We start from the raw sequence: 57,671 nt of genomic DNA, 5'->3' as shown, positions 1-57,671 counted from the left end.
TTCTCCGCTTCGTTGATCTGCCGATGGCCGGTCGCGTCGACCTCGTAGCGCTGGGCGGCGGCAAGGGCGTGGATCTTTTCCGCTTCCGCGGCGGCGACGGCCGCGATCTTCCGTGCCTCCGCCAGGCTCTTTGCGGCCTTCATCTCGGCGTCGGCGGCGGCCGTCACGCGAAGGGCCTCGCGCTCCGCCTCGCGTTGGGCGGCGATCAGGTCGGTCAGCTTGCGGCGCTCGGCGATCTCGCGCTCGCGGGCGGTCAGGGCTTGTTCCTCGGCCTGGATGGCTTTGGCGCGAACGGCTTCCGACGCGGCGATCGCCGAGGAGCGTTCCTGCGTCTTCTTGGCGATGTCGATAGCCTTCTGGATCTCAGCGATCTCGATCTTCTGGTCGCGGTCGACGCTGAGCTGACGAAGATCGCGCTCCTTGATGAGACGCGCCTCCTCGATGCCGCGCTCGGTGGTGATGCGGGCTCGCTCGACCTCTTCTCCAGCCGAGATCTCGGCTTCCTCGAAGGCCTGGCGCTTGGCGATCTGCAAGGCTTCGAGATGGCGTTCCCTGGCGATCCGCACCTCGTCGACGGCACGTTCCTGCTCGATCCGCGCGGTCTCGGTTGCCTGGTTCTCGACGATCTCGGCGCGGCGCTTCTCCGCCTCCGCCTTGGTTACTTCGAGCGCCTTTTCCGCCAGCGCAATCTGGCGTTCGAGCTCGGCTATTTCGAGCGACTTCTTGCGTTCGATCTCAAGCCCGCTCTGCGCGCCTTCGCGCTCGATGCGCGCCTTCTCCAGCGAAAGCCCGAGAGCGATCTGCTCGCGCTCGGTCAATTCGCGCATCTTCATCTCGGCCTCGTCGAGCGCGCGGCGGCGCGCGATCTCACGGCGCTGCGTGTCTTCCTCGCTGCGGATGCGTTCCTCGGTGATGCTGCGCTCCTGGGCAAGACGCGATTTCTCCACCGCCTCGCGTGCGGAAAGCTGCGCCTGTTCGGCTTCCTGGTCGCGTACGGCCCGTTCCCTGGCGAGCTCGGAGCGCTGCGCAGCGCGGCGGATCTCGACTTCGCGCTCCTGTTCGAGGCGCGCATATTCGGTGTCGCGCTCGATCTCCAGCACCTTGCGCTGGGTGTCGAGGTTCTGGTTGCGGATGTCGACCAAAGTGCGCTGCTCGATCTCGTTGCGCATGCGGCGCCTGGTCTCGATGGACTCCGTCAGCTGCGTCAGGCCTTCGGCATCGAAGGCGTTGGACGGATCGAAATATTCGAGGCTGGTCTGGTCGAGGTCGACGATGGCGACGCTTTCCAGTTCCAGCCCGTTGGCGGTCAGCGAATCCGAAGCAAGCGCGCGGACCTTGTCGGCGTAGTCGCCGCGCAGCTCATGCATCTCTTCCAGCGTCATCTGCGCGGCGACGGTGCGCATGGCGCCGGCGAACTTGCCCTCCAGCAGTTCGCGCAGGCTCTCGGGCTGCAGCGTGCGGCGGCCGAGCGTCTGCGCGGCCGCGGCAACAAATTCCCGGCTCGCGCCGACACGGACGAAGAACTCTGCGATGAGGTCGACGCGCATGCGGTTCCTGGTGATCAGCGCCAGCGCGTCCTCGCGGCGAACCTCGATGCGCAGCACACCCATGTTGACCGGGGTGATCTCGTGCAGCACCGGAATGACGAAGGCGCCGCCATTGACCACCACCTTCTCGCCCAGGAAGCCGGTGCGCACGAACGCCGTCTCCTTGGTCGAGCGGCGATAGAGCCATCGCAAGATGTAGACGGCGATCACCACGACGACCGCGGCAACGATCAGCCACAACAGGAAAGCGCCAAAGCTCTGCGCGTCCATGATTTATTCTCCCCTACACAATCCGGTCAGTGCCAGGCGCCCGGCACCAATTTCGAAGATCCGTCCGCCGTCCGGTAAAGTCCAACTGTTCATGCCCGCCTCTGCAGTTTTGGGCCGATCGCGTGGAAAGCGCTGATCACCGCATCGACAAAGGGCATGTCGTTGATGTTGGCGCGCACCCGCTCGACATGGCGCTGGGGCGTCCGGCGAACGGTCTTTTCGATCGCTTCGAACAGAGCGTTGTCGGCTTCCGGATCGTGAAAGGGCTGGCCAGGCGCATCGAGCAGCGACACGCCGCCCTCGGGCAGCAGGAAGCGCACCGGTCCGTCCATGGCGTTGAGCCGCGTGCCGATCCATTCGCCGAAGGCCCGGTTCTCGTCGCGGGTCGTGCGCATCAGCGTGACATTTGGATTGTGAATGACGAATTTGCGGCCGCGGAACTTTTCCGGCACGGTCTCGCGCGGCCCGAAATTGACCATGTCGAGCGCGCCGGCCGAGCCGACATAGGGCAGCCTTGTGCGGATCGCCGCTCCGAAACGATCCTCGGTCGCCGGGAAGACGCCGCCGACGATCATGTCGGCCACTTCGGTCGTGGTGAGATCGAGGAAGGCCGATAGCAGCCGGGAGTCGGCGAGATTCTCCATGGCGCGCCCGCCGATGCCGGTGGCGTGGAAGACGAGGCAGTCATAGTCGGCTTCGAGCCGTTTCGTCACCGCCTGCACCGCCGGCGTGGTGACACCGAACATGGTGATGCCGAGGGCAGGGCGCGCCAGCTTGCGCCTGGCGTCCCACGCCTCGGCATTGGGCAGTTGCGCGACCATGCCGGCCATGGCGTGGGCGGCGTTGGACAGCACCTGCTCGGTGATCGAGTTCAGCCCCTGAACATCGGCGACCGAATGGAACATCATGATGTCGGCGCCGCCGACATATTTGGCGACGTCGCCCGCAGCCACCGTCGAGACCATCAGCTTGGGGATGCCGACCGGCAAGACCCGCATGCCGGACGTCGCCAGCGTCGTGCCGCCGGAGCCGCCCGCCGAGATGATGCCGCCGATGCGCGGTTCCCGCTCGATCCAGCGCGCGAAAGCCTCCGCCATGGCGCTGACCGAGCCGCCGCGATCGTCGGTGAAGACGGCCGAGGATCCGCGCGGGTGCATGCCGGCCACCTGCATGGCGGGAACGTCCGCGCTCGACGGCTTTCCCGACGTCGACAGGTCGACGGTGCGCACAGGCAGTCCGAGCGACTTCAGCCGGTCGGCGACGAAGCGCAATTCCTTGCCCTTGGTGTCGAACGTGCCGACGACCAGCACGGTTTTGCCGATGCGCTCGGCAAAGGGGATGGCGAAGACCTTCCTCGGGTCGTCCTGGGGCGCCGTCTTGTCGACGGCCGCCTGCCTCAGTTCGGTGACCGGCACGTTCCAGCGGTTGGGCAATTGGGTGACGGGCCGATAGACGCCGTCGCCCCCCGCCGGCTCGAGCGATCCGGCGGTCGCGCGGTCGATGCGATAGACGGCCGCCAGTTGCTCCTTTGCCTGTGCCGCTTCCGTCGGCGTGACAGGCGCTTCCTCGGCATGGCGTCCGACGCCGAGCAGCCGCTGCTGCAGGTCGCGGTCGACGGCGAGCGCGGCCGCGTCCATCAGCCGGTTGATCCGGCCATTGACCATGATCGCGACCTGGCTGGAGACAGCGGTGGCGACGCCGATGTTCTGCTCGATCACGAGCACCGCCATCTCGCCTTCGGCGGCAAGGTCGACCAGCATCTTTTCGACCTGGTCGACGATGATCGGCGCCAGCCCCTCGGTCGGCTCATCCATCACCAGAAGCTTCGGGTCGCTGAGGAGCGCGCGCGAGATGGCGAGCATCTGCTGCTCGCCCCCCGACAGCTGCGATCCGCCATTGTGCCGGCGCTCCGCCAGGCGCGGAAAGGTCTGGTAGACACGCTCGACCGTCCAACTCGCGTCACGCCGATTGCCGCCGGCAAGGCGCAGATGCTCGTCGACCGTCAGGCTTGGCCAGACGCGCCGCCCCTGCGGCACATAGCCGACGCCGAGGCGGTGGATCTCGTGCGGTTCGAGCGCGGTGGTCTCGCGGCCGTCGAAGCGGATCGAGCCGGAGCGCGCGCGCTTCAGTCCGACGATGGTATTGCACAGCGTCGACTTGCCCATGCCGTTGCGGCCGACCACGGAAAGCACGCCGCTCTCCAGCGTCAGCGAAATCCCCTGCAAGGCATGGCTCTCGCCGTAGAAGACCTGCAGATCTTCTATCTTCAGCACCGCCCTGGGGCTTTTGCCGGCGGGGCGTTCAGCCATGCTTGCCTCCGAGATAGATCTGTTGGACCTCCGGATCGGCCTCGATTTCCTGCGGCGTGCCTTCCTTGAACAGGTGCCCATTGTGCATCATCGACACGTAGTCCGCCACGCGCAGGGCGACGTCGAGATCATGCTCGATGATGATGAAACCGATATGCTTCGGCAGCGCGTTGAGGATGGCGACGAGGTCGCGCCGCTCGGTCGGCGAAAGACCCGCCGCCGGTTCGTCGAACAGGATGAAGCGCGGCGCGCCGGCGAGCGCCAGCGCGATTTCCAACTGGCGTTGCTGGCCGTGGCTCAGCGTCGCCACCAGTGCGTCGCGATGGGCTTCGAGATGAACCGCCTCGAGGATCGATCGCGCCTGCACCATGTTGACGTCGGCGGCGGTGGGCCTCAGCAGCGAAAACCGCTGGCGCGAGACGCCTCGGCAGGCGAGAAAGATGGAATCGAGGACCGACAGCCCCTTGAACAGCTGCGAGATCTGATAGGTGCGGCGCAGGCCGCGGCGGATACGCTCGTGCGGCGGCAGGTCGGTGATGTCCTCGCCGAAGAAACGGATGCGTCCGGCAGTCGGCAGGAAGTCGCCGGTCACGGCGTTGAACAGGGTGGTCTTGCCGGCGCCGTTGGAGCCGAGGACCGCGCGCCGCTCGCCGGCCGCGATCCTCATGTCGATGCCCGAGAGCGCCACCAGCGCTCCGAAATGCCGCGCCACGCCATCGAGCTCCAGCGCGTAGGCACTGGTGCTCTGCAGACGGTTCGCGGCCAGGTTTTCGGTCACTGACGATGCTCTTGGCTCGTGCCGTTACGGGCAGCTCGGATTGTCGCGGTTGACCGCCCCGAGCTTCATGAACTCGTCCTCGGGGATGCCCAGCGTCTGGTTGACCTGCGGCACGACCTTGACCAGCTTGTTGAGAAGAGTGCCGTCCGAGCCTTCGGTAACCTCGGTCAGGAAGATGTCGGCGACCGCGTTGCGGTTCTTGTCGAGCGACACTTTGCCGGTCGGCGTGTCGAAGGAAAGCTTCGACAAGGCCTCGCGCAACTTCTTGCCGCCGTCGGAGACGTCGCCGCCAACCTGGTCGAGCGCCAGCAGCGTCGCCTTCATGTTCACATAGTAGCCATGGGCGAAGAGCGACGGCGAGGGGAAGGCTCCCGGCTGCTTCTCGTAGGCGTCGACAAACGTCTTCCAGGCCGGCGCGTCATTGGTGTCGGCCGTCGGTCCGGCAGACGGCGTGCCTTTCAGCACATCCTTCAGCTTGCCTTTCGAAGTCAGCACGGTCTGGTCGACGGTGATCGAGCCGCCGATGAGCGGAGCCGAGCCCCCGGCCTGCTGGTATTGGGTCAGGAAATTGACGGCGTCGGCGCCGCCGAGCGCCACATAGATGGCGTCGACATCCTCGGGAATCGCCGCGATGACGGAGGAGAAGTCCTTGTTGCCGATCGGCACCCAGGATTTCGACGGCACGTGCCCGCCGGCCTTGCAGAACTCGGCCATGAAGCCGAACACCTGCGTGTAGGGGAAGGAGTAATCCTCGGCGACGGTGGCGACCTTCTTGTAGCCCTTGTCGTTGAAGGCATAGGTGCCGAGGCCGGCCATCCACTGCGCCCCGTCGGTGGAAAAGCGGAAGAAGTTCTCGGCCGGATTGCGCAGCGTCGTGTCCTGCGCTGCCGAGGTGCCGTTGATGAACGTCACGTCCGGCTTGGTCTTGGCATAGTCCTTGACGGCGAGGCCTTCATCGCCCGAAAGCGGGCCGACCAGCACCTTCACGCCGTCCTGCTCGACAAGCTTGCGCGCGGCGCGCACGGCGCTGTCGGGCGAGGCGTCGGACGAGCCCTTGACGATCTCGATCTTCTTGCCGGCGACGGTGCCGTTGGTCTCGGCGACCGCCGTCATGGCGCCGCGTTCGCCGTCCTCGCCGAGCACCGTGAACGGCCCCTCGAAAGTGGCGAGCAGGCCGATCTTGATCGTGTCGTCGGCGGCGAGCGCCATCGAAGGCGCGGTCAGCCCGGTGAACAGCGCCAGGGCCAGCAGTGTACGTCTGTGCATTTTCGGTTCCTCCCGTTTGATTGGTCAGCAGTGCTTCATCCGCGCCAGCCGCTAGGGGCCGGCGCGCAAGGATCCCTGGGCAAGATGTGGCTTGATCCTCCCCCACAACCCAAGAATTCCATCCGGCGAGACGAAGACGATCGCCAGGAACACCAGGCCGATCAGCGTGTTGAAACGCTCGGCACCGACGATGTCGATGGCGAAGGTCTGCATCAGTATGACGACGATCGCGCCGACGAACGGCCCGATCGGGTGGCGCAGGCCGCCGATGACGGCGATGATCAGGATGTCGATCGCCACGTCGACACCGATAGTGCCGGGCGAGACGCGCCCGTTGAACCACACCAGAAGCACGCCCGCCAGCCCGGCGAGGATGCCTGCCAGGAACCAGGCGAAGACCTTGTGCGCGGTGACATGATAGCCCAGCGCTCGCATCCTTCGCGGATTGTCGCGGATCGCCTGCAAGGTCATGCCGAAGGTGGAGCGGGAGCCGTAGAGCACCGCCGCGTAGGACAGCGCCGCAAGGCCGAGGCAGAGGTAATAGAAGGGTTTCGGGTCCCGCCAGTCGATGCCCCAGAAGACCGGCGCGTGAATGCCGGCGTAGCCGGAATGGCCGTTGAAGATCGCGTAGTTCTGCTGGGCGAAGTAGAAGGTCGCCGTCGCGATCGCCAGCGTGATCATGAGCGTGTAGATGCCTTCCGTGCGCACCGAGATCCAGCCGATCAGCGCCGACGACACCGCCGCCGCGGCAACCGCGAAGGGGACGACGATCCACCAGGGCCAGCCGAAGCCCAGCACGTTGGAATTGTTGCTGCCGAGGATGGCGACGGCGTAGGCGGCGATCCCGGCGACCGTGATCTGCGCCAGGCTGAGCATTCCGCCATAGCCGGCCAGCAGCATCAGCGACAGCGCCAGCACGCCGAAGATCATCGAGTAGCCGGCGATCTGCGTCAGGAAGAAATCCGATGCCACCAGCGGATAGAGAACGAGCGCGACGGCAAGGATGACGTGACCCGCGCCGATCTTGTCCAGCCAGTTCTGTTGCGGCACCGCGCCGTCGGCGACCGTGGTCAGGCTCATCTCGCCTTCCCCATGATGCCTTGCGGCCGCACCGCCAGCGTCACCACCATGATGACGAAGGTGAGCACCACGCCGTAGGTCGGGAAATAGACCAGGCCGATCTGCTCGGCCAGCCCGATGAGCAGCGCTCCGATCGCCGCGCCGGTGATGGAGCCCATGCCGCCGACGATCACCACGACCAGCGAGGCAAGCAAATAGCGCACGTCCTCGCCGGGTGCGACCGAGAGGGCCGATCCGCCGACCACGCCGGCGAAACCGGCAAGCCCGGCGCCGACCGCGAAGACGATGGCGAACACTGCGTGCACGTTGACGCCCGAGGCCGACAGCATGGCGCGGTCGTCGACGCCGGCGCGGATCATCATGCCGACGCGGGTCCTGTTGAGCATCAGCCAGAGCCCGACTCCGATGACGATCGCCGCCGCCAGCACGACCACGCGGTAGAGCGGATAGGTCAGGAAAACCGAAGCGCCGCTCGAGCGCACCGCGGTGACGACGGGCAAGGTCAAGGCGCCGTCGAGCCATTCCGGCGTGGCGATCTGGTACGTCCCGCCGGCCCACACCGCCAGCATCAGGTCGGCGGCGACGATCGAGATGCCGATGGTGACCAGGGTCTGTCGGAGGTCGTCGCCCTCCAGGCGGCGAAAGACGAAAACCTGCATGACGACGCCGATGATGGCCAGCACGGCAAAGCCGGCGGCGACGCCGAGCAGCCAGTAACCGGTGCGGCTGGTGACCTCGTAGCCGATATAGGCGCCGAGCAGGTAAAGCGAGCCGTGCGCCAGGTTGATGTTGCGCATCAAGCCGAAGATCAGGGTGAACCCGCTGGCGACCAGGAAATAGAGGCCGGCGAGCGTCAGGCCGTTGAGGATGGCGCTGACGAAGGCCTTCTTGGAGATCAGGATCGCGTTCAGCCAGGCGGGCCAGACGGCGAAGACCAGCCAGGCGACGATCGCCGCGGCCAGCAGGCCGACGAGGCCCCAGGCCTGGCGGCGTGTCATGCCGCCGCCCGACAGCTGCGAGGACGATGGCTGGTCGAGTATGCTCATGCGGTCAGCCGCCGGCGCTGCTCGTTCATGCGCGGCGCCTTGTGGAACTTACCGTCCTTCATGATGGCGAGGATGCGGTTCTTGTCCTGCAGGATGCGCACGTCCGAAATCGGGTCGCCATCGATCAACAGGATATCGGCGAGGTAGCCTTCCTTGATCAGGCCGAGCTCGTCACCCATGCCCATGATCTGGCCGCCATATTTGGTCCCGGCCTGGATCGCCTCCATCGGCGAGAAGCCGAGCATCTCGACGAAGGTCTGGATGTCCTTGGCGTTGGTGCCTTGCGGCGTCCAGGCAAAGCCGTAGTCGCCGCCGATGCACACGCGAATGCCGCGCCGGTGCATCTTCTTCATCGTGTCGACGCACATTTCAAGCTCTCGCTCATATTCGAGCGACAGCGGCGAGCCGGGCTTGATGCCCCATTGCTCGGCGTACCGCGCGGTGTTGATCAGCCATGCGATGCCCGGCGCCACGAAATGCTTGTCCTTGACCGCCTCGAGCATGTCGAGCGCTTCCTCGTCGGCGAAGGAGGCGTGGTAGATGTTCTGGATGCCGTGGCGCACGCACTGCTTGACCGAGCCGGAAGAGCGTGCGTGCGCCGACAGGACCTTGTTGCGGCAGCGCGCCTCGGAGGCGGCCATGGCGACCTCTTCTTCGGACATCGGGGTCTCCTCGGCGCCCATGCCGGTGATGCTCTCGCCGGATAGGTTGAGCTTGATCGAATCGACGCCGTATTTGATCAGCTGGCGCACCGTGCGGCGGATTTCCTCCGGACCGGAGACGACGATGCCGAGATTGAGGCCCTCATGCGGAATATGCGAGGGCGCGGAATCGCCAAGGCCGCCGACCGTTGTGATCTCCGGTCCCGCCGCGAGGTAACGCGGTCCGGGAAACCGGCCCTGGTTGATGAACTTCTTGGCGACGACGTCGAGCCGTGGCTTGGCGGCGGCCGCGCCCCGGCCGGCGGTGAAGCCGGCATCGAGCACCAGCTTGGCCATCTCCATGGTGACCAGCATGTGCTCCTCGATCTCCATCATCTGGATGGGATCGATGCCGGGCGCGTTGTTCCAGGACAGATGCAGATGCGCGTCGATCATGCCGGGCATCAGCGTCGCGCCCATGCCGTCGATCACGGTGACGCCCCCTGGCGCGCCGCCATTGTAGGAAGACGACGCGGAGGAGCCGAAGCGGGACGAGCCCTTGGTGATCTGCTTGATGCGGTTGCCCTGCACCAGCACCTCGCCGGTGTAGGGATATTCACCTGATGCGTCGAGTACGCGCACATTGGTGAAGAGCGTGCTTCCCGACCCGTTTCCGGCCCAGTTTTCGTCTGCCATAACAAGCCTCCCAACTTGCCGAGCGCATAAGTCTACGCCCGATCCGAAATCCTCACCTATCAACCCGTCTCAAAAAATCGGCGAGCTTCGAGCTGCTCTCGCGCGGACTTTCCACCGTGGCCCAGTGTCCGCACCGATCGAGCGACGAGAATACGGCTCCCTTGATCTTGTCGGCAAGCGCCTGGGCGACACCTGGCGGATTGACCGTGTCGGCATCGCCGGTGACGAGCAGGGTCGGCGCCGAAATCCGGCGCGCATCGACAGCTGTCGCCTTGGCCAGGGCCTCACAGGTGCGGGCATAGGATTCGGGGTCCTGGCGGGTGATCGATTCCCGCACGAAGGCCGCTGCCGCGGGCGATGTCTCCCTGGTGTGCGCCGAGATCGCATTGGCGACGATCTGATCGGCGATGTCGGCGATGCCGCCGGAGCGCGCCAGACGGGCTCGGTTGGCCAAGCCTTGCCGGGTCGCTTCCGCAGGTTCGGCCAAAGCGCCGAACAGCGCGAGCGAAGCTACCAAGGAGGGCTGTGTCGCCGCGATCTGCTGGCACACGATGGTGCCCATCGAATGGCCGACGAAATGCGCCGACGTTACGCCCATGCCGGCCATGGCGCGGATCACGGCTTCGCTCATCCCTTCGATGGTGAGCGGCTCGATCGGCCGCGGCGAACGGCCCGACCCCGGCAGGTCGAGCCGGACGACGCGGTAGCCCGACAGCGCCCCCATCTGCGGCTGGAACATGTTCGAGGTGCCGCCGAGGCCGTGGATCATCACCACGGCCGCGCCTTCGCCTGTAACTTCCCCGACGACCTGGCCGACAGTCACGGTCGTCATTGCGGCCTCTCCACGAAGCGGTTCTCCAGCGTGCCGATGCCGTCGATCTCGATGCGCACGACATCGCCGGGCTTGAGATATCTGGGCGGGTCGAAGCCGATGCCGACGCCGACGGGCGTGCCGGTGGCGATGATGTCGCCCGGCTTGAGCGTGATACCTTGCGACAGCGTGGCGATGATGGTCGGGATATCGAAGATGAGCAGCGATATCCTGGAGTCCTGGCGCAGGTCCTCGTTGACGAAACAGCGGATGCCGGCGCTGGCGAGATCGAACTCGTCCCTGGTGACGGCCCATGGACCCATCGGACAGAACGTGTCCTGCGATTTGCCGATCAGCCACTGGCTGTATTTGCCTTGCAGGTCGCGCGCCGTGACGTCGTTGACGATCGTGTAGCCCCAGACGTGGTCGAGGGCTTCCTCTTTCGAGATGCCGCGCCCGCCCTTGCCGATGATGACGGCGAGCTCCGCCTCATAGTCGATCGCTGTCGACACGGAGGAGTCGATCAACACGCTGGCGTGATTGGGGACGACCGATTCCGGCACTTTGGAGAAGATGATCGGGTGTTTTGGCACCGCGCCGGCGCCGGCGCTGGAATCGAAGCCGCTGCGGGCGAATTCATGCGCATGCTCGTAATAGTTCTTGCCGACGCAGAAGATGTTGCGGCGTGGTTGTGGAATCGGAGCTTCGATCTCTACGCCCGCCAGCGGGACCGGGGAGAGGGTGCGCGGCACGCCGGCTCCGTTGCGTTCGATCAGCGCCAGCAATCCGGTCTCGGCGCGCTCGACGGGGAAATCGAAGGGGGCGACAGTCTGGGCGGCAAGATCGACCAGGCCGACCCGCCTTTCGCCGGCGAGCGAGAAAGTCGCGACCCGCATGAATTTCCTCCCGTGAACCAATTTTGAGCCAATTTTCTGCTCTTTTGAAACACGCTAGCGCCAATTGGCTTAGGCCGCAAGTCGGATTCGGATTGGCTGCTTGAAATAGTTCCAACGCTCGCGGCCATGAAAATGGTGACCTACTGGCAGGTCTGCATGATGGACGGGCGCACGAAAAGCTGCTATGAATGGTTCATCATTGGATCATATAAACGCTGCCAAATATGCCCAAGCTGGTTGCCAACGACATCGCTATCGCCTTGAAGAAACGGATTTCGCTGGGCGAATGGATGGAAAACGGCCGTATGCCGCCCGAGCGTGACCTGGCGAGCGAGTTCGGTGTGGCGCGCAACACCGTGCGCCGCGCCGTCGGCCTGCTCGAGGATGACGGCACGGTCGTACGGCATGTTGGTCGCGGAACTTTTTTGACGGCAGCCAATCCCGATTCCATGGCCGCGACCGTCGCGCGGATGGAAGGGACCAGCCCGGCCGACATGATGGAGATCAGGCAGTTGCTGGAGCCGGCGGCGGCATCCTTCGCCGCGACCAATGCAAGCGCCGGCGAATTGAACGCAGTGCGCGAGGCGCACAAGATCGCCTGCGCATCCCAGGACATGCCGACGTTCGAGCACTGGGACGCGGAATTTCATCACCGCATATTCGCGTGCTCGCGCAACGACTTCCTCAAGGAGATCCACAATCTCATGCGCGTCCTGCGCAATCAGCGGCCGTGGTTCGAGATGAAGAAGCGTTCCTTCTCGGAGGAGCGACGCGCCACCTATTGCAGCGAGCACCAGCTCGTCCTGGATGCCTTGCTGGCGCGCGACTCCGAAGGCGCCAGCAACGCGATGCTGACGCATCTGAGGACCGTCGAGCGCAATCTTCTGGGGAGGTAGCCGCCCCGATGAAGGACCCCGAGTCGACATCGCATGAGGATGCCACTATATAGCGCCTGCTCCAGCTAAAGCCGGGGCAACGTTGACCGGAAAGCTGTGACACAGTCTGTGCTACCCATCGTGATACAAATGCGCTGTCGAACATAGAAAAAAGCCAGCAAAAACAACAACGGCGGCCTTCTGTCGATTCCGGCCAACAATCCCATCATTCTCAACGATCTGAACGTGCACCTTCAACCCTTCCATTCCTTCGGTTTCGCGAACCACGGGCAAGATGTCTTGCCGGTCGAGGCCGACTCGGCTCGAATGGCGGGCGGACGTTCATGGCTACCAACCGGCTTAGCCGCTAGGGAAGAAGCAGTATGAGTGAACATGCGATCGAGTTCTTGCGCGGATGGATTGGCGAGAAAGTCCAATGCCAGCATTCGCCGATCAAGATCGAGCAGGCCGAGACCCTTGCCAAGGAGTGCTGCGCCAAGGCCGCCGAGGCAGGCATTCTCCTGGAGGACATCCAGGAAGAGGTCGGCGACATCCAGGAACTGATCGCGTCGCGCCTCGAGGAAGCCGCCGAAGAGGGCACCAGCGAAGCGAAGCCCGACAAGCCGGCGGAATAAACAGCCGCCTGCCACAGGCCGGCTCTTAGAGCAATTCCAAGAAAAGTGTGTAACGGTTTTCCGTCCGGAATTGCGTAAAAACAAAAAGATAGAGCGTTTCCGTGAAACGCTCTATCCGAATTTTTCCTTCAGCCACGCCTTCGGCTGCGCCGGCACGAAATTGCCGTCGCGCCCCGTCATATCCTCATTGGCGACCAATGCGTTGAGGATCGCTTCCTCGACACCTTGCACGACCGCGTCGAAGAACGGGTCGATGTCGACGTCCGGGATGAACTCCGCGCGGGCGATGCGGCCGGAAGCCGCCTGGGCGGCCTCCGGAGCGCGATACTGAAGGAGCGCAGGCGCGGCTTGCCCGATGGCGCGCGAAGATGCGGGCCGTGGTTGCTTATGGAAACCTCAGAACAACGAGCCCTGATTGCCCGGCTCCTTGGCTTTCGCGGGCGATTTCGCGGCCAGCTTCGGCCGTGCGCCGCCGCTGGTGGCGATGGCTTCGGCATTGCCGTCGGCGAATTCCAGCTGCAGCGCCACGCCGGGCGCCACCTCCGCGACCCGCTTGATCACGGCGCCGTCAGCGTCCTTGACCAGCGCGAAGCCGCGCGCCAGCACGGCTTTGTGCGACAATGTCGAAAGCAGCCGGTCCGCCTGGGTGAGAGCCGCGCGCAGCCGGTCGAGGCGCCGCGCCGTCGCCTGATCTTGCCTGCGCGACAGCGCTGCCAGCGTGTCGGCCTGTTGCTTCTGGCGCCGCACGATCGGCGCCGGCGACAGCCTTGCCGCCGTGCGTTTGAATCGCGCGCGCCTTTCGCGCACGATGGCGAAGAACGCGGCTCGCGCCCGGGCAATATCGCGACCCGTCAGCGTGCGCGCTTCATTGAGGCGCCGCGACAGGGTTGCCGGCGTCAGCCTTTGCCGCTCCAGTGTCGCCCGCTTGCGCTCGATATTCACCGTCAGCCCGCGACCGAGGCGGCTGGTCGCATCGTCGAAGCGGCGGCGCGGCAGCGCCAGCAACTGGTCGGGCGAGGGGAGCGCGCGCGCCGCGGCGCGCACCGCCTGGCGCTTGCGTTCCAAATGCCGCGAGGCGCAGGCGTTGAGCCGCGCGGCAAGGCTGGCCAAGGTAGCCTCCAGATCCGCCCTGACCGGCACGGCGATCTCGGCCGCGCCCGTCGGCGTCGGCGCGCGCATATCGGCAACAAAGTCGATCAGTGTCGTATCGGTCTCATGGCCGACGGCCGAGATCACCGGGATGGCGGACGCCGCCACCGCCCGCGCCAGCCCTTCGTCGTTGAAGCCCCAGAGGTCCTCAAGGCTGCCGCCGCCGCGTGCCACGATCAACAGATCGGGTTGGCGGATGGGTCCGTCCCATGTCAGCGCATTGAAGCCGTTGACGGCCGCGGTCACCTCCCTGGCCGTCGTGTCGCCCTGGACCCTCACCGGCCACACCAGCACATGAAGCGGAAACCGGTCCTTGATGCGGTGGATGATGTCGCGGATCACCGAGCCGGTCGGCGAGGTGACGACGCCGATGACTTTGGGCATGAAAGGCAGCCGACGCTTGCGGCCGGCATCGAACAGGCCTTCGGCCTGCAGCCGGCGCTTGCGCTCTTCGAGCAGCGCCATCAGCGCGCCGGCGCCCGCCGGCTCCAGATTGTCGATAACGATCTGGTAGTTGGATTTGCCGGGATAGGTGGTCAGCTTGCCGCTGGCGATCACCTCCATGCCTTCCTCTGGGCGGAACTTCAGCCGCGCCATGGTGGTCTTCCAGACCACGGCATCGATCCGCGCCCGGTCGTCCTTCAATGCGAAGTAGGCGTGGCCGGACGAATGCGGGCCGCGATAGCCGGAAATCTCGCCACGCACCCGCACATTGCCGAAGGCGTCCTCGACAGTGCGCTTCAGCGCGCCGGAAATCTCGCTCACTGTGTATTCGGTGGCGTTGCTGCGTGATTCGGTTGCTGTTTCACTCATTTGGCGATTGGGGAACGCTTATCGGCCCGCGTCAAGCGCTGAGAAACCGCGCTAATATTATAACGCGATCTTAAGCCCGATTTGCTTTGACAGGCCCAGAAGAGCCGGCCGGGGACTTGATGAGCGTACGCCAAACCAGCAGCCCGTTGACCCGTCAGGTCACCCTGACCGTGCTGACGCTCGCCGCATTCGCTTTGGCCATCGTCGTAGGCTTCGGCTTCTACGCGGCCAGCCAGGCCGATGATGCCTCGCTCGTACGACAAAAGATGTTCATCGCCGATGGTTTGAAAGACCAGATTGCGTCTGTTCAGCGGGAGCAGGAAAGCGTTTCGGTCTGGGATGACGCGATCATCAATGTGAGGGCAGGTAACCAGACCTGGATCGAAGAGAATCTCAGTGTCTGGATGTACACCTATTACGGTCACAACCGGGTCTATATTCTCGACGCCGCCAATCATGCGATCCACGCCATGCGCGAGGGCAAGGTGGTCGACGCTTCCGCCTATGGCGAGGACCAGCCCACGCTTCTTCCCATCATCGAAAAACTGCGTCGCATGCTGGCTGGGCCGCCGCAGACCGATGCGTACGGCCAGCCTGCGAAGATGATGGCCGGGGATCTGGTGTCGCTCGGCGGCAAGCCGGCGATCCTGAGTGTGATGCCGCTGGTGCCGAGCTCGGACAGGATCACCCAGGCGCGCGGCACCGAGTGCCTGCATGTGTCGGTCGAATTCATCAACGACGCGGTGATCGGCAAGATCGCCGGAAAGTACCTGCTTGATGGCGCGCGGCTGGTGCCTTTGTCACAGCCGGCTGGCCCAGCCGCCGTGCCGCTGGTCGATTCGCGCGGCGTCATCCTCGGCTATATCGGCTGGGACCAGCTGCGGCCCGGCCTTGCCTTGGTGCGCGAGATCGCTCCTGCCTTGGCGATCGCGCTGCTCCTGGCGGGCGGTGTGCTGGTCTTCCTGTTGCGCAGGTTGCGTCGCGCCTCGGCCGCGCTGCAGACCAGCCAGGACCAGGCGCAGTATCTCGCCTTCCACGACACGCTCACCGGCCTCCCCAACCGGGCGCTGTTCGAGGACCGCTTGCGGCGCACGCTGCTGTTCGCCAGCCAGGACAGGACGCGCGTGGCGCTGCTTTACCTCGACCTCGACCGCTTCAAGCATATCAACGACACGCTCGGCCATCCGGCCGGCGACGAGCTCGTGCGCCAGACGGCGGCGCGGCTCAAGCACACGATCCGCGAAGTCGATACCGTCGCGCGACTCGGCGGCGACGAATTCGCCGTCATCCTGCTTGACGTTCCCGACGCCGGAAGCGCCGAGGACATCGCCGAAAGGCTGCTCTTGAAGCTGCGCGAGCCGTTCCGGCTGATCGACGACCAGGTCTTCGTCAGCGCGAGCGTCGGCATCGCGCTGTCGTCCGGATCGGACACCGACGCGGACGACCTGTTGCGCAAGGCCGACATCGCGCTTTACGAGGCCAAGAAGAACGGTCGTGGCCGCTACGAGCTGTTTGCCGGCGACATGGACGATCTCCTGTTGCGCAAGCGCAAGGTCGAATCCGAACTCCGCAAGGCGCTCGACGGCGAAGGTGGCATCAAGCTCGCCTATCAGCCGGTTTTCGCGGCCGACGGCCGCGGCATACTGGGGGCCGAAGCGCTGATCCGCTGGGGGCATGAAGTGCATGGTGCCTTGCCGGCCGCGCAATTCATCGCGATTGCCGAAGAGCGCGGCCTCATCGGTGAGCTCGGCAAATGGGCGCTGGGCGAAGCCTGCCGCTTCGCCGTCACGACCGAATTGCCGTGGATCGCCGTCAACATCTCTCCGATGCAGCTGCGTAACATCGGCTTTGCCGAAGAGGTCGCCGAGATCCTGAGCGAAACCGGGCTCGACCCGTCCCGCCTGCAGCTAGAGACCACCGAAAGCGTGTTGCTCGAGCACGATGACGCGATCGGCACGGTGATTGCCGCGCTGCGCCAGTCCGGCGTGCGCATCGTGCTCGACGATTTCGGCACCGGCTATTCCTCGCTGAGCTATCTGCGCCGCCAGGCGATCGACAAGCTGAAGATCGACCGGTCTTTTGTGCGTCTGCTCGACGAGGACGAAAGCGCCCGCGCAATCGTCAAGACACTGATCGAGTTGGCGCTGGCGCTCAAGGTGGAGGTGACCGCCGAAGGCGTCGAGACCGACGTGCAAAAGGCCTTGCTGGTCGGCATGGGCTGCCACCAGTTGCAGGGCTATCTGCTGTCGCCGCCGCTGGAGCCCGGCCAATTGCTTGCGCTGCCGGGTGTTTCGTCCGTCGACCGGGAACTTTCGGCAGCTCGCGCCTGACTTTACCAGCCAGGCATGATCTGGTTCGCCTTGACCCGCTTCATCTTGGCGAAGGCGAGCGCGGCGAAATCGAAGCTTCCCGCCTCCTCGCTGACCGGCACGGAAATGTTGTCGAGGCTCTCGGCGATATGGCGGGCCAAGGCGTCGACGATTTCCGGCTGCGAGGTCTGGCCGCGCATGATGCCGATGCGGCAGTCCGGCAACTGGCCGAAGCCGTCGGCCTCGCCGAGCACGCGCATGCCGGGCCGGAGCGCGCATTCCGGCAGCACCGAGACCGCCAGGCCGGAAAGCACGGCCGCGGTGATCACCGTGGCCGAGAAGCTGGAGAACAGCACGCGGTATTCGCGGCTCTGCCGGTCGAGCACGTCGACCGCGGCGCGCCGCCAGATGCAGTTCGGCCGCCCGAACGCCATCGGCAGGGTTTCCTGCTCATGCGTGGCGTGGTTGGCCGAGGTGACCCACAAAAGCGGCTCGCGCCGCACCACCTCCGACTGGCCGCGCGTGTCGTTGTGCGTCACCAGCGCCAGGTCGAGATTGCCGCGCTTGATGTGCTCGACCAGCCCCGGCGTCGGCTCGCAGACGACCGTCAGCTCGACGCGCGGGTTGGAGCGCGAGAAGCGCGCCATGATCTCGGGCAGGAAGCGGTCGGCATAGTCGTCGGGTGTGCCGATGCGGATCGTGCCTTCCAGCCGCTGGTCGTCGAAGGCGGCCAAGGTCTCTCGGTTGAGGTGGATCAGCCGCCGCGCATAGGAAAGCAGCCGGTCGCCTTCCTCGGTCAGCTTGTTGGTGCGGCCGTCCTTTTCGAACAGCGGCTTGCCGATCCGCTCCTCCAGCCGCCGCATCTGCATCGACACCGCCGACTGCGTGCGGTGGACCTCCTCGGCCGCGCGGGTGAAGCTTCCCGTATCGGCGATCGAGATGAAGGTCTGCAACTGATCGAGGTCGAGGGGCGCTTTCATCGGTCCAACCTATCATTGATGTTGATGCTACAGATTAAAAACATTCGTTGGATTAATCAATCGCGCGATGGCAAATTGGCATCGTCCACATGAAAGCAGTGCGTGTCGCCCAAAAGTGGCCCCCGGTTTTGGCGGCAACGACATGCATCACGTCAATGAATGGAAACCGGAACGGCGCTTCTCCCAAGGCGCCGCTTGCCTGGTTTCGTCCGCTCGACTCCTGGAAGGAGAGACTGACATGACCACGATTGAATTCGCTTCCGAGACTCCGCGCATCACCACGCGTCCGGCCGTTGCGACGCGTGCGCTCAATGCTCTAGCCAACGCCTATGTCGCCTGGAAAAATCGCCGCGCATTCTATCGCCTGGGCGAGATGTCGGACGCCGAGCTTGCCGATATCGGCCTGACCCGCGCCGACCTCCATGTCGCCGTCGCCGTGCCCTTCGGCCGCGACCCGACGGTGAAGCTGCGCGCCATCGCCAGCGAGCGCGCCGACACGATCGAGGATCTCGCTCGTCAGGTAGCCTGAACGGCCGGGTTGCCTGGATTTCCCGTCGCGTTGAACCCTTTTCACGGCTCGGCGCGACCAAGTCTCATGCAGGCTCCCACACTCCCTGCCGGTTCCCCGCCGGCCAGCCTGCACATTGCCCGGTTCCTTCTCCAGGACCGGGCATTTTTCTTTAGTTCGTCATTCTAGGGCGGAGCAAGGAGCGAAGCGACGCGCGCAGACTCTAGAATCCATGCCGTGACGTTGATGTACTGTGCAGAATTCTGCTCCGCTGCACCCTTCGGCGAAGGTAACGGCATGGATCCTCGGGTCTACGCTCCGCTTCGCGTCGCTCCGCCCGTGGATGACGACCTCGCCGTCGACGCGCTACCTAGCGCCGGTCCATGTCGCGCTTGAACTGATCGAAGATCGTCCCGACGCTCTTCTCATATTCGTCGCGCTGCTGAGCACCGGTCTCGAACATCTTGCCGAAGATGTCGTCGAACGGGTTTCGCGGCCGGCCGCTCGGGTTGGTCTGCGGCTGTTGCGGCGCGCTTTGCTGCGGCTGCGGCTGGGGCGCCGGCTGCCCACCCGGCAGGCCGAAACCGCCGCCACCCTGGCGCAGCATCTCCTCGAAGATCTTGCCGAGCGGGTTGTCGCCATAGGGGCTTTGCGTCGGCTGTGTCTGCTGCGGCTGCTGCGGCGCGCCACCGCCGAACATGTCCTGCAGCACTTTGCCGAGCGGGTTCTCGCCATAGGGATTGGGCGCGGGCTGCGGCGCCTGGCGTTGCTGCGGCGCCGGCGCAACGCCGCTCTGCCGCATCATCTCCTCGATGATCTCGCCGAGCGGATTGTTGCCGCCACCGAAACCGCCGGCGGCCTGCATCTGCCCCCCACTCAATTGATTGTTGGTCTGCTTGAACAGCCCGCCCATCATCATCGAGGCCAAGGCCGGCAGCATCTGCTGCAGCACCTGCTGGCTGAGGCCAGTCGCCTGCGCGGCCTGGCTCGCCACGGCGCGCGATAAATCCTTCGAGCCGAACAGATGGCCGAGAATGCCGTTGCCCTCATCGATGCCTTGCGGCGAAAAGGCCCTCGTGGCGTCCTCGAAATACTTGGCGTGCTGGCCGCTTGCCATCGCCGTCATGAAGGCGCCCATCCCGTAGGGATCGGCGGTATTGCGCTGCAGCCCTTGCGAGAAGGCGGGCAGCAGCGCCTGCACCGCGGCCTGCGTCTGCTGCATCGAAAGCCCGTATTGCTGGGCCAGCGCCTGCATGCCGGCGCCGTTCTGGGCTTGGGCGAATATGTCGAACAAGGAAGGCATTGGCATCTCCTCCGAGAACATCCTCGTGGAAGAAACCTAGTTCGTTTCCATTCCTGATTGAAGCGGCTTTCGTCGCGCCACCGTCACGCGGAACCCGGACGGTTAATACGCATACTCCATGAACACGGGCTCGATCGAGCCGCCCCAGCGCGTGTGATAGGCCGACAGCATCTCCTCGGCGCTGGTCGTACCGCGCGCGACCACTTCGTCGAGTGTGTTGAGAAACGAGGTCTCGTCATAGCCGTCGCGGTTCTTCTTGCCGCGGTTCTTGAGCCCCATGCGCGAGATGGCGAGCACGTCGCGGGCGACGTCGCGCAAGGTGGCATTGCGGAATGGCGCCGCAATGCCTTGCTCCGGCACGGCGTTGCGCATCGCCAGGGCTTCTTCGTATGTCCAGCTCGCCGTCAGCGCCTCGGCGGCATCCAGCGCCTGCTCGTCATAGAGCAGCCCGACCCAAAAGGCGGGGAGGGCACAGATGCGCCGCCACGGGCCGCCGTCGGCGCCGCGCATTTCGAGGAAACGTTTCAAGCGCACGTCGGGAAACAGGGTCGAGAGATGGTTTGCCCAATCGCCCATCGTCGGCAGCCCGTCGGGAATCTCGTTGCGCGCGGCGCCTTCCATGAACTGGCGGAACGTGTAGCGCGTCATGTCGTGATAATGGCCGTCGCGGATGACGAAATACATCGGCACGTCGAGCGCCCATTCGACGTAGTCGGCGAAGCCGAAATCGGGCGAGAAGCAGAATTCGAGCATGCCGGAGCGCTGGTTGTCGGTATCGCGCCAGATGTCGCCGCGCCAGCTCTGCAGGCCGTTCGGCCGGCTCTCGGTGAAGGGCGAGTTGGCAAACAGCGCCGTCGACAGCGGCTGCAGCTTCAGCGACACCTGCATCTTGCGGCGCATGTCGGCTTCGCTCTCGAAGTCGAGGTTCACCTGGATCGTGCAGGTGCGGTACATCATGTCGAGGCCCTTGGTGCCGACCTTCGGCATGTAGCGGGTCATGATCTCGTAGCGCGACTTCGGCATTTTCGGCGTGTCGGCAAGCGACCATTTCGGGCTGCCGCCAAGGCCGAGGAAGCGGATACCCATCGGTTCGGCGATCTCGCGCACCTGCGCCAGATGCGCATTGCCCTCGCGACAGGTCTGGTGGATCGATTCCAGCGGCGCGCCGGAAAGTTCGAACTGGCCGCCGGGCTCCAGCGAGATTGCGCCCTGGCCGGTCGGCTCGACCAGGCCGATGATGCGGCCGGCATCCATGATCGGATCCCAGCCGAGCTTCTCCTGCATGCCTTCGAGGATGGCGCGGATGCCGCGCTCGCCGCCATAGGGCACAGGCGCGTTGCCATCGACATAGAAGGGGAATTTTTCATGCTCCGTGCCGATGCGCCATTTGTCGCGCGGCTTGTTGCCGGCGGCCAGATAGCCAACCAGTTCGTCGATGCCTTCGATGGGCTGGGTATCGGTTGTGTCGCGCGCCATCTAGCCCCTCCGTGCGCATGATCTCCGAAAACCGGCACCGATTTCCGCTGGACGTCCTGCGCAAGACTTCAAATGCTACAGCGCCCTCTGCTCCTCGAAAAGGAGGCGCGGTGCTGCAGGGGCCGGACGGCCGCCGGCGCTAGATGGACGAAATGCCGGCAGCCGATCAAGCAAAAAATCCTGAGCCAGGCCTCAACAGGATTTGATCACCAGTCGCCGATCGTCGCCTGGATCGCGGCAAGCGCTGCCACCGCCGCCGTATCGGCGCGCAGGATGCGTGGTCCGAGCGGAATGGCGGTGACGAAAGGCAAGGCTCTCAGCATCTTGCGCTCGTCGTCGGAAAATCCGCCCTCGGGTCCGACCAGAAGCGCAAGTTTCTTCTCACTTACCGCTTGCAAGGCCGGCAGCGGATTGTTGGTCGAGGCATCCTCGTCGCAGAAGATCAGACGCCTCTCCTTGTCCCAATTGGCAAGCAGCCGTTCCAGCTTTTCCGCTTCGCGCACCTCCGGCACCGCCAGGATTCCGCATTGCTCGGCCGCCTCGACGACATTGGCGCGCAGCCGATCGATGCCGGGCTTTGCCACCTGCGTGTGCTGGGTGATGACCGGCTGCAACTCACCGGCCCCCATCTCGACGGCTTTTTGCACCAGGTAGTCGAGCCGGCCCTGCTTCAGCGGTGCAAAGCAATAGACGAGATCGGGCAGCGGCGGCTGCGGTCGCTGCAGCTCGAGCACCTTCAGCCGGACCGCCTTCTTGGACTTCGCGGCGATCGAAGCCGACCATTCGCCATCGCGGCCGTTGAAAAGCAGGACCTCGGCGCCTTCGCCGAGCCGCAGCACGTGCGCGAGATAGTGGCTCTGCTGCTGTCCGGCGTCGAATTCGAGGCCGGGCCCGAGATCGTCCGGCACGAACAGGCGTTGCATCTTGTAATTGGCGCGCATGGCCGAGCAATGAGCGAGGCTCCCCCCCGGCGTCAAGTCGTACGGAAAAGACGACACGCGAAGGTCGGAACACCAATGCCGGTTTGTCTTGCGATCATAGAAGCTGCGAGCCAGGAAATTGCGAGGGATCAATGAGCAAGATTACACGTGGCAGTTGCCTATGCGGCGCCATTCAGTACGAGTTGCGTGGCGAATTGCGTCCGATCGTTGCCTGTCACTGCAACCAATGCAGGAAGGCCAGCGGTCATTTCGCGGCCGCCACCCAGGTCGAACAGGCGCAGGCGGCCATCGCGGGCGATACTTTGCGTTGGTTCAAATCGTCGGAACATGCCGAGCGGGGCTTCTGTTGCGTATGCGGCGGCAACCTGTTCTGGCGCCGATTCGGCAGTCCTTTCATATCTGTCTGGGCCGGGACCATCGACGGCAAGACCGGTCTTAAGATGGAACGCCAGCTCTATCCGGAATCGGCCGGTGACTATTACGATCTTCCGGCGGTGCCGATGGTGTCGCAATCGGATCTGAAATAAATGCGATCAGGCCGCCCAGACGGGTCGATATCCGGCGCGGAGCACGGCTACTGTTGTCGGTGGCGTGATCATGATCGGATTGGCCAGTTCCGGCGCGTCCAGCCGGATCGGCGGTTGATAGCCGCCGAAACTCCAGGGCAGGGCTGAACCATCAAGCAGCGCGTAGCATTTGTTGCCCACGGCGATCATGGTGCCGCCTGGCAGGCTGGCGAGCGATGCGGGATCGAGCCTTGCCCCTTGTCCGCCCGAGGCCAGCCGTTCCTTGTGCAGCCGCTTGTCGACCATCGGCGCGCGGGGGAGTTCAATGCCGAACGCTTCGCCGAAGCGGCTCACGAAATCGGTCGCCCGTTCGCGCCGGCAGAAGAAACAGGGCCGATGGCCGGCGGCCAAAGCCGTCACCTCATCGAGGAAGAAGAGCTCGGTCCAGCCGGCCTTGCCGCCAGGCCGATTGCGGCCCATCGGCTCGCGCCGCACATTGCGGAACTGGCAGACGCAAATGATCCAGGCCGGCAGGGCCCAGCGCTTCTTTAGAAGCGTCCTGGTCTCGGGGTCATGGATGATGCCGCGGTTGCCGGTGAACAGGCCACGTTCCGGCACGGCGTGGATAGCGCCGAAGGGATCGACCCGGTTCTGCAGTGGCATAGCTTTCTCTCCGCTGCGCATCTTGGCTGAAACACGGGCCGCATGATATCGCTCGCCCCAGCATTTTCATGTCAGCAGGTTTTCGATGCGGGTTTTGGTCGTCCAGAATTTCGACAATGAGGGCCTTGGCCAGATCGGCGCGGCCCTTGTGGAAGCCGGCGCCGACATCGATCTGCGCAAGCCTTACCACGGCGAAGCGCTGCCGCAGGACAGCAGCGAGCATGACGCCATGGTGATGTTGGGCGGCGCCCAGAACGCGCTCGACGACGAGATCTGCCCCTACTTCCCTGCATTGCTCGACCTGACCCGCGATTTCGCCGACAAGGATCGTTCGGTGCTCGGCATCTGCCTTGGCAGCCAGCTTGTGGCGCGCGCCTTTGGCGGCGCCAACCAGATCGGCGGCGCCACCGAGTTCGGCTGGCATAAGGTGTCGCTGACGCCGGCCGCCAAATCGGACCCGGTCCTGGCGGCGCTTCCCGAGAAATTCCCGATCTTCGAATGGCATGACGACACGTTCGGCCTGCCGGAAAACGCCGTGCGGCTGGCCGGCAGCTCTGTCGCCGAAAACCAGGCCTTCCGCCTCGGCCGCGCCGTCTATGGCTTCCAGTTCCACTTCGAGGCGGATACGCCGATGGTGCGTGACTGGAGCACGTCCTTCGCTGCAATGATCGCCGAGCGCCATCCCGACTGGAACGACCGGCTCGACGACGAGCTCGCCCGCAATGGCGCCGACGCCGACGCTGCCGGGCTGGCAATTGCCCGCGCCTGGGTGGCCACGATCTGATCCAAGCCCATCCTTGGACGAGGCGTGGCATAATTGGCACGCTTGCTGGTTTCCGCCTGGGGACAACATTCTTCTTTCTTGGTTTGTGTCCGGCCGCTCGCCTAAGAGGGCGCGCTTCGTATCGTCGGTGCAACCGCCATGAACCTTTTGTGTGATCCAGCCGACACACCGGGGATACAGAATCTGCTTAGAAGCGCGAAATCGTCGAAACATTGAGACGCATTTTATCGTTTCAACGCATTGGTAACCGCCTCGTGCCCAGATGCAGAAAGCTTAACCAGAGATGACGTCCGTGAAAGCAGCTCTCCTGTCTTTTGTCATGCTGTCTGCCATCGTGCTCTGCGGCCTGGGCATTTATGCCGCCGACGCAGCGACCAACCACCGGGCCGTCGACGGCTACGGCGTCACCGCCTCGCTGAACTAGATCCGGACAAAATCTGAGGCACGTCCGCGCCGGGGGGTAGCGCCTAAAACGCTTTTCCCTGCACGGCGATGATGCGTTTGTCGCCGCCATCGATGGCGAGCGCGCTCAGCGTTCCGGATTTCCAGGCAAGCGTGTCGACATTGACGCGGTTGGCCCTGACCTCGGCCTCGGGTACCGGCGTGTGCCCATGCACGATCACCTTGGGAAAGAGACCGGGGTGGTCATGGAAGGCATCACGGATCCAGATCAGGTCCTGCTGGCTCTGACGGTCGAGCGGCACGCCCGGCCTTATCCCTGCATGGCAGAAGAAGAAGTCGCCGAAACTCACCGAAAAAGCCAGCGATTGCAGGAAGTCGACATGGCTGCGCGGCACCGCTTTCACCAGGGCCATATGTCCCCGCGCGATCGCTTCCGCCTTGCCGAACCAATGGCCGTCGCGCAGCAGATCCACGCCATAGGACTGCGCCGTCTGCACGCCGCCGTAATTCATGAACAGGCCGTCCGGCTCGGCATCGGCAAGGAATTCGAGCATGCCGATGTCGTGGTTGCCGGCGAGCATGATGTTGCGCGGATCGCGTTTCTGCGCGTCGATCAGGAAATCGATGACGCTTCTGGAATCCGGCCCGCGGTCGACATAGTCGCCGAGATGGATGATGCGCCAGTCGGACGCGGGCGCATATTCCAGTTCGCTCTCGATGCGCCGGTGCATGGCGGCGAGCAGGTCGTGCCGCCCATGCACATCGCCGATGGCGTAAAGCCGCGTGCCTTCCGGCCCGCTTGCGTCGAGGTAGTGGATGCCGGTTTCGGTCAAGGAACCTATCTTTTCGTGTTGGTCGCCGCGCGCAAGCTAGGACCAATCGATGAACAACGCCCTAGCGCTGCAGCTTATCCTTGTCATGTCCGCGATGAGGCGCTCGCCGCGCGCTAGCGCCGAAGTTGATCCTTGCCCATGTCGGTCACCAGCCGCTTGCCGCAGAGCGCCAGCGTGATGTCCATTTCCTTGCGGATGATTTCGAGCGCCTTGGAGACACCGTCCTTGCCCATCGCGCCAAGACCGTAGAGGAAGGGCCGGCCGATATAGGTGCCCTTGGCGCCGAGGCAGAGCGCCTTGAGCACATCCTGGCCGGAGCGGATGCCGCCGTCCATATGGACTTCGATCTTGTCGCCGACCGCATCGGCGATTTCTTCCAGCACCGAGATCGAGGAGGCGGCGCCGTCGAGCTGACGCCCGCCATGGTTGGAGACCACGATGGCATCGGCGCCGGTCTGCGCCGCCATCAAGGCGTCTTCCTTGTCCAGAATGCCTTTCAGGATCAGCTTGCCGCCCCAGCGCTCCTTGATCCAGGCGACATCCTTCCACGACAGCTGCGGGTCGAACTGCTCATTCGTCCAGGACGACAGCGAAGAGACGTCCCCGACGCCCTTGGCGTGGCCGACGATGTTGCGGAAGGTGCGGCGCGGTGTGCCGGCGATCCCCAGGCACCAGCGCGGCTTCAGCGCAAGGTCGATGATGTTGGCAAGCGTCATCTTGGGCGGTGCCGAAAGCCCGTTGCGGATATCCTTGTGGCGCTGTCCCAGGATTTGCAGGTCGAGCGTCAGCACCAGCGCCGAGCATTTCGCCGCCTTGGCCCTGTCGATCAGATTGAGCACGAAATCCTTGTCGCGCAGCACGTAGAGCTGGAACCAGAACGGCTTTTTGGTCACCGAGGCGACATCCTCGATCGAGCAGATGCTCATGGTCGATAGCGTGAACGGAACGCCGAACGCTTCCGCCGCCTGCGCCGCCAGCATCTCGCCATCGGCATGCTGCATGCCGGTAAGCCCGGTCGGGGCGAGCGCCACCGGCATTGCCACCTTCTCGCCGATCATGGTCGATTCCAGCGAGCGGTTGCTCATGTCGACCAGCACGCGCTGGCGGAACTTTATCTTGCCGAAATCCTCTTCGTTGGCCCGGTAGGTGCTCTCCGTCCATGCGCCGGAATCGGCGTAATCGAAGAACATCTTCGGCACCCTGCGGCGTGCCAGGTCCTTGAGGTCGGCGATGGTGAGGATTTCGCTCATGGTTGTCCCGCTAATCTGTGCTTAGGAGCGTTTTCGTGTGGGTTCGATGTCGCCGGCGTCCGAGCGCTGTCTGAGGCGCAGCCTGGACACGCGCTGCCAGTCGCCGCTGCGCTCGGCTTCCGCCATCGAGCGTTCGACATAGGTGATGTGGTCCATCGCTGCCTTGCGCGCCGCGATCGGATCGCCGGTCTTGATCGCGGTATGGATCGCACGGTGCTGCTCGAGCAGTGCCTCGCGCGCGCCGGGCACGCCGAACACCAGAAGCCTGTTCTGGAACACGCCCTCGGAGAGCAGCCGGTAACAGGAGCGCAGCGTGTGCAGCAGGATGATGTTGTGCGCGCATTCGCACACCGCATGGTGGAACTCGACGTCGATTTCCGCCTCGTCGTCGAAATCGCCGGTCCGGTGCGCCTCGTCCATGCGCGCCATGATGCCGTCGAGCAGGGCCAGATCCTCCGGCGTTGCCCGTCGCGCCGCATATTCGGCCGCCACCGCCTCGATCTCGCGCCGGTATTCCAGATAGTCGGTCACCGCCTTGCGGTGCGTGGAGATAAGGTCCGTCACCGGCTTGGTAAAGAGCTGGCCGATGACGTCGGCGACATGCGTGCCGCCGCCGGCCTTGGTCGTCAGCAGTCCGCGGCCTTCCAATACCTTCAGCGCGTCGCGCAGGATTGGCCGCGACACCTCGAACTGGCGCGCCAACTCGCGCTCGCCGGGCAACCGGTCGCCGGTGCGCAGCACGCCTTCGAGGATCAGGCTCTCGATCTGCTGCACCACCTCGTCGGCGGTGCGCGAATGTTCGATCCTGGAGAAAATGTCGCTCAAAGGGACGCCTGGAGAACGGGATGGAGATGATCCAGATTAAAGCCTCTGTCACCAACTGGTCAAATTATTTATCCAATTTGTCCAGTTTGGTCGCAGAGTTCGCCGCGCGTCACGCTCCCCGGACGCCAATATTTTCTGTTTACGCGTCCCGCCGATTGCCGCAAGACGACCGGATTGCACGATGGGTCGAAATCAGGGGGACCAGCCGTGTCGGACGAGACGTCCAAACTCGAATTCCAGCCGCGCGCCCAAGGCAGCGTGATGGGCTTTCCGGCGCATGAGGGGCGACCTGGCGCGCTGGGCGAAGTCCATGCGCGCCCGCATCCGCTGATCGAGAAACCGCGCGTGCTGATCCAGCTTTCCTTCATGACCGAGGGCGGCGCCGCTGTCGACCATGCCGTGCTTTCGGAGCTGTCGCGGCGGCTGGGTATCGCCGCGCCCGAGCGCAATGCGCGCCACCATGCCATGAAATGGGGCAAGGGCACGCTGCGCTGGGAGCGGCATACGGAATTCTCGACCTATCTTTGGGAAGGGCCGCTGGCCGAAAACGGCCGGGCGCAGGAGGATTCGCCCTTCGGCAACGGTTTTTCGCCGCCGGGCACCGTGATTTCGGGCATCCGCCTCGAAATCCGCAAATGGACGCAGGCGAGCGAAAGACTGGTTGCCGGCTTCGACCCGACCAGCCTGTGCTATTCGCTGGTCGAGAGGGGTGCCGCCGCCATCATCACCGATTTCCGCCAGGATGGCGACGGCCTGACCCGCATGCTGGTGCTCGATCGCGGCCTGACGCCGGCCAGCACCGGCGCCTTGTCGCAGCGCCTGATCGACATCGAGACCTATCGCACGCTCGCCATGCTTGGCCTGCCGATGGCGTTGACGCTGTCCGGCCGCGCCCGCCGCATCGAGGACCGCCTGGCGCAGACCACGCTGGAAATGAAGGCGGTCGAAACCCGCGACAGCCAGACGCTGCTCGCCGATCTTACCGAACTTGCCGCGGAACTCGAGGCCGACGCCGCATCCAGCCTCTATCGCTTCGGCGCGAGCCGCGCCTATGACGGCATCGTCACCGAAAGGCTCGAAGCGCTGGATGAGGAGCCGGTGCAGGGTTTCGACACCTGGGCGGGCTTCCTCTTGCGGCGCATGGCGCCGGCCATGCGCACCTGCCGCTCGGTCGAGGAGCGCCAGGCGAACCTGTCGCGAAAACTCACCCGCGCCACCACGCTGCTGCGCACCTGGGTGGATGTCGAGGTCGAGAGGCAGAACCGCGACCTGCTCGCCTCGATGAACAACCGCGCCCGGCTGCAACTGCGCCTGCAGCAGACGGTCGAAGGCCTCTCGGTCGCCGCCGTCTCATACTATGTCGTCGGCCTTATCGGCTATGTCGCCAAGGGCGCCTCGATCTTCGGGCACGCTTTCGCGCCCGAAGTCGTCACTGCCGCCTCCGTGCCGGTCGCCATCCTGCTTGTATGGTGGGGCGTGCGCCGCGTACGCAAGATGCATTCGGAGCCGGCGAAGCATCCGGGCGAATAAGCGGCCAAGCTTCATCTAGCGCGACCCAGGCCGCAGCGGCAGATTGCCGCTGCGGAAGCTTGCGTTTAGGGTTGGCGTGGAGCGCGACCAAAGCAGCGTTTGCAACGGATGCGTCAGGCTGGTAAAAGATTTTGACCAGTCAAAGCCAGACGAGGCTGCCCGATGTCCGGCCTAGCCATGCCCAAGTCAGATGCCGAAACGATGCGCCGCCGCGCCGAGATCGTCGCCGACATGCGCATCATCGTGCCGGGCGAGGGGGTCGTCGACGCGGCCAATGAAATGCGCGCCTTCGAAAGCGACGGCCTCACCGCTTATCGGCAATTGCCGCTGGTCGTGGTGCTGCCGGAGACGGTGGCGCAGGTCTCCCGCGTCCTGAAATACTGCAACGAGCGCAACATTCGCGTCGTGCCGCGCGGCTCCGGCACCTCGCTGTCCGGAGGCGCGCTGCCGCTCGAGGACGCGGTGCTGCTGGTGACGAGCCGCTTCAACCGCATCCTGGCGATCGACTATCCGAACCGCGTCGTGGTCGCCCAGCCCGGCGTCACCAATCTCGGTATCACCACCGCCGTCGAGCAGGAGGGCTTTTACTATGCCCCCGATCCATCCTCCCAGATCGCCTGCTCGATCGGCGGCAACGTCGCGGAAAATTCCGGCGGCGTGCACTGCCTGAAATACGGGCTCACCGCCAACAATGTGCTGGGCATCGAGATGGTGCTGATGAATGGCGAGGTGGTGCGCCTCGGCGGCAGCCATCTCGACCAGGAAGGCTACGATTTGCTCGGCGTCATGACCGGCTCCGAAGGCCTGCTCGGCGTCGTCACCGAGGTGACGGTGCGCATCCTCAAGAAGCCGGAGACGGCGCGCGCGCTGCTGATCGGCTTTCCGACCAGCGAAGAGAGCGGCCAGTGCGTCGCCGACATCATCGGCGCCGGTATCATCCCGGGCGGCATGGAGATGATGGACCGCCCGGCAATCCATGCGGCGGAGGATTTCGTCCATGCCGGCTATCCGCTCGATGTCGAGGCGCTGCTGATCGTCGAGCTCGATGGCCCGAGTGTCGAGGTCGATCACCTGATCGGACTGGTCGAGGCGATCGCCTATCGCAATGGCTCGACCACCTGCCGCATCTCGCAGTCGGAACAGGAGCGGCTGAGCTTCTGGGCCGGCCGCAAGGCGGCCTTCCCGGCGGTCGGCCGCATCTCGCCCGACTATTACTGCATGGACGGCACCATCCCACGCAAGGAACTGCCGAGGGTGCTTGCCGGCATGCGCGACCTTTCCGAGAAATACGGGTTAGGCGTCGCCAACGTCTTCCACGCCGGCGACGGCAATCTGCACCCGCTGATCCTCTACGACGCCAATGTGCCGGGCGAACTCGACAAGGCCGAGAGTTTCGGCGCCGACATATTGCGGCTTTGCGTCGAGGTCGGAGGCGTGCTGACCGGCGAGCATGGCGTCGGCGTCGAGAAGCGCGACCTGATGCCGGAAATGTTCAACCAGATCGACCTCGACCAGCAGATGCGGGTGAAATGCGCCTTCGATCCCAACCATCTGCTCAACCCCGGCAAGGTTTTTCCGCAACTGCGCCGGTGTGCGGAGCTGGGAAGGATGCATGTGCATCGCGGACAGGTGGCGTTTCCGGATATTCCGAGGTTTTGATGGGCGGTCAATTTCGGATGACTGCGTTCCTTCGCGCCCCCCTCTGTCCTGCCGGACATCTCCCCCACTTGGGGGGAGATCAGCTGTCATCGCAGCCTTCGCCAATCTTCGACGTTGCGAGGGAGGCGCGGCGGCAAAAATTGCCAATCTCCCCCCAAGTGGGGGAGATGTCCGGCAGGACAGAGGGGGGCGCGAAGGAACGCGGCCTGTCGCCGTCTCGGGCTTCGCCCGAGTCACCTCTCCCCCGCTTTGCGGGGCGCGAGGAACTGGAGCGATGACCACCTTCACCCCCACTACATCCGCCGAAACCCTTTCCACGGTCCAATGGGCAGCGGCGGAAGAAACGCAGCTGGAAATCCTCGGGCACGGCTCGAAGCACGGCATCGGTCGTCCGCTGCAGACCGAGCATACACTCGACCTGTCGAAACTCACCGGCGTCACCCTCTACGAGCCGGCCGAACTGGTGCTGTCGGCCCGCGCCGGCACGTCGCTCGCCGAACTCGAAAAACTGCTTGCCGAAAACGGCCAGCAATTCGCCTTCGAGCCGATGGACTACGGCCCGTTGCTCGGCGGCGAGCCGGGCCAAGGGGGCAAGAACGGCACCATCGGCGGCGTGCTGGCTTCGAACCTGTCCGGACCGCGACGTCTCAAGTCGGGCGCGGCGCGCGACCATATCCTTGGCGTTGCCGCTGTTTCGGGGCGCGGCGAGGCGTTCAAATCGGGCGGCCGCGTGGTCAAGAATGTCACCGGCTACGACCTCTCAAAACTGATGGCGGGAAGCTGGGGCACGCTCGCCGTGCTCACCGACGTGACTTTCAAGGTCCTGCCGGCGGCCGAAACAGAAGTGACCTTGGCCATCCGCGGTCTGCTCGACGATGCCGCCGTCGCGGCCATGGCGCTGGCGCTCGGCTCCAGCGCCGAAGTGTCGAGCGCCGCTCATCTGCCGGAGCGCATCGCCGCGCGCGTCGCCAGCGGCAAGCACGGCAGCGATGCCGCCACGCTGCTGCGGGTCGAGGGGTTTGGGCCTTCGGTCGTCTACCGCATCGAGGCGTTGAAGCAGCTGCTCGGCAAGGCCGGCCCGCTCGAAGAGATCGCCGGCGAGGCGTCGAAGGCGATCTGGCGCGACATCCGCGATTGCATGCCTTTCGCGGATCGCGGCACGCGACCGGTCTGGCGTGTCTCGATGGCGCCGTCTCAGGCGCATCACATGGTGATGGCGCTGCGCATGCAGGCGGCGGTCGATGCTTTCTACGACTGGCAGGGCGGTCTGGTATGGCTGTCGATGCGCGAGAACGACCCGGAAGCCGAATTGCTGCGCGGACTGATCCGCAAGCATGGCGGTGGCCACGCGACGCTGGTGCGCGCCGCCGCCCCGCACCGTGCGGCGCTGCCGGCGTTCGAGCCGCAGCCGCCGCATCTCGCGGCATTGTCGGCGCGGCTCAAGGCCGAGTTCGATCCCAAGCAGATTCTCAACCCCGGCCGCATGGGTTAGGACCGCGACATGCAGACCAATTTCTCAGCAGCGCAGCTCGCCGATCCACATGTCGCGGAATCGGAAAAGATCCTGCGTAAATGCGTGCATTGCGGCTTCTGCACCGCCACTTGTCCGACCTATGTGACGCTCGGTAACGAGCTGGATTCACCGCGCGGCCGCATCTACCTCATCAAGGATATGCTGGAGAACGGCCGGCCGGCGGACAAGGAGATCGTCACCCATATCGACCGTTGCCTGTCCTGTCTTGCCTGCATGACGACCTGCCCTTCTGGCGTGAACTACATGCATCTGGTCGACCATGCCCGCGCGCATATCCAGGAGACTTACAAACGGCCGCTGCTCGACCGGCTGACGCGCGCCATGCTGGCTTTCGTGCTGCCTTACCCGACCCGCTTCCGCGCCGCGTTGAAGCTTGCCGGGCTCGGCCGGCCGTTCATCGGCTTGTTCGAAAAGCTGCCGGCGCTGAAACCGGTCGCGGCGATGCTGAAGCTTGCACCCGCGTCGATCCCGCCGGCATCGCCGATGGCGAAACCGGGCACGCATGCCGGGCAAGGCATACGGCGTGGTCGCGTGGCGATCCTGACCGGCTGCGCGCAATCCGTGCTCGATCCGGCGATCAACGATACGACCATCTCCCTGCTGACAAGATTGGGCGTCGAGGTCGTGGTGCCGGAAGGCGAGGGCTGCTGTGGCGCGCTGGTCCACCACATGGGCCGCGAGGATCAGGCCCTTGCCTCGGCGAGGCGGAATGTCGATGCGTGGACGCGCGCCATCGACCAGGGTGGCCTCGACGCCATCATCGTCACCGCGTCGGGCTGCGGCACCACCATCAAGGACTATGGCTTCATGCTGCGCCTCGATCCCGCCTATGCCGAAAAGGCCGCGCGCGTCTCTGCCCTCGCAAAAGACGTCACCGAATATCTCGCCGCCCTCGACCTGCCGGAGCCGGTGCGCAAACCGGGCACGGTCGTCGCCTATCACTCCGCCTGCTCGATGCAGCATGGCCAGAAGATCACGCGCCAGCCGAAGGAGCTTCTTACCAAGGCGGGCTTCGTCGTGCGCGAGCCGCGCGAGGGGCATCTGTGCTGCGGCTCGGCCGGCACCTACAACATCCTGCAGCCCGAGATTTCCGCCAAGCTGCGCGACCGCAAGGTGAAAAACATCGAGGCGACAGGCGCGGAAATCGTGGCCACCGGCAATATCGGCTGCATCACCCAGATCGCCTCCGCCGCGAAGCTGCCGGTGGTGCACACGGTCAAATTGCTCGACTGGGCTTATGGCGGTCCGAAGCCGGAAGGCGTTTCCGACAGCGGTTTGATCGCCGCGGAATAACTATTCCGCCGCGAGTTGATCCGGCACGCCGTAGGTCGCGCGGTAGAGCGCGCGCTGGCGGTTGAGCGCCACCATGGTGTTGCGCAAGAGGATCGCGACCGTGAGCGGGCCGACGCCGCCCGGCACCGGCGTGATCCAGGAGGCCACTTCCTTGACGCTGTCGGTATCGACGTCGCCGACGATACGGGTTTCGCCATCAGGTCCGACCTCGGAATTGATGCCGATGTCGATGACGGCTGCGCCCGGCTTCACCATGTCGGCCTTGATCAGCCTGGGCTTGCCGACGGCGACGAAAAGCGCATCGGCGCGGCGCGCATGGGCCGCCAGCGAGCGCGTCATGTGGTGGCACACCGTCACCGTCGCGCCCTCGCTCATCAACAGGAAGGCGATCGGCTTGCCGACGATCTCGGAATGGCCGACGACGACCACTTCGAGCCCCTTGAGCTCGAGGCCGGTCTCCTTCAGCAGTTCGACCGAGGCCGCGGCGGTGCAGGGCGCCAGGTCGAGCTGGTTGTAGACGATGTTGCCGATCGAGGCTGGATGCATGCCCTCGACATCCTTCAGCGGATGCACCGCCGCCTGCAGCGTCTTGATCGGAATATGCGCCGGCACCGGCCGCTGGATGATGATGCCGGTGACGCGCGGGTCGGCGTTGAGGCCGTGGATCGCCGCTTCCAGCTCGCCGGCGGTGATGTCGGCGGCGAAGCGCCGCTCCTCGAAGCCGATGCCGGCAAGGGCTGCCTTGGCGCGCTGGTTGCGCACATAGACATCGACCGCCGCGATATCGCCGACGGTGATCGAAACCAGCTTAGGCGGAAAACCTTCGGCCGTGGCGATCGCCGCGTCCTCGCGAACGGAAGCGATGATGCGCTGGGCGACCGGGCCGCCTTTCAGGTAGCGGCTGTCGTCGGTCCGGGTCATGGTTGGCACCTTTTGCCTTCTCTGAGCAATTCAGGGGACAAGCGCGGGAGCCGCTTTCTGTCTGGAATTGCGTAACAACTAAGATTTTGTGCGCTGCAATAGCAGAGGAGCGCCGGGAAATCAGCCCCGAAAGCGAAACCGCCTGCCTTCGGGGCGACTTGCCGCGCCCTGCATCAGAAGAAAAACTCAAAAAATGAAAAAGGGCAGCGCGATTGCCCGCGCTGCCCCTTCGCAACCGGCCGTATCCCCACACGGCCCGTCCCCCGTAAACTCTGTCATCGGTTTAAGCACATCCCGCGGGATCGTACTATGACTTGGCGGCAACAGCAGGAGACTAAAAGCGCTGCGCCGTCTAACCGGCTGATTCGCTGCGACTATATCACCTCGACCGTGGTTCCGACATTGACGCGCTCGTAAAGGTCGACGACGTCCTCGTTGCGCATGCGGATACAGCCGGAAGACACCGCGCCGCCGATCGTCCAGGGCTGGTTGGTGCCATGGATGCGGTATTCGGTGGTGCCGAGATAGAGCGCGCGCGCGCCGAGCGGGTTCTCGATGCCGCCGGCCAGGTAGGTCGGCAGGTAACGGCCCTTGGCCGCCTCGCGCTTGATCATCTCCGCCGGGGGGCGCCAGTCCGGCCACATCTTCTTGTCGGTGATCTTGTGCGTGCCCGACCATTCGAAGCCCGGTTTGCCGGTGCCGACGCCGTAGCGCCGCGCCTTGCCGTTCTTCTCGACCAGGAAAAGGAAGTTCTGATGCGTATCGATGATGATGGTGCCCGGCTTCGCCGGCCCGTCATAGGCGACTTCCTGCGGCAGGTAGATCGGGTTGATCTGTGGCCGCATCACCATGCGTTTGGCCGGCTGCTGCACTGCCGCCGTGTGCTGCCGGTCGGGCTGCGCCTCGAACAGGCGGCGCAGCGGCTGCTGCGTTGCCTGCCGGGCCGGGCGCACGATGCCCGGCGCACGGCCAAGCTGCAGCACCCAGGGCGCCGAAAGGTCGGGGCTCACCATGACCGGCGGCATGTCGGCATAGCGGTCATTGGCAAGGGAGGTCGTGGCGCCGGCGGCAAGAATGGCCACCGCGCCAAGCAGGGAACAAAACGCTGTCTTCATCGGAACGCACCTTGATCGTCGAACTCGTCCGGGCGGGGAGGGCCTCGGCTTCGCGATCCTTGGCGCGCAGCGGCAAGCAAAGCATGAATCGGAATGCGTAAAATGCCGCTTTGTCAGTAAACCTTTTGGTGTGGTTACCGACCGGTTCAGGAATCTGGTAAAGCCGCCGTAAACTTGGCGCCGAGGCGCGTTAACGAACGGATTTGGTAGCGATGGCGACTGAACATGCCGGTATTCTCGACGGCCCCGACGGCAAGGCGCGCTGCTTCTGGCACGGCAATCTGCCGGACTATCTCCACTATCACGACCACGAATGGGGCCGGCCGGTAACGGATGATCGCCGGCTGTTCGAAAAGATCTGCCTGGAAGGCTTCCAGTCGGGCCTGTCGTGGCTGACCATCCTGCGCAAGCGCGAGAATTTCCGCGAGGCCTTCGCCGGTTTCGACTTCGACAAGGTGGCGGCGTTCACCGACACGGATGTCGAACGCCTGCTCGGCAATGCCGGCATCATCCGCCATCGCGGCAAGATCGTCTCGACCATCAACAACGCAAAACGCGCCCGCGAGATGGTGGACGAGTTCGGCTCCCTGGCCGCGTGGTTCTGGAAGTTCGAGCCGGATCCGCAGGAGCGGCCCGAAATCGTCGACCTCGCACATCTGCGCGCCAATCCGACGACGGCCGTGTCGGTCAGGATATCGAAGGAGTTGAAGAAGCGCGGCTGGAGCTTTGTCGGTCCCACCACCGTCTACGCCTTCATGCAGGCCATGGGCCTGGTCAACGACCATCTCGAAGGCTGCTACTGCCGGGCGGAGGTGGAGAAAGAGCGCAAGAGGCTCAAGAGGCCGAAGTAGGGCGCTTTTGCCTTCTCCCACAAGGGTAGAAGGAGAAGGCTCACTTCTCGAACCTGCCCTTATGGCCGCTGCCGTTGATGTCCCAGACAAGGCTCGAGCCGGACACCGTCAGCACCAGTCCGCTGAAGCCGCTGTCGTCGGGCGTGTGATGCGTGGAGGCGGAGCTGCGGCCGGCCGGGATGACCTCGACGGTCGAGCCCTTCCTCACCCAGCAGCCCTTGCCGTACTGGTCGTTGGCGCCATAGGCGAGCGCGAATTCGAAGCTGCCGTCTTTCTTCAAAAGCAGCTCGGAACCGACTTCCATGACGCCGTTCAGGTAATAATGGCCGGCAAGACGGGCATCGCCCGGCTGGCACGCGTTGGCGGCAACGGGCATGCCACAGAAAAGCGCGCCTGCAAGCGCGCCTGCAAATCGCAACTGCATGATGATCCCCCGATCGTTGAATGAAAGTCAGACGCTGCCGGCGCCGGCCAGGAACAGCCCGGCGATGATCGCCGCCACGGCCGCGAAGGCCGGATAGATCACCAGCAGGCAGTCACCAGCGCGTCGCGGGCGCTCGGCTTGGCCGCCGCAGCCTCGAACGGCCCGGCCGGCTGCTGTGCCGGCTTCAGGGTGCTGCCGGCGGGCCGCAGCCTGGCCGACCTGCCGCTCTCGATCATGTCTTCAGCCGTCGTCATGGCCCCGAACCCCTTGTTTCGACGCGCTTTATGGTCGTCGATTGTGTCGGCAGCATGCCGCGCCGGTGGCGGAATTGTTTCGTTTTTGGTGGGATTTGTTTCAGTTCTTCCTTCTCCCGCAAGGGGAGAAGGGAAGGCGCTAACCCTTGCCGCTCCAAGCCGCATCGTTTAGGAAACGCGCGCTCGAAGTAAGTCACCACTGACTGGAAACCTCCATGACCGACAAATCGGAAAAGACGAAAGCGCGCCTGCCGCGCGGTTTTGCCGACCGCAGCGCCGAAGACATCCGCGCCGTCGAGAAGATGATGGCGACCATCCGCTCGGTCTATGAGCTCTACGGCTTCGAGCCGGTCGACCAGCCGATGATCGAATACACCGATGCTCTCGGCAAATTCCTGCCCGACCAGGACCGGCCGAACGAGGGTGTCTTTTCCTTCCAGGATGACGACGACCAATGGCTGTCGCTGCGCTATGACCTGACCGCGCCGACAGCGCGTTTCGTCGCCGAGAATTTCGAGCGCCTGCCCAAGCCTTATCGCAGCTACCGTTCCGGCTGGGTGTTTCGCAACGAGAAGCCAGGCCCCGGCCGCTTCCGCCAGTTCATGCAGTTCGACGCCGACACCATTGGTACGCCGGGCGTCGCCGCCGACGCCGAGATGGCGATGATGATGGCCGATGTCATGGAGGCGCTCGGCATCAAGCGCGGCGACTACGTCATCCGCGTCAACAACCGTAAGGTGCTCGACGGCGTGCTGGAGGCCATCGGCCTCGGCGGCGACGAGAACGCCGGACGCAGGCTGACTGTGCTTCGGGCTATCGACAAGCTGGACAAGGTTGGAACGGACGGCGTTCGAGCGCTGCTTGGAAAGGGACGGCTGGACGAAAGCGGCGACTTCACCAAAGGCGCCGGATTAGGCGAACAACAGATCGACCGGATGATGGAGGTCTTCGGAAATCCTGATGGTTTCTGGGACCACAATATGGGTTCTGAAGGAGTCATCGACGACGATAGGCGGCAGCTCGGGAACGGCGGAAAGACTTCCGTACTGAGCAACGCGTTTGCCATCGACGAATTGCGCCTAGCTTTTTCTGACGAGCCGCTGGCTTTAGAGGGAATAAACGAACTCGGTGCGATCAACGACATGGTTCGCGCCGCAGGCTACGGGAGCAATCGCATCCGCATCGACCCCTCTGTCGTGCGCGGGCTCGAATACTACACCGGCCCGGTCTTCGAGGCCGAGCTGCTGGCGGAGATCCCCAATGACGAAGGTCAAATCGTGCGCTTCGGCTCGGTCGGCGGCGGCGGGCGCTATGACGGGCTGGTCTCGCGCTTTCGCGGCGAGCCGGTGCCGGCGACAGGCTTCTCCATCGGCGTCTCACGCCTGATGACGGCGCTGAAGAACCTCGGCAAGCTCGACGTCTCCGATGTCATCGCGCCCGTCGTGGTGCTGGTCATGGACAAGGATACGGAAAGCCTCGGCCGCTACCAGAAGATGGTCGCCGACCTCCGCGCCGCCGGCATCCGCTCCGAAATGTATCTCGGCGGCGCCGGCATGAAGGCCCAGCTCAAATATGCCGACCGCCGCGGCAGCCCGGTCGCCATCATCCAGGGCGGCGACGAGCGTGCCAAGGGCGAACTGCAGATCAAGGACCTGATCGAAGGCGCCCGCATGTCGGCCGAGATCACCGACAATGCCGAATGGCGGGCGGCACGGCCGGCGCAGGTGACGGTGGCGGAGGGGGAGCTGGTCGCCGAGGTGAGGAAGATCCTGGCGGCGCAGGCCGAGGAGCGGGCACGTGGGAAGTAGAGGTCGCGTTCTGTCGCGCCCCCCTCTGTCCTGCCGGACATCTCCCCCACAAGGGGGGAGATCAGATGTCGCGCCGGCTTTCGCCAATTTTGAACGTTGCAAAAAGAGGCGCGGAGCCCGAGCTGCCGATCTCCCCCCTTGTGGGGGAGATGTCCGGCAGGACAGAGGGGGGCGCCGTGGAACGCCAACCGTCGGACGACCTCCTGGTCCCAAATCAGGGGGTCGCGGAATGGAGTCGGCAAGTTGACCACCCGTCCCGCCATCGCCGCAGACATCGTCCAACTCTTCGCCACCCGCGACACCCACGCCGTGGAAGTCGCTGTCCTGCAGCCGGCCGATCCGTTCCTCGATATGGCCGGCGAGGATTTGCGCCGCCGCATTTTCCTCACCGAAAGCGAGACCGGCAAGACGCTGTGCCTGCGGCCCGAATTCACTATTCCGGTCTGCCTCGACCACATCGCCAGCCAGGCCGGCACGCCGCGCCGCTATTCCTATCTGGGCGAAGTGTTCCGCCAGCGCCGCGAGGGCGGCAACGAATTCTTCCAGGCCGGCATCGAGGACCTCGGCGATCGCGACACGGCCGCCGCCGATGCCCGTTCGCTGGCCGACGCGCATGCGCTGCTGTCGCTGGTGCTGCCCGGAAAGACACTTGCCATCACGCTCGGCGACCAGACTTTGTTCGAAGCCGTGCTCGCCGCGCTCGGCTTGCCGCGCGGCTGGCGCATGCGGCTCGCGCGCGCCTTCGGCTCGGCGCCGATGCTGGAGGCAGCCCTTGCCGACCTCGCCAATCCGCCGCGCAACAGCCAGCTCTCCGGCCCCGTCGCCTTGCTGGCGCTCGACGGCGATGCGGAAGGCCTCGCCGCGCATATCTCTGCCGGCATCGAGGAGGCCGGGCTGTCGGCATCGTCCGGCCGCGCGCCTGCCGACATCGCGCGGCGCCTGATCGAGAAAGCGCAACTGCGCAGCGTGCGGCTGTCCGACGAGGCGTTTTCGGCGCTGAAAGGTTTTCTCGAGATCGACGTCGCGCTCAGCGGCGCGACCGCGGCGCTCGAAAAATTCGCCGCCGATGCCAGCCTGTCGCTGGGACCGGCGCTGGAGAATTTCGCCGCCCGCGCCGAGGCGATCGAGGCGCATGGCCTGTCCGCGGCACAAATCCGCTACGACGCCGCCTTCGGCCGTCCGCTCGATTACTATACCGGCCTGGTCTTCGAGATTGCCGCCGGTGACGGCGACCGCCCGCTGGCCGGCGGCGGCCGCTACGATCGGCTGCTGACGCTGCTCGGCGCCAAGAAGCCGATCCCCGGCGTCGGCTTTTCGGTTTGGCTCGACCGTATCGAAGCCTTGCGGGAGAGCGCGAAATGATCACGCTGGCGATCCCCTCGAAGGGCCGTCTCAAGGAACAGTCGCTCGAAGTGCTGGCCAAGGCCGGCCTGGCCGTCACGCTACCTGAGGACGACCGCAAATACCGTGCCCGCATCGACGGCCTCGACGATGTCGAGGTGGCCTTCCTGTCCGCGTCCGAGATCGCCGGCGAGATCGGCCAGGGCGCGGTCGATCTCGGCATCACCGGCGAGGACCTTTTGCGCGAGAACCTCGCCGATTGGGAAGCGCGCGCCGAGATCGTCGCCCGCCTCGGCTTCGGCCATGCCGATGTCGTGGTCGCCGTGCCCGACATCTGGCTCGATGTCGATACCATGGCCGACCTCGACGATGTCGCCGCCGATTTCCGCCAGCGCCACGGCCGGCGCTTGCGGATAGCTACAAAGTACTGGCGGCTGACGCAGCAGTTCTTTTCGCTCAAGCACGGAATCCAGGTCTACCGCATCGTCGAAAGCCTCGGCGCCACCGAAGGCGCGCCGGCGGCGGGACTGGCCGACGTCATCGTCGACATCACCACCACCGGCTCGACGCTGCGCGCCAACCACCTCAAGGTGCTGGGCGACGGCACGATCCTGAAGTCGCAGGCTTGTCTGGTGGCGTCGAAAAAGTCTCGAGATGCAGCCGACGAGGCGCAGTTGCGCGACATTGCCGCAAAAATGGCCGCGCTGGTCGCCTAGAGCAATTCCAGGAAAAGTGTGAAGCGGTCTTCCGTCCGGAATTGCGTCAAAGAGCTTTAGCCACCTCTACCTTCGGCGGGTTTCCACCGCCTTTGCGGGCTGATAGGCTCGATCATCCCGGGAGGAGACGGCGATGGCGATCAAACTCGACGAGCTCATGAACGCCACCAATCTGCGCGGGCGCGGCGCCAGCGGCACCTTCATTGCCCCGCTGGGCGGCAAGGCGCATGTATCGGGCGATCGCTTAGTCCCCCTGCTCGACAAGACCATTCCCGAACTGTTTTCCGAAACGGTGAGCAGATACGCCACGCTCGACGCCGCCGTTTTCGTTGGCCAGGACAAGCGCTTCACCTGGAGCGAGCTCTCGGACGCGGTCGACGCCTTGGCCGCCGGCTTTCTGGCGCTGGGTCTGGAAAAAGGCGACCGCGTCGGCATCTGGTCGCCGAACCGTTGGGAATGGCTGGTGACGCAGTTCGCCACCGCGCGCATCGGCCTGATCCTCGTCAACATCAACCCGGCCTACCGGCTGACCGAGCTCGAATATGCCCTCAACAAGGTTGGGTGCAAGGCGCTCGTCACCGCCGCCCAATTCAAGACATCCGACTATCTCGGCATGATCGGAACGCTTGCGCCCGAGCTCGCCGCCGCCGAGCCCGGCAAGCTCAAGGCCAAGAAACTGCCGGCGCTGAAGATCGTCATCCGGATGGGCGACGACAATTCGCCCGGCATGTTCAATTTCGGCGATGTGCTGGCCATGGCCGGGCGTGACGAACATGACAGCCTCGACCGCATCTCCGAAGGCCTGAAGCCCGGCGACGCCATCAACATCCAGTTCACCAGCGGCACGACGGGTGCGCCGAAGGGCGCGGCGCTGACGCATTCCAACATCGTCAACAACGGCAATTTCGTCACTTCGGCGATCAGGCTCACCGTCGACGATCGGCTCTGCATCCCGGTGCCGCTTTACCATTGCTTCGGCATGTCGATGGGCACGATGGGCTGCGTCTCCAAGGGCGCCACCATGGTTTTCCCGGGCGAGGGCTTCGATGCCGGCGCGACGCTGAAAGCGGTCGCGCAGGAGCGCTGCACCGGCCTCTATGGCGTGCCGACCATGTTCGTCGCCATGCTCGACCATGTCGATTTTTCCAGCTTCGATCTCTCCAGCCTGCGCACCGGCATCATGGCCGGTTCGCCATGCCCGATCGAGGTGATGAAGAAGGTCGTCTCGCTCATGCACATGGCGCAAGTGACCATCGCCTATGGCATGACGGAGACCAGTCCCGTTTCCTTCCAGAGCAGCGTCGACGATCCGCTGGAAAAGCGCGTCTCCACCGTCGGCCGCATCCACCCGCATGTCGAGGTCAAGGCGATCGGCACCGACGGCGCCACCGCCGCGGTCGGCGAGCCTGGCGAGCTCTGCACGCGCGGCTATTCGGTGATGAAGGGCTATTGGGACGACGCCGACAAGACCCGCGAGGCGATCGACGCCGACGGCTGGATGCACACGGGCGACCTCGCCACGATCGACGCCGAGGGCTACTGCAACATCGTCGGCCGGGTGAAGGACATGGTCATCCGCGGCGGCGAGAACGTCTATCCGCGCGAGGTCGAGGAATTCCTCTATCGCCATCCCAAGATCAAGGAAGTGCAGGTCTTCGGCATTCCCGACGACAAATATGGCGAGGAGCTCTGCGCCTGGATCGTGCTGAAGCCCGGCCAGATCGCCACCGCCGAGGAGATCAAGGCCTTCTGCGCCGGCCAGATCGCGCATTACAAGATACCGCGCTACATCCGCTTCCGCACCGAGCTGCCGATGACGGTGACCGGCAAGCCACAGAAATTCCTGATGCGCGAGGCGATGGTGGAGGAATTGGGATTGGTGGCGCAGAAGACGGCGTGAAACGGCATTTATGGACAACGAGTTTCCAAATTTTGCGGCGCTGAAAGCCGCCAAAATCGAAAACATAGATTATCGCATAGTCGTCCGGCGCGGCGCGCGAACCGGCAGTGCCATCGTCATCGCCCCGCATGGCGGCAAGATCGAGCCCCGTACCTCCCTGATCGCCGAGACGATAGCAGGGGGCGATCTCGATATGTATTGCTTTGAAGGGCTCATGCCGGAAAGCAACCGGGAGCTGCACATAACATCCAGGAACTTTGACGAGGCAACCGCGCTGGAACTGTTGCGGACGAAGTCCACTGTCGTTGCCATCCACGGTCGCCAGGATCGGGATGATCTCGCGACAGTCTACATGGGCGGCAAGGACGCCGCGTTGGTTTCAGAGATAGCCTGGCGTCTGCAGGAGGCCGGCTTCCAGACAAAAAAGGATAACCATCCGTTTCCGGGTATCCAGGATTCGAACATCGTCAACCGAGGACTGACGGGCAAAGGCGCACAGCTGGAAGTGCCCTTCTCGCTGCGCCGTCGAATGGGGAACGAGTCGGAACTTCTGGAAAGATTCTGTGGGGCGGTTCGCAAGTCCATCGAGGCATTCGACGCCAGAAATGATGCCCGATCCTCAATCGTGTTTTGAACGGTGCGCTTGGCGGGCAAAGATACCCGTGAGAGGTGCTCCCTACGCGCTTTTCCGCTAAGTTGGCGCAAACGCGTGGCGTTCGGGGGCTTGAATGACTGGTTACGGGCGGTCGGTGACTTCCTACACGATGCCGTTGGCCGCGCTGGCGATGGCTCTCGCGGTCAGGGCCGGCGGCCTTTCGGTCGACGAAGGGTCGCTGAACGCCAGGATACTGGTTGGAGCGCTGTCGAGCGCCATCATGTTCACCACCATTTTCGTGGTGCTCGACCACGCCGAGGCGCTCGCCCGGCGCATAGGGGAGCCCTACGGAACCCTGGTGCTGACTTTTGCGGTTACGGCAATCGAAGTGTCGATCATCGTCTCGATGATGCTGCATGGAGCAAACAACCCCACGCTGGCGCGCGAATCCGTTTTCTCGACGGTGATGATCACCTCCACTGGCGTTGTCGGCATCTGTCTCACGCTTGGCGGCTGGCGCTATCGCAAGCAGGCGATCCTCCGACAAGGCACCAACGCATACCTGTCGGTTCTGATCGCGTTGACCGTGATGACGCTTATTCTTCCGACCTACACCCAGGCTACGGATCCCGGCACGTTTTCGGCGGCTCAGCTTGGTTTCGTCAGCGTCCTTTCGGTGTTGCTCTATGCGAGCTTCGTGTTTGCCCAGACCGTCCGGCACCGGGAGGACTTCGTCCAGGGACAGGCGCACGACGTTCCGATGCGAACCGCCTCCCACAAAAGCATTTTCGTCAGCGCCCTGCTGCTGCTGAGCGGGCTCATCGGCATTGTCCTGCTCGCCGAGCAGGTCGCCGCGAGCGTGGAGGATGCGCTCGCGGCCTATAAGGTGACCCAGGCCGACAGCATCGTGGGAGCAATGATCGCGGCACTGGTTTTGATGCCGGAGGCGATCTCGGCGATCCGCGCCTCGTTCAAGAATGAGCTGCAGCGCAGCCTGAACGTCGCGATGGGCTCGGCCTGCGCCACGATCGGCTTGACGATACCGGCGGTCGCGGCCGCCAGCCTGCTGACGGGCAGAGGGCTGACCCTGGGGCTTCCGGCCTCCGATGCCGTGCTTCTGGTGCTGGCGCTTTTCATATGCAGCGTCAGCTTCAGCACCGAAAGAACGACGTTCCTGACCGGCATGGTGCACGTCGTGGTGTTTTTCACCTATGTGTTCCTGATCTTTGTGCCGTGAAGGCTTAGAATGACGCGAAAACGACTCGCGAAACGATTGACACCATCTTGCGACCCGCAGACGCGCCCGGCTGTTGCAACATCGTCAGCCACTTGATAGGCATCAGCAGTGGCGAGAGCTGCCAAGTTCCTGACGCAAGGCGCTGGTGAACAATTGAGCGTATGTCGTCCGCCGCCTTGCAGTGGCCAATTGCTATCAGGGTGTCGGCAAATCGTCTTTTTGATGATGTCATAGCCGCGGCGGTTCGCAAGGCCATTGAGGTACTCCATGCCCAAAATGGTGCTCAATTCTGTCCTAAAGCCGCGCCGCCATTCACTGAAAAAGTGCGCACCGATTCTCTGTTCGGAATTACGTCGAAACGAAGAGACCGAGCGGCTCTGCGAGCCGTGTTGAGAACTGGAGTTAATCCCGATGCCGTCGTGGTCGAGAAAGGGTCTGTGGCCGCGGCGAGGGGAGGCGACCTCGAAGGCTGGCGCAAGCTCTTTGCCGGGGGAACTGCCCGTTCCGCCGTTTGAGATGCGGCAACTGGTCGGCCCGACCGACCCAGCGATGTTTGATAATCCAAGCGGTGCGCCGGTCTTTTCGGGGATGCCCGATGGCGCCTATGACAATGTGTTCGACTTCGGCTCGGGCTGCGGCCGGCTTGCTAGGCAGATGATGCAGCAGTCGGCGGTACCGGCGAAATACCGGGGCATCGACCTGCATGAAGGCATGGTGAGGTGGTGCCAGGAGAATTTAACGCCGGCCAACCCCGATTTCACCTTCGCGCATCACAACGTCTTCAACCCCGGCTTCAACCCCGATCCATCCCTACCGCGTTTCGCGCCGTTCCCAATCGAGGACGGCGCCGCGACATTGATGATTGCCTGGTCAGTCTTCACTCACACCACTCAGCGGCAGACCGAGCATTACCTCAAGGAGGCGGCGCGCGTCCTCAATGATTGCGGCATTCTAATCTCGACATGGTTCCTGTTCGAGAAGCGGAACTTCCCGATGATGCAGGATTTTCAGAACGCGCTCTACATCAACGAGTTCGATCCGACCAATGCGACCATCTTCGACCGGACCTGGTTGATAGACTTGCTTTCGAACAGCGGTCTACAGGTAACGCTGGCAAGGCCTCCGGGGATACGCGGCTTTCAATGGGAACTGCACATCCGCAAGAAGGGGCACGGTGCGCCGGTCGAGATCGGCGAAGATCTTGCGCCTTATGGCAAGAAGCCGCCGCCGGTTGTCGCCCAGGATCCGTCCAAGATCGGCATTCCTGACCGAGAGTAACTTTAGGCTGACAGGCGAAATCGGATCAGATACCAGAGCGCCTTGACCCCGTCGCGCCATCCGATTTTCTTGCCCTCTTCGTAAGTGCGGCCATAATAGCTGATGCCGACCTCATAGATGCGCAGGCCGCCGGCGCGCGCAATCTGGGCGCTCATCTGGATTTCGCAGCCGAAATCGTCGCAGGTGAGGGTGAGCCGCTCTTTGACCGCGCGGGTGAACATCTTGTAGCAACATTCAATGTCGGTCAGCGTTTGGTTGTAAAGCAGATTGAACGTCAGCGAGATGAACCTGTTCGCCACATAGTGGTGGAAATACAAGGACCGGTGTGGCCGGCCGTAGAACCGCGAGCCGTAGACCACGTCGGCAACTTTGCGCCTCGCGATAAGGTCGTACATGGCCGTCCAGTCGGTTGGATCGTACTCGAGGTCGGCATCCTGGATGACGATGACGTCGCCGCTGGTGGCCGCAAATCCGGTCCGCACCGCGGCGCCCTTGCCGCTGTTTTTCTCGTGATAGATCGGCCGGATGATCGTCTTGGCGGCCGGTCCGTCATCGATGACGACGAGATTGTTGCCCGCATCGACTTTTATGCTGTGGCCTGAACGAGCTCCGTCTGGAAAATGGGTGCGCAGCCATTCACGGGTTCCATCCGTCGATCCGTCATCGACGACGATGATCTCTTTCCCAACGGCCGGCAGCGCCTCGCTGACGATGGCGAGCACGCTGGCAAGCGTCGCAGCCTCGTTGAAGACCGGGACAATGATCGAGAGCATTGATGCGGCGGAGGTCGGCTCTGTTCCCGGACTCATGATCTCGACAACGAGGTCAGCGTCGCCACCACCATCACAATTCCTATGACTGCGTAGAGCGCGCGGTAGCAGCGCTGGAGGCCGACCAGGCTTTCAAAAGTCAGGCCGGCCCGCAACGCGCGCAGCGATGCCACGAGATGCAGTGGGTAGAGCAGCGCCGCCACCGTGAGCACGCCCGGCACGAGGCCAGACGCCGCGAGCGCTACCAACAGGGCATAGGCCGCTGTGAAGAGGACAAGGCCCGCAATGAAGCTTTGCGTCCTGCCGAAGGCGACCGCATTGGTGCGGATGCCATTCAGCGTGTCGCCGTCATGGTCGCGTGCTTCATGGGTGAAATGGCCGGCGCTGAAGACCAGCCCGAAGAAGCAGCTGACGAGCAGGCCGCGCGCGTCGATGGCGGAGAAGGCCGCGTAGCCGAGCAGGAAATGCAGCATGCCGCCCGCAAGATGAAGCCCCGAGTTGAAGAGCGGTGTGCCCTTGAGGTGCAAGCCAGGCGCCGAATAGAGGGCACTCAAGCCGGCGATGGCCAGTCCGATGCAGAAAGGCGTCGCGCCAACCACCCTGAGCAGCAACAGGCCGAGCGCCAGCAGCGAGAGCGCCAGATACCCGACGTCGCTTCGCGACAGGCCTTTTGCGGCAAAAGTCCTTGTCGCTCGCCTGGGATCGTTGAGATCGCCGCCGATGCCGGACCAGTCGTTGAAAAGGAAGACATGCGACACCAGGCAAAAATTGCCGGCAACGAGGATGGCGACCTCAAGCGTGTTGGTTATGGTCAGGGCGCTGATCGAGAGGATCGCGCCGATCAGCGGCGCGCCCTGAAGTGCGCAGACCTCGTCGAAACGGATGCTGGACAACAGCCGGGACCACCATCGTGGCCTCGCCGAGCGAATCGCAACTGCCGGTTCCAGCGGCGTCATATGCCCCCACATTTCTGCTCTGACTCGCCGGAGCGGCACGAGAGCGCCGTTTGCATCGATTGGCTCGCGACGTAAAGCCTTAGCCAGAGTGCATATCCGAGTTCCTGTGACCAGTAGAATCGCCGCACCGAAGCACTGAGGTCGTTGTGATAGAAAAGCGGTGGCGCTCGATTGAGCAAGGAAAAATTCTCCGCGGCGATTTTGCTCAGAAGATCGATCGTCTCCAGCCGGGTCTCCTTTGTTGGAGCGCCATTTTCCATTTGACGCACAAGCTCAACCATCCTAGCCCATACATCCTGACCGGAAACGCTGGCCTGCAGCCGCGCCGGCGATATCTTCAGCGCGCAGCCGGCCTTCTTCAGGTCCGGCAGCCGCAGGGCAAGAAGAAGCGGCGCCTTGGCGTAATAGACCCAGACATCGTCATCATCCGCCTTGCGTGTCATCGCCTCACATAGCGCCTTTGCCGTGCCGGGGTTCTGTTCGGCAAGCAGCATGTAGACATGCATCTGGATGCCGAGATCGGCGGGGTTCGGGTCCTTGCCCGGGTCGAGGCACTGATAGCTGTCGCGCGGCGCGAGCCAGGTCCGGTAGAGGCCGTCCGGCCTTTTATATTGATCGAGCGTGGCGAGCGCCGTCGACAGCAGCTCCCTCCGTGGGCCAGGAGCCGTCCTCCAGACGAGGGCGGTGTCGTCCGCATCCGGGGTGATGGCGCAGCCAAGAGTGCCGATGGTCGGTGCATCGGGGCGGCCATGATAGCGGACGAGGCCGTTCGTCTCGATCTGGCTGGTCAAGTAACCGCGTACCAGTGTCGTCGCACCTTCAAGCCCGGTCTGTTGCGCGACTGGGCCTAGCACATCGAGCATCACCGCATTCAGATAGGTGTTCAGTTCGGCATGCGGCTTGTCGAATGCTGTGCCGGCGGTGAAGGACGTCAGCCAGTAGCCGGGCGCTTGCAGGCGTGAAACCAGGACCTGAACGGCTCGCGGAAAGGCTTCCGCCAAAGCTCGGTTCGGCGCCAGCATAAATTTGCGCTCCATCAGCAGGCGATGCGGTCCGCCGGCCTGGCCGCGAACGAGCGCGGTCACCACATGCTGGCCGGGCTTCAATTGATCGGCCGGGAAGGCGAGGCGCCAGCCGGCCGGACTTGATGCCCGCAGTGTTTGGACAACATCGCTGCGCTCGAAGAACTGGCCCGTTCCGGCTACGATTTGGCCGTCGACCGACACGGCGACGTCCGTGGGTGTTTTCCTGTCGGCGAGTGCCCAGCCCAGGACCTCGACCTGGCGCACGGCCGCATCTGTCGGACTATCCGGCGGCGTGGCTTCGACAACATTGATTTCGTCGACACTGCCGTACAACTCGGTGAAGAGATCCATGGGCGCCGGCGGGTGCCTCAACTCGGCAATAAAAGCCGCATTGCCGATCTCCCACGCCGGCCGCGTCCGATCCGGCGCCTTTGCGGCGACCAGCACCTTGTCGGACTCGCCCGTATACCAGAATGCGCCGATCGCCTGGATGCCGATCGCCAGCCCGCCGGCCAGCGCGAACGCGGCGCGGCCTTTCGACGAAAGCGCCGCCAGCACCGGCGGCAGCATCCATATCAGCATTGGAACGATTTCGGTCAGCCATCGCGGCCCCCAGGACGCGCCCTGCCGCCAGTCAATGAAACCATAGAGGGTCACCTGCACAGCCACGGCAATGGCCATCAGGATGGTGAGGCCACGCATCTTCGGCTCGCGCAGAACCGGGATCAGGAACAGGGGCACGAACAGCAGGAACGGCGAGAAGACGAAAAGGCCGCGCATCGGGCTTAACAACAGGCCGGCGATGCCTTCGATCGTGCTGTCGCTGTAGCTCAGGCTTCGATCGATTAAGGCATAGGCGCCTGCGATGTTGCCAACAAGCTCCAGATTGTAGGCGACGATCAGCGCCACCGGGATCAAACCCGATATAACGAGTAACGGCGCTTTGCGCCCTGCCCACCACAGGCCGTAGAGTCCGAGCCCGGCCGCCAGAATAGTGTCAGGCTGGCGGTTGACGGCGATGAGCGCGCAAAAAAGGCCGGCTGCGGCGACGCGAAGCGGGCTCACCGGTCCGGTGATCAAAAGCATCGTCGCGACGATGAGGAGTTGGCCAAGCCCGTGCATCCACAGCGCCTGGCTGCTGATCACCCAGGTCGTCGTGCCGAAGGCGTAGAGCACAGTGAGGAGCGTCGCGGTTTTGGCCTCGCAGCGCCGCCGCAGCACCAGGTAGAAAAACGCGACCGATGCGGCCGCGAGCAAGGACGCACAGAGCTTTTCCATGATCCTGGCGATCCTGTCGAGCAACAGGGGGTTCCAGTTCCTTGCCTCGAGATAGCTGACCGCCGGCAAATAGAGCGGCGCTATCAGCACGGGAACTGCGACCGGATATTGCGAAACTAGGTGACCGCCGCGCCCTTTCAACATCCAATATGCGTTGGTGCCTTTGCCTTGAACCGTGGGTATCTCTCGGCCCTGCGCGACCGTGTCGACGATGGGGTCGAGAAGCACGCTATGATTGCGCCAGATGGAGAACGGCAAGTATCGCGCGCTGTATGTATCGCCTGCCGGAATAGACCGCATATTGGCGTTGAAGACGACGAAGGCAACCAGCCCGAGCACGACGGCGACAGCGAAATCCCTGAGCGTACTGCGCCGGACTGACTCCGTTGATTGTTCCTGCCCTGGCGTACGGGCCGAATATGCTTCGGTTGGCAATGACCCTGATCCCCAGGCGACTTGGCAGTCGTATATCGGCGCGGCTCCTATGCTTCAACAGCTGTTTCCGCGCATTAACAAAAGACTGCGCGCCGCACCCATCTTGCGGTCCTCGGCCTCGGAATGAGGTTGCCTGTGCCCTCACCCCACCGAAGCGTCCAAGAACAAACTGTTCAAACAAACATTATGATCTTGAAGATTGGTTGCGACGCCGTGCAGTGGAGAGGTGATGGGCGACCAAAGTACCTCTTCGGCAGGTTTGCGAACGAACGGCACGGACAATGCCCGGCGGGTGAATCTGTTTGGCGTCGGGGCGCCACGCACCGCCACCAGCAGCCTGGCCGCCATGTTGGCCAAGACACAGCAGGTTTTTGTACCGGAGGAGAAAGAGGTCAACGGCTTCGGCATCACGCCCGAACTAACCGAGGCACTTTACGATCTGCGTTTCGCCGACGCCCGGGCGCGACATCGATACATCGCCGACATCTCACCGATTTACTTCTCGAATGAACGGGTGCCCGCGCGCATCAAGTCATACAATCCGGACGCCAAGATCATTGTCACACTGCGCGAACCTATATCGCGCATCGTTTCGCAATATTCTCACATGCGGCGGCAGACGACCGACGACGCTTCATTGGCTCCCGACCTTCAGCTTGACGTGAACGGATACATCCGCAAGGGCCTCTTCGATCTGCAGGCCGGCGCGTTCAAGCCGAATTCCTGGTATTCGGCCGCGCTCAACATCACCCACTCCTTCTACGGGCGCAATCTCGCGCGGTTCCGTGATTGCTTTGCCAGCGAGCAGATCCTGGTCCTGATTTATGAGGATCTGCTGCAGCCGCGCTGGTTCTGGCAGCGAGGCCGATGGCATAAGGACCTGCAGTCGTTCCTCGGTGTCAAGGTAAACGAACGAGCGTGGGAAAACCGGGCGACGGATGAACGGCTGACGGTTGCGCAAGACCTCGTAGCCGAACTGAAAGACCTTTTTGCCCCGGAGATCAGGATCGCAGCGGAGTTCGTCGGCCGTAACCTGCCGGCTGTTTGGGGATATTGAACCGGACGCACGCTGCCGCTAAGCGGTCGTGCCTCGGCCCGCTTGCGTTCGGCCTTTCGATATGGTCTCACGTCCCGGTTCAAGCATGGACCGCAAGTCGAAGGCAGTCCGGGACCTGGAGTTGATGTGGCACGGACCGCGTTTTTCACGATCTCGTCCTGGAACTATCTGCACTATGCGCGTGCGCTTGCTGCCTCGCTCGCGGCATACCATCCGGATACTGCACGCATGATTGCCATCGCCGATACAAGGCGCGACGACCTGACCGGCGGCGATTTCCCGGAGTTCGATGCTTGCGTCTTCTTCGACGATCTCGACCTGCCGGATCGCCGCGCCTTCAGCTTCCGCTACGACGTCATGGAACTGAACACGGCGATCAAGCCGACTGTGTTTCGCCGGTTGTTCGCCGAAGGATATGACCGTGTCGTTTATCTGGACCCGGACATCATAGCCTATCGCCGCTTCGACGAGATGTTCGATGTCCTGGACCAGGGCGCTTCGGCGGTGCTCACCCCGCACGCGCTGGCGCCGAACCTCAACCCGGACGGGCCGAACGATCTAACATTCATGCAGGCGGGCGTCTACAATCTGGGCTTCATGGCCTTGGCCAACACGCCAGACACGCTTCAGCTACTGACATGGTGGGAGACGCGGCTGCGTACCGAATGCGTCTCCAATCGGCTCGCCGACGGACTTTTCGTCGACCAGAAGTTCGTCGACCTCTGGCCGGCCTACTGCGCCGGAACGCACATCCTGCGCAACCCGGCCTACAACGTCGCTTATTGGAATCTCGACACCCGCTCGATCGAGCGGCATGGCGATGCTTATGAGGTTGACGGCGTGCCGCTTGCCTTCTTCCATTTCAGCGGCGTGGTTCCCGGCGACAGATCAATCTTGTCAAAGCATCAGAGACGATGGAAGCCCGACAGCACGCCTGAACTGGAGAGCCTTTTCGACGACTATCACGCCCGTCTCGAGATATTCGGGCGCCAGACATTCGCATCGATCCCCTACGGCTTCGGAACCTTTGCCGACGGAACCGGCATTCCGACTGCCGCACGGCGGCTTTTCCGCGAGCGGTTCGAACCGTTTTCCGGCGATCCTTTCGGGGATCTGCCGTCCTATCTCAATCGCCCGGCCGATCTTGTTCCCAATCCCGGCGATGCGATCACATGGTTCATGTACGCGTTATGGAAGACACGGCCGGACTTGCAGGCCTATTTTGATTTGCGCGGCAACGACTCGCAGCTGAGCTACGCCGACTGGTATGTCCGGGAAGGGGCGGCAGAGTCCCGCATTCCCGCGGCGTTCGTGCAGCCGGTGGCAAAACGAATTTCCGGCCTCGGCGCTCAGGACAAGACAGTCGCCAGAAGTTCGCGGCTCGGCGCGGGCTTGGCGCGCCTCGGCTATCGCCTGCTGATGAAACTTCAGCCAAGGATGAGATGGTTCTACCGGCGAATCCCGTCGGCCGCGCGCAAGCGCTTCCTCGATGCTGTGTTCCGGCGCGCCTGGCCCGCGGCCTTCGGCGGCGGATCGGTGCCGCTCGGGCAGGGCATTTCGCTGATCGGCTACCCCTTCGCGGAAATGGGCGTGGGCGAGGCCATGCGGTCGCTGGCACGCTCGATCGAGAGCGTCGGTGCCAACTATGAGGTCGTGAACTTCGACGAGCAGGTGCGTTCTTCCCAGAAGGATCGTACGCTCGAGAATAGGCTGACAGATGCGCCGTCGAAATCTGTCAATGTCTTTTGCGTCAACGCCGACATGCTGATGTCGACCATGCGCGGCGTCGGCACCGGTGTGCTCCACAACCGCTACAACGTCATCCGCCCTTTCTGGGAGCTGTCGCGCATCCACCCACGATGGATCGAGGGCCTCAAACAGGTCGACGAAATCTGGGCGCCCACGAGCTTTGTCGCGGATGCCTTCATCTCAGGTATTGATCGCGAGGTGATCCATATACCGGTCTCGGTTTCGGTACCATCGGATGTGCGGCCGGACCGGGACCGTTTCGGCATCTCGACCGACGCGACCGCGTTTCTGTTCGCCTTCGACTTCTCATCCTACCCCGCCCGCAAGAACCCCGGGGCGGTGCTTGAGGCCTATCGGCGGGCGTTCGCGGCTGACCGAAAGCGCAATGTCTCGCTCGTCATGAAGACGATGGGGCAAAGCGCGGAGAAGGACGATATCCTGGCCGCTATTCGCCGCCTTGCACAGGACGACGGCAGGATCGTGCTGATCGACAAGGTGCTGACGCGCGCTGAAATGCATTGCCTGACCGCCTCCTGCGACGTCTTCGTCTCCTTGCACCGCTCAGAGGGTTTTGGCCTGGGAATCGCCGAAGCGATGGCTTTCGGCAAAGCGGTGATCGCCACGGACTTTTCGGGTAGCAGAGATTTTGTCAGCGACAAAACCGGCTTTCCCGTTCCGTTCCGATTGATCGATGTCGAACCGGATCAATACCCCTATTTCGTCGGCGGCCAGCAATGGGCCGATCCCAATATCGACGAGGCCGCGCGCATCATGGCCTCGCTCGCCGACGATCGCGACAGGGCGATCACCGTCGGGGCTGAGGCAAAGTTGTTCATGGAGACTTTCCACAGCCCGCAGGCTGTCGGCAGGATCATCGACACTAGGCTGCAGCAAATCTACGGCCACCGCAACGCGCTGATGGGGTGGTGAGGGAGCCCCTCACGCCGCAAGCACCGCCCGATCCAGCCCGCGTATGATCCGCGCCAGTTCCGCGCACTCGTCCTGGCGCACCTTGTTCTTGCGCCAGGCCATGCAGATCATGCGCTGCGGCATCGGCTCCTGGAACGGCACGATCCTCAGATCCGGCATGACCCCGGCGGCACTTGCCGCCATTTCCGGCACCAGCGTGACGCCGAGCCCATGCGCCACCATCTGCAAGAGCGTCGTCAGGCTAGTCGCGCCGTAGCTTGCCATCGCCACCGGCCGCACATTGCCGCAGACGGCCAGGGCCTGCTCGCGCAGGCAGTGGCCTTCCTCCAGAAGCATCAGCCGCTCAAGCGCCGGGCTCTCGGGCGGCACCGGCGGCGAGGCGAAGGCCGGATCGCCGGCGGGAACCGCGAGGAAGAAGCGGTCGGGAAAAAGCGCTTCGGTGACGATCGCCGGCTGATCGAGCGGCAAGGCCGCTATGAAGGCGTCGAGCCGGCCGGTGGCCGCGTCCTCGACCAGCGACGCGGTCACCGCTTCGCGCAGTTCGAGCTGCAGGGCAGGGTAGTGCTTTTTCAGCTCCGGGAGCACATGCGGCAGGAGATAGGGCGCGACCGTCGGGATCATGCCCAGCCGGAAGCGTCCTTCCATGGTCGGGCGGCCGCGCCGGGCAGTCGTCTCGACGTCACGTATATCGGCCAGAATGCGCTCGATACGCGGCTGCAGGGCGAGCGCCTCGTCGGTCATGCGCACCGCCTTGCCGCCGCGCTCGAACAACAGGCAGTTCAGCCGCTCTTCCATCTCGGCGATCTGCGCGGAAAGGGCCGGCTGGCTGACGCCGGCAAGCTTCGCTGCGCGGCCGAAATGCAGCGTCTGCGCCAGCGCGTCGAAATACTGCATCTGTCGGACGGTGAGGCCAATCATAAGAAAATCCTATCAAATGAAACAGGAAAGGCAATTTGTCTTTATCGGCTGGCCGGCCTAGTCTGGAATCGTTCCAGGTTGGCGCGGCCAGCGGCCGCCCCCGAGAATTTCGGGAAAATTCAACCTCGGCAAAATTCAACCTCGGCAAAAACCTCTGCAGAATCGGAGACTAAGATGGACGCCAAAACCGACGATAACAGCGCTGGCAAATGCCCAGTGGCGCATGGATCCGCCGGCCGGACCAACCGTGACTGGTGGCCGAACCAGCTCGACCTTGCCGTCCTGCATCAGCAGTCGAACCTGTCGGACCCGATGGGCGAAGATTTCGACTACGCCAAGGAGTTCGCGAGCCTCGACCTCGATGCGGTGGTCAAGGACCTCACCAAGGTCATGACGGATTCGCAGGATTGGTGGCCGGCCGACTTCGGCCATTACGGGCCGCTCTTCATCCGCATGGCTTGGCACAGCGCCGGCACCTATCGCATCGGCGACGGCCGCGGCGGCGCCGGTGCCGGCCAGCAGCGCTTCGCGCCGCTGAACAGCTGGCCGGACAACGCCAATCTCGATAAGGCGCGCCGGCTGCTGTGGCCGGTCAAGCAGAAATACGGCCGCAAGATTTCGTGGGCCGACCTTCTGATCCTCACCGGCAACGTCGCGCTGGAATCGATGGGCTTCAAGACCTTCGGCTTCGCCGGCGGCCGCGCCGATGTGTGGGAGCCGGAGCAGGACGTGGACTGGGGCTCCGAAACTAAGTGGCTCGGGGATGAGCGGTATTCGGGCGACCGTGAACTGAGCGGCCATCTCGGCGCCGTGCAGATGGGCCTCATCTACGTCAACCCGGAAGGCCCGAACGGCAAGCCGGATCCGATCGCCGCCGCGCGCGACATCCGCGAGACCTTCGGCCGCATGGCGATGAACGACGAGGAAACCGTGGCGCTGATCGCCGGCGGCCATACCTTCGGCAAGACCCATGGCGCCGGTGACGCCTCGCTGGTGGGCGCCGAGCCCGAAGGCGCGGGCATCGAGGCGCAAGGCCTCGGCTGGTCGAGCAAATACGCCTCCGGCATCGCCGGCGACGCCATCACCTCGGGCCTCGAGGTCATCTGGACGACGACGCCGACCAAATGGAGCAACAACTTCTTCGACAACCTGTTCAATTACGAATGGGAGCTGACGAAGAGCCCGGCCGGCGCCCATCAATGGACGCCGAAGGCCGGCGCCGGAGCCGGCACCGTTCCGGACGCGCACAACCCCTCCAAGCGTCACGCGCCGGCGATGCTCACCACCGACCTCGCGCTGCGTTTCGACCCGGCCTACGAGAAGATCTCGCGCCGCTTCCACCAGCATCCGGAACAGTTTGCCGATGCCTTCGCCCGCGCCTGGTTCAAGCTCACCCACCGCGACATGGGCCCGGTCGTGCGCTATCTGGGTCCGCTCGTGCCGAAGGAAGAGCTGATCTGGCAGGATCCGATCCCGGCGATCGACCATGAGCTGGTGAGCGAGGCCGACATCGCTTCGCTCAAGGCCAAGATCCTGGCCTCCGGCCTCTCGGTCTCGGAGCTGGTCTCGACCGCCTGGGCTTCGGCCTCGACCTTCCGCGGCTCGGACAAGCGCGGCGGCGCCAATGGCGGCCGTATCCGGCTTGAGCCCCAGAAGGACTGGGAGGTCAACCAGCCGGCCCAGCTCGCAAAGGTGCTGGCCAAGCTGGAAGCTCTCCAGAAGGAGTTCAACGCCGCGCAGGCCGGCGGCAAGAAGGTCTCGCTCGCCGACCTCATCGTGCTCGGCGGCGTCGCCGCGATCGAGAAGGCGGCGAAGGACGGTGGCACCGAGGTGACGGTGCCCTTCACGCCGGGCCGCATGGACGCTTCGCAGGAGCAGACGGATGTCGCCTCCTTCGCTGCCCTGGAGCCGAAGGTCGATGGCTTCCGCAATTATGCTCGCGGTCGGTTGCCGATGTCGGTCGAAGCGATGCTGGTCGACCGCGCCCAGCTCCTCACGCTGACGGCGCCCGAACTGACCGTACTGGTCGGCGGCCTGCGCGTGCTCGGCGCCAATGCCGGCGGATCCAAGCATGGCGTCTTCACCGACAGGCCGGGCACGCTGACCAACGACTTCTTCGTCAATCTGCTCTCGATGGCGACCGTCTGGGATCCGGCGGCCGGCTCAGAGCCGGGCTCGGACGAGGTCTACGAAGCGCGCGACCGCAAGACCCAGCAAGTGAAGTGGACCGGCACCCGTGCCGACCTGATCTTCGGCTCGCATGCGCAGTTGCGCGCGCTCTCCGAGGTCTACGGCTCGGCCGACGCCAAGGCGAAGTTCGTCAAGGATTTCGTCAAGGCCTGGACCAAGGTGATGAACGCCGACCGCTTCGACATCGCCACGAAGTAAGATCGTATCCTCCCAACGAAAAAGGCGCGGGTCATGCCCGCGCCTCAGACTGCTGACAAACCTCTGGCATTTGCCGGGGGTTTTTGATTCACTGGGTCATGTTGAAGCGACCCGCCC

General features: G+C 64.1%; 48 protein-coding genes and 1 pseudogene (1 of these 49 running past the window's edge). 22 read left to right on the top strand and 27 right to left on the bottom strand.

Features of this window, described 5'->3' with window-relative positions; genetic code table 11:
* The 9 genes from FJ418_RS23965 to FJ418_RS23925 all read right to left on the bottom strand — a co-directional run.
* A protein-coding gene (locus FJ418_RS23965) for a flotillin family protein (RefSeq protein ID WP_140869833.1) crosses the window boundary here: on the bottom strand, positions 1 to 1,817 show its 5' portion. Its footprint begins 370 nt before the window's first position; only the first 1,817 of its 2,187 coding nucleotides appear in the window; its start codon is at positions 1,815 to 1,817; its stop codon lies off the left edge, out of view.
* An 89-nt stretch (positions 1,818 to 1,906) separates the two neighbouring features.
* Entirely contained in the window at positions 1,907 to 4,126 is a 2,220-nt protein-coding gene (locus tag FJ418_RS23960) for an ABC transporter permease (RefSeq protein WP_140869830.1), read from the bottom strand.
* Positions 4,119 to 4,904 carry an ABC transporter ATP-binding protein gene (locus tag FJ418_RS23955; RefSeq protein ID WP_140653988.1) on the bottom strand — a complete coding sequence of 262 codons (786 nt, stop codon included), beginning with the start codon at positions 4,902 to 4,904 and terminating at the stop codon, positions 4,119 to 4,121. Before FJ418_RS23955 ends, FJ418_RS23960 begins: the two co-directional genes overlap by 8 nt.
* 24 nt (positions 4,905 to 4,928) lie before the next feature.
* Positions 4,929 to 6,170, bottom strand: coding sequence for an ABC transporter substrate-binding protein (locus FJ418_RS23950; protein WP_140653990.1), 1,242 nt, complete (start codon positions 6,168 to 6,170; stop codon positions 4,929 to 4,931).
* 51 nt (positions 6,171 to 6,221) lie between these two features.
* Positions 6,222 to 7,250: a branched-chain amino acid ABC transporter permease gene (locus FJ418_RS23945; RefSeq protein WP_140782655.1), complete on the bottom strand. Its 1,029-nt coding sequence runs from the start codon at positions 7,248 to 7,250 to the stop codon at positions 6,222 to 6,224.
* Positions 7,247 to 8,248 carry a branched-chain amino acid ABC transporter permease gene (locus tag FJ418_RS23940; protein ID WP_181167073.1) on the bottom strand — a complete coding sequence of 334 codons (1,002 nt, stop codon included), beginning with the start codon at positions 8,246 to 8,248 and terminating at the stop codon, positions 7,247 to 7,249. The genes FJ418_RS23945 and FJ418_RS23940 overlap by 4 nt, the downstream gene beginning before the upstream one ends.
* 44 nt (positions 8,249 to 8,292) lie before the next feature.
* Positions 8,293 to 9,633: an amidohydrolase family protein gene (locus FJ418_RS23935; RefSeq protein WP_140643868.1), complete on the bottom strand. Its 1,341-nt coding sequence runs from the start codon at positions 9,631 to 9,633 to the stop codon at positions 8,293 to 8,295.
* A gap of 52 nt (positions 9,634 to 9,685) precedes the next feature.
* Positions 9,686 to 10,465, bottom strand: a complete 780-nt coding sequence (locus tag FJ418_RS23930) for an alpha/beta fold hydrolase (protein ID WP_140709079.1) — start codon at positions 10,463 to 10,465, stop codon at positions 9,686 to 9,688.
* Positions 10,462 to 11,340, bottom strand: a complete 879-nt coding sequence (locus FJ418_RS23925) for a fumarylacetoacetate hydrolase family protein (protein ID WP_140653997.1) — start codon at positions 11,338 to 11,340, stop codon at positions 10,462 to 10,464. Before FJ418_RS23925 ends, FJ418_RS23930 begins: the two co-directional genes overlap by 4 nt.
* A 224-nt stretch (positions 11,341 to 11,564) precedes the next feature.
* On the opposite strand from FJ418_RS23925, the gene FJ418_RS23920 reads away from it, so the two are divergent.
* Together FJ418_RS23920 and FJ418_RS23915 are read left to right on the top strand one after the other, a co-directional pair.
* The gene (locus FJ418_RS23920) at positions 11,565 to 12,236 is read left to right on the top strand and encodes an FCD domain-containing protein (RefSeq protein ID WP_140709083.1); all 672 of its coding nucleotides are present in this window, start codon (positions 11,565 to 11,567) and stop codon (positions 12,234 to 12,236) included.
* 362 nt (positions 12,237 to 12,598) lie between these two features.
* A complete protein-coding gene (locus FJ418_RS23915) occupies positions 12,599 to 12,850 on the top strand; it encodes a DUF768 domain-containing protein (RefSeq protein WP_140643874.1) in 252 nt (83 codons plus the stop codon).
* A 111-nt stretch (positions 12,851 to 12,961) separates the two neighbouring features.
* Here FJ418_RS23915 and FJ418_RS23910 read toward each other — a convergent pair.
* Together FJ418_RS23910 and xseA are read right to left on the bottom strand one after the other, a co-directional pair.
* Positions 12,962 to 13,162, bottom strand: a pseudogene (locus tag FJ418_RS23910) (P1 family peptidase); the annotation flags it as partial.
* A gap of 84 nt (positions 13,163 to 13,246) precedes the next feature.
* Entirely contained in the window at positions 13,247 to 14,812 is a 1,566-nt protein-coding gene (gene xseA, locus FJ418_RS23905; RefSeq protein ID WP_140869827.1) for an exodeoxyribonuclease VII large subunit, read from the bottom strand.
* Positions 14,813 to 14,931: 119 nt separating this feature from the next.
* Between xseA and FJ418_RS23900 the strand changes: the two genes are divergently transcribed.
* Positions 14,932 to 17,142 (top strand): EAL domain-containing protein, encoded by a 2,211-nt coding sequence (locus FJ418_RS23900; RefSeq protein ID WP_140869824.1) that lies wholly within the window; start codon positions 14,932 to 14,934, stop codon positions 17,140 to 17,142.
* A 2-nt stretch (positions 17,143 to 17,144) separates the two neighbouring features.
* On the opposite strand, the gene FJ418_RS23895 is transcribed toward FJ418_RS23900, so the two are convergent.
* On the bottom strand, positions 17,145 to 18,101 hold the full coding sequence (locus tag FJ418_RS23895; protein WP_140643877.1) for a LysR substrate-binding domain-containing protein: 957 nt from the start codon (positions 18,099 to 18,101) through the stop codon (positions 17,145 to 17,147).
* A gap of 238 nt (positions 18,102 to 18,339) precedes the next feature.
* Between FJ418_RS23895 and FJ418_RS23890 the strand changes: the two genes are divergently transcribed.
* Entirely contained in the window at positions 18,340 to 18,630 is a 291-nt protein-coding gene (locus tag FJ418_RS23890) for a DUF1127 domain-containing protein (RefSeq protein WP_140643878.1), read from the top strand.
* 349 nt (positions 18,631 to 18,979) lie between these two features.
* Here FJ418_RS23890 and FJ418_RS23885 read toward each other — a convergent pair whose 3' ends face one another.
* The 3 genes from FJ418_RS23885 to FJ418_RS23875 form a co-directional block, all read right to left on the bottom strand.
* Complete coding sequence (locus FJ418_RS23885; protein ID WP_140869821.1) at positions 18,980 to 19,912, bottom strand: DUF937 domain-containing protein; 933 nt, start codon at positions 19,910 to 19,912, stop codon at positions 18,980 to 18,982.
* A gap of 102 nt (positions 19,913 to 20,014) precedes the next feature.
* Positions 20,015 to 21,388, bottom strand: coding sequence for a glutamate--cysteine ligase (locus tag FJ418_RS23880; protein WP_140643885.1), 1,374 nt, complete (start codon positions 21,386 to 21,388; stop codon positions 20,015 to 20,017).
* Between the two features lie 206 nt (positions 21,389 to 21,594).
* Positions 21,595 to 22,329: a 16S rRNA (uracil(1498)-N(3))-methyltransferase gene (locus tag FJ418_RS23875; protein ID WP_140654007.1), complete on the bottom strand. Its 735-nt coding sequence runs from the start codon at positions 22,327 to 22,329 to the stop codon at positions 21,595 to 21,597.
* Positions 22,330 to 22,460: 131 nt separating this feature from the next.
* Between FJ418_RS23875 and FJ418_RS23870 the strand changes: the two genes are divergently transcribed.
* Positions 22,461 to 22,856, top strand: a complete 396-nt coding sequence (locus tag FJ418_RS23870) for a GFA family protein (protein ID WP_140869818.1) — start codon at positions 22,461 to 22,463, stop codon at positions 22,854 to 22,856.
* 6 nt (positions 22,857 to 22,862) lie between these two features.
* Here FJ418_RS23870 and FJ418_RS23865 read toward each other — a convergent pair whose 3' ends face one another.
* Positions 22,863 to 23,498: a hypothetical protein gene (locus tag FJ418_RS23865; RefSeq protein ID WP_140869815.1), complete on the bottom strand. Its 636-nt coding sequence runs from the start codon at positions 23,496 to 23,498 to the stop codon at positions 22,863 to 22,865.
* A gap of 85 nt (positions 23,499 to 23,583) precedes the next feature.
* Here FJ418_RS23865 and FJ418_RS23860 point away from each other — a divergent pair, with 85 nt between their 5' ends.
* Positions 23,584 to 24,282, top strand: a complete 699-nt coding sequence (locus tag FJ418_RS23860; RefSeq protein WP_140654012.1) for a type 1 glutamine amidotransferase — start codon at positions 23,584 to 23,586, stop codon at positions 24,280 to 24,282.
* 292 nt (positions 24,283 to 24,574) lie between these two features.
* A complete protein-coding gene (locus FJ418_RS32605; protein WP_263481599.1) occupies positions 24,575 to 24,706 on the top strand; it encodes a hypothetical protein in 132 nt (43 codons plus the stop codon).
* Between the two features lie 43 nt (positions 24,707 to 24,749).
* Here FJ418_RS32605 and FJ418_RS23850 read toward each other — a convergent pair whose 3' ends face one another.
* The 3 genes from FJ418_RS23850 to FJ418_RS23840 all read right to left on the bottom strand — a co-directional run bounded on the left by FJ418_RS23850 (position 24,750) and on the right by FJ418_RS23840 (position 27,592).
* The gene (locus tag FJ418_RS23850) at positions 24,750 to 25,517 is read right to left on the bottom strand and encodes a metallophosphoesterase (RefSeq protein WP_140869813.1); all 768 of its coding nucleotides are present in this window, start codon (positions 25,515 to 25,517) and stop codon (positions 24,750 to 24,752) included.
* A 113-nt stretch (positions 25,518 to 25,630) separates the two neighbouring features.
* Positions 25,631 to 26,767 carry an alpha-hydroxy acid oxidase gene (locus FJ418_RS23845; protein WP_140709099.1) on the bottom strand — a complete coding sequence of 379 codons (1,137 nt, stop codon included), beginning with the start codon at positions 26,765 to 26,767 and terminating at the stop codon, positions 25,631 to 25,633.
* Between the two features lie 21 nt (positions 26,768 to 26,788).
* Entirely contained in the window at positions 26,789 to 27,592 is an 804-nt protein-coding gene (locus FJ418_RS23840; RefSeq protein ID WP_140869810.1) for an FCD domain-containing protein, read from the bottom strand.
* 207 nt (positions 27,593 to 27,799) lie between these two features.
* Here FJ418_RS23840 and FJ418_RS23835 point away from each other — a divergent pair, with 207 nt between their 5' ends.
* The 4 genes from FJ418_RS23835 to glcF all read left to right on the top strand — a co-directional run bounded on the left by FJ418_RS23835 (position 27,800) and on the right by glcF (position 33,608).
* Complete coding sequence (locus FJ418_RS23835) at positions 27,800 to 29,122, top strand: DUF3422 family protein (RefSeq protein ID WP_140869808.1); 1,323 nt, start codon at positions 27,800 to 27,802, stop codon at positions 29,120 to 29,122.
* Positions 29,123 to 29,284: 162 nt separating this feature from the next.
* A complete protein-coding gene (locus tag FJ418_RS23830; protein WP_140869805.1) occupies positions 29,285 to 30,781 on the top strand; it encodes an FAD-linked oxidase C-terminal domain-containing protein in 1,497 nt (498 codons plus the stop codon).
* A 274-nt stretch (positions 30,782 to 31,055) separates the two neighbouring features.
* Positions 31,056 to 32,273 (top strand): FAD-binding protein, encoded by a 1,218-nt coding sequence (locus FJ418_RS23820; protein ID WP_140869802.1) that lies wholly within the window; start codon positions 31,056 to 31,058, stop codon positions 32,271 to 32,273.
* Positions 32,274 to 32,282: 9 nt separating this feature from the next.
* Positions 32,283 to 33,608 carry a glycolate oxidase subunit GlcF gene (gene glcF / locus FJ418_RS23815; RefSeq protein WP_140869799.1) on the top strand — a complete coding sequence of 442 codons (1,326 nt, stop codon included), beginning with the start codon at positions 32,283 to 32,285 and terminating at the stop codon, positions 33,606 to 33,608.
* Here glcF and FJ418_RS23810 read toward each other — a convergent pair whose 3' ends face one another.
* Together FJ418_RS23810 and FJ418_RS23805 are read right to left on the bottom strand one after the other, a co-directional pair.
* Positions 33,609 to 34,529 (bottom strand): bifunctional 5,10-methylenetetrahydrofolate dehydrogenase/5,10-methenyltetrahydrofolate cyclohydrolase, encoded by a 921-nt coding sequence (locus tag FJ418_RS23810; protein ID WP_140782639.1) that lies wholly within the window; start codon positions 34,527 to 34,529, stop codon positions 33,609 to 33,611.
* 374 nt (positions 34,530 to 34,903) lie between these two features.
* Complete coding sequence (locus tag FJ418_RS23805) at positions 34,904 to 35,644, bottom strand: L,D-transpeptidase (protein ID WP_140869796.1); 741 nt, start codon at positions 35,642 to 35,644, stop codon at positions 34,904 to 34,906.
* A 212-nt stretch (positions 35,645 to 35,856) separates the two neighbouring features.
* Here FJ418_RS23805 and FJ418_RS23800 point away from each other — a divergent pair, with 212 nt between their 5' ends.
* Positions 35,857 to 36,495: a DNA-3-methyladenine glycosylase I gene (locus FJ418_RS23800; protein WP_140782637.1), complete on the top strand. Its 639-nt coding sequence runs from the start codon at positions 35,857 to 35,859 to the stop codon at positions 36,493 to 36,495.
* A 40-nt stretch (positions 36,496 to 36,535) separates the two neighbouring features.
* On the opposite strand, the gene FJ418_RS23795 is transcribed toward FJ418_RS23800, so the two are convergent.
* Both FJ418_RS23795 and FJ418_RS23790 read right to left on the bottom strand, forming a co-directional pair.
* Positions 36,536 to 36,919, bottom strand: a complete 384-nt coding sequence (locus FJ418_RS23795) for a hypothetical protein (RefSeq protein ID WP_140709118.1) — start codon at positions 36,917 to 36,919, stop codon at positions 36,536 to 36,538.
* 98 nt (positions 36,920 to 37,017) lie between these two features.
* Positions 37,018 to 37,173, bottom strand: coding sequence for a hypothetical protein (locus tag FJ418_RS23790; protein ID WP_246683189.1), 156 nt, complete (start codon positions 37,171 to 37,173; stop codon positions 37,018 to 37,020).
* Positions 37,174 to 37,388: 215 nt separating this feature from the next.
* On the opposite strand from FJ418_RS23790, the gene hisS reads away from it, so the two are divergent.
* From hisS to FJ418_RS23750, 7 genes are all read left to right on the top strand, one after another.
* The gene (gene hisS / locus FJ418_RS23785) at positions 37,389 to 38,981 is read left to right on the top strand and encodes a histidine--tRNA ligase (RefSeq protein WP_140869793.1); all 1,593 of its coding nucleotides are present in this window, start codon (positions 37,389 to 37,391) and stop codon (positions 38,979 to 38,981) included.
* A 243-nt stretch (positions 38,982 to 39,224) separates the two neighbouring features.
* On the top strand, positions 39,225 to 40,343 hold the full coding sequence (locus FJ418_RS23775; RefSeq protein WP_140654038.1) for an ATP phosphoribosyltransferase regulatory subunit: 1,119 nt from the start codon (positions 39,225 to 39,227) through the stop codon (positions 40,341 to 40,343).
* The gene (hisG, locus tag FJ418_RS23770; RefSeq protein WP_140855988.1) at positions 40,340 to 41,038 is read left to right on the top strand and encodes an ATP phosphoribosyltransferase; all 699 of its coding nucleotides are present in this window, start codon (positions 40,340 to 40,342) and stop codon (positions 41,036 to 41,038) included. Before FJ418_RS23775 ends, hisG begins: the two co-directional genes overlap by 4 nt.
* 133 nt (positions 41,039 to 41,171) lie before the next feature.
* A complete protein-coding gene (locus FJ418_RS23765) occupies positions 41,172 to 42,938 on the top strand; it encodes an AMP-binding protein (protein WP_140654042.1) in 1,767 nt (588 codons plus the stop codon).
* Between the two features lie 10 nt (positions 42,939 to 42,948).
* Positions 42,949 to 43,572 (top strand): poly-gamma-glutamate hydrolase family protein, encoded by a 624-nt coding sequence (locus tag FJ418_RS23760; protein ID WP_140869790.1) that lies wholly within the window; start codon positions 42,949 to 42,951, stop codon positions 43,570 to 43,572.
* A 130-nt stretch (positions 43,573 to 43,702) separates the two neighbouring features.
* Positions 43,703 to 44,770 (top strand): calcium:proton antiporter, encoded by a 1,068-nt coding sequence (locus tag FJ418_RS23755; protein WP_246683199.1) that lies wholly within the window; start codon positions 43,703 to 43,705, stop codon positions 44,768 to 44,770.
* A 411-nt stretch (positions 44,771 to 45,181) separates the two neighbouring features.
* Positions 45,182 to 46,048, top strand: coding sequence for a class I SAM-dependent methyltransferase (locus FJ418_RS23750; RefSeq protein ID WP_140869784.1), 867 nt, complete (start codon positions 45,182 to 45,184; stop codon positions 46,046 to 46,048).
* A 2-nt stretch (positions 46,049 to 46,050) separates the two neighbouring features.
* Here the strand turns inward: FJ418_RS23750 and FJ418_RS23745 are convergent, their stop codons facing one another.
* Genes FJ418_RS23745 through FJ418_RS23735 form a run of 3 tightly spaced genes read right to left on the bottom strand, consistent with a single transcriptional unit; the run spans position 46,051 to position 50,512 of the window.
* Positions 46,051 to 46,821, bottom strand: a complete 771-nt coding sequence (locus FJ418_RS23745; RefSeq protein WP_140869781.1) for a glycosyltransferase family 2 protein — start codon at positions 46,819 to 46,821, stop codon at positions 46,051 to 46,053.
* A 32-nt stretch (positions 46,822 to 46,853) separates the two neighbouring features.
* Positions 46,854 to 47,711 carry a UbiA family prenyltransferase gene (locus FJ418_RS23740; protein ID WP_181167068.1) on the bottom strand — a complete coding sequence of 286 codons (858 nt, stop codon included), beginning with the start codon at positions 47,709 to 47,711 and terminating at the stop codon, positions 46,854 to 46,856.
* Between the two features lie 59 nt (positions 47,712 to 47,770).
* A complete protein-coding gene (locus FJ418_RS23735; protein ID WP_140869776.1) occupies positions 47,771 to 50,512 on the bottom strand; it encodes a hypothetical protein in 2,742 nt (913 codons plus the stop codon).
* Between the two features lie 229 nt (positions 50,513 to 50,741).
* Here FJ418_RS23735 and FJ418_RS23730 point away from each other — a divergent pair, with 229 nt between their 5' ends.
* Positions 50,742 to 51,569, top strand: coding sequence for a sulfotransferase (locus FJ418_RS23730; protein ID WP_140869773.1), 828 nt, complete (start codon positions 50,742 to 50,744; stop codon positions 51,567 to 51,569).
* 126 nt (positions 51,570 to 51,695) lie between these two features.
* Positions 51,696 to 54,248, top strand: a complete 2,553-nt coding sequence (locus FJ418_RS23725) for a glycosyltransferase (RefSeq protein WP_140869770.1) — start codon at positions 51,696 to 51,698, stop codon at positions 54,246 to 54,248.
* Positions 54,249 to 54,257: 9 nt separating this feature from the next.
* Here FJ418_RS23725 and FJ418_RS23720 read toward each other — a convergent pair whose 3' ends face one another.
* Positions 54,258 to 55,166 (bottom strand): hydrogen peroxide-inducible genes activator, encoded by a 909-nt coding sequence (locus tag FJ418_RS23720; RefSeq protein ID WP_140869767.1) that lies wholly within the window; start codon positions 55,164 to 55,166, stop codon positions 54,258 to 54,260.
* 174 nt (positions 55,167 to 55,340) lie between these two features.
* On the opposite strand from FJ418_RS23720, the gene katG reads away from it, so the two are divergent.
* On the top strand, positions 55,341 to 57,554 hold the full coding sequence (gene katG, locus FJ418_RS23715; protein WP_140869764.1) for a catalase/peroxidase HPI: 2,214 nt from the start codon (positions 55,341 to 55,343) through the stop codon (positions 57,552 to 57,554).
* The last annotated feature ends 117 nt before the right edge of the window (positions 57,555 to 57,671 follow it).

The organism is Mesorhizobium sp. B2-8-3 (genome assembly GCF_006440815.1).
In the GTDB taxonomy this organism is placed as follows: Bacteria; Pseudomonadota; Alphaproteobacteria; order Rhizobiales; family Rhizobiaceae; genus Mesorhizobium.
Note: the sequence above shows the minus strand (reverse complement) of the source record. Positions and strands in the feature narration are given on the sequence as shown.

Bases quoted from the DNA above. Each gene is read 5' to 3' on its own strand.
- FJ418_RS23755 (WP_246683199.1), top strand. From the start codon at position 43,703: ATGCCGTTGGCCGCGCTGGCGATGGCTCTCGCGGTCAGGGCCGGCGGC.
- hisG (WP_140855988.1), top strand. From the start codon at position 40,340: ATGATCACGCTGGCGATCCCCTCGAAGGGCCGTCTCAAGGAACAGTCG.
- FJ418_RS23800 (WP_140782637.1), top strand. From the start codon at position 35,857: ATGGCGACTGAACATGCCGGTATTCTCGACGGCCCCGACGGCAAGGCG.
- FJ418_RS23810 (WP_140782639.1), bottom strand. From the start codon at position 34,529: ATGACCCGGACCGACGACAGCCGCTACCTGAAAGGCGGCCCGGTCGCC.
- FJ418_RS23935 (WP_140643868.1), bottom strand. From the start codon at position 9,633: ATGGCAGACGAAAACTGGGCCGGAAACGGGTCGGGAAGCACGCTCTTC.
- FJ418_RS23765 (WP_140654042.1), top strand. From the start codon at position 41,172: ATGGCGATCAAACTCGACGAGCTCATGAACGCCACCAATCTGCGCGGG.
- FJ418_RS23820 (WP_140869802.1), top strand. From the start codon at position 31,056: ATGACCACCTTCACCCCCACTACATCCGCCGAAACCCTTTCCACGGTC.
- FJ418_RS23925 (WP_140653997.1), bottom strand. From the start codon at position 11,340: ATGCGGGTCGCGACTTTCTCGCTCGCCGGCGAAAGGCGGGTCGGCCTG.
- FJ418_RS23920 (WP_140709083.1), top strand. From the start codon at position 11,565: ATGCCCAAGCTGGTTGCCAACGACATCGCTATCGCCTTGAAGAAACGG.
- FJ418_RS23950 (WP_140653990.1), bottom strand. From the start codon at position 6,170: ATGCACAGACGTACACTGCTGGCCCTGGCGCTGTTCACCGGGCTGACC.
- FJ418_RS23830 (WP_140869805.1), top strand. From the start codon at position 29,285: ATGTCCGGCCTAGCCATGCCCAAGTCAGATGCCGAAACGATGCGCCGC.
- FJ418_RS23870 (WP_140869818.1), top strand. From the start codon at position 22,461: ATGAGCAAGATTACACGTGGCAGTTGCCTATGCGGCGCCATTCAGTAC.
- FJ418_RS23845 (WP_140709099.1), bottom strand. From the start codon at position 26,767: ATGAGCGAAATCCTCACCATCGCCGACCTCAAGGACCTGGCACGCCGC.
- FJ418_RS23930 (WP_140709079.1), bottom strand. From the start codon at position 10,465: ATGACGACCGTGACTGTCGGCCAGGTCGTCGGGGAAGTTACAGGCGAA.
- FJ418_RS23720 (WP_140869767.1), bottom strand. From the start codon at position 55,166: ATGATTGGCCTCACCGTCCGACAGATGCAGTATTTCGACGCGCTGGCG.
- FJ418_RS23960 (WP_140869830.1), bottom strand. From the start codon at position 4,126: ATGGCTGAACGCCCCGCCGGCAAAAGCCCCAGGGCGGTGCTGAAGATA.
- FJ418_RS23805 (WP_140869796.1), bottom strand. From the start codon at position 35,644: ATGAAGACAGCGTTTTGTTCCCTGCTTGGCGCGGTGGCCATTCTTGCC.
- FJ418_RS23750 (WP_140869784.1), top strand. From the start codon at position 45,182: ATGCCGTCGTGGTCGAGAAAGGGTCTGTGGCCGCGGCGAGGGGAGGCG.
- FJ418_RS23915 (WP_140643874.1), top strand. From the start codon at position 12,599: ATGAGTGAACATGCGATCGAGTTCTTGCGCGGATGGATTGGCGAGAAA.
- FJ418_RS23900 (WP_140869824.1), top strand. From the start codon at position 14,932: ATGAGCGTACGCCAAACCAGCAGCCCGTTGACCCGTCAGGTCACCCTG.
- FJ418_RS23895 (WP_140643877.1), bottom strand. From the start codon at position 18,101: ATGAAAGCGCCCCTCGACCTCGATCAGTTGCAGACCTTCATCTCGATC.
- FJ418_RS23890 (WP_140643878.1), top strand. From the start codon at position 18,340: ATGACCACGATTGAATTCGCTTCCGAGACTCCGCGCATCACCACGCGT.
- FJ418_RS23730 (WP_140869773.1), top strand. From the start codon at position 50,742: ATGGGCGACCAAAGTACCTCTTCGGCAGGTTTGCGAACGAACGGCACG.
- hisS (WP_140869793.1), top strand. From the start codon at position 37,389: ATGACCGACAAATCGGAAAAGACGAAAGCGCGCCTGCCGCGCGGTTTT.
- FJ418_RS23885 (WP_140869821.1), bottom strand. From the start codon at position 19,912: ATGCCTTCCTTGTTCGACATATTCGCCCAAGCCCAGAACGGCGCCGGC.
- FJ418_RS23875 (WP_140654007.1), bottom strand. From the start codon at position 22,329: ATGCGCGCCAATTACAAGATGCAACGCCTGTTCGTGCCGGACGATCTC.
- glcF (WP_140869799.1), top strand. From the start codon at position 32,283: ATGCAGACCAATTTCTCAGCAGCGCAGCTCGCCGATCCACATGTCGCG.
- FJ418_RS23945 (WP_140782655.1), bottom strand. From the start codon at position 7,250: ATGAGCCTGACCACGGTCGCCGACGGCGCGGTGCCGCAACAGAACTGG.
- FJ418_RS23940 (WP_181167073.1), bottom strand. From the start codon at position 8,248: ATGACACGCCGCCAGGCCTGGGGCCTCGTCGGCCTGCTGGCCGCGGCG.
- FJ418_RS23860 (WP_140654012.1), top strand. From the start codon at position 23,584: ATGCGGGTTTTGGTCGTCCAGAATTTCGACAATGAGGGCCTTGGCCAG.
- FJ418_RS23790 (WP_246683189.1), bottom strand. From the start codon at position 37,173: ATGACGACGGCTGAAGACATGATCGAGAGCGGCAGGTCGGCCAGGCTG.
- FJ418_RS23865 (WP_140869815.1), bottom strand. From the start codon at position 23,498: ATGCCACTGCAGAACCGGGTCGATCCCTTCGGCGCTATCCACGCCGTG.
- FJ418_RS23745 (WP_140869781.1), bottom strand. From the start codon at position 46,821: ATGCTCTCGATCATTGTCCCGGTCTTCAACGAGGCTGCGACGCTTGCC.
- FJ418_RS23760 (WP_140869790.1), top strand. From the start codon at position 42,949: ATGGACAACGAGTTTCCAAATTTTGCGGCGCTGAAAGCCGCCAAAATC.
- xseA (WP_140869827.1), bottom strand. From the start codon at position 14,812: ATGAGTGAAACAGCAACCGAATCACGCAGCAACGCCACCGAATACACA.
- katG (WP_140869764.1), top strand. From the start codon at position 55,341: ATGGACGCCAAAACCGACGATAACAGCGCTGGCAAATGCCCAGTGGCG.
- FJ418_RS23795 (WP_140709118.1), bottom strand. From the start codon at position 36,919: ATGCAGTTGCGATTTGCAGGCGCGCTTGCAGGCGCGCTTTTCTGTGGC.
- FJ418_RS23880 (WP_140643885.1), bottom strand. From the start codon at position 21,388: ATGGCGCGCGACACAACCGATACCCAGCCCATCGAAGGCATCGACGAA.